Here is a 56,994-nt window from a genome sequence, read left to right on the forward strand (position 1 = left end):
TCGGCTTCGAGCGGTGACACCTCCAGCGGCGACAATACTCGGGTCGGAACTCCAGGGGACGCTCGCCGTGACGGAAATCGACGGCGGCGACGCCTGGAACGTGATTCCCGATCGGTGTGCAATCACGGTGGACGAACGGACCGTTCCCGGCGACCGTGTTCCACTTGAGGACTGCACGAGCGAGTCGTGGTGTTCGTGGTCGATCGACCAGGACCTGCCACCGTTCGCGTGTACCGATGATTCGTTCGCCGAGCGCGCACTCGAAAGGGCGCGAGCCGTCCAGCCGAAGTCTCCAGTACTGGTAACCAAACCCCACGCCACTGATGCGGGCTGGCTCGCCCAGGAAGCAACGACCTGTCTCGTCTGTGGCCCCGCCGAACCAGGTGAAGCCCACACCGCCACTGAAAGCGTCTCTATGGAGGCACTCGAACGCTGTTATCGGATCTATCTGGGGCTCATCGAACGACTGTCACAAATGGATTAATACCGTCCGAGATCCTGACACTGGTATGGCAACGGCCGACCAGTACGACGCGTTCATCGAGCACGTGCAACGACTCACCAACGTTGGGACCGCCAGTCAGGTTCTTTCGTGGGACCAGCAGGTGATGATGCCTGCGGGTGGGACGCCCGCTCGCTCACAGCAGCTCTCGACGCTATCGTCCATTCACCACGAGCTGTTGACGAGCGATGAGACCGCTACAGCACTCGACGAACTCGATCGTGGGACGCTCGATGACGAACAGATGGCCGTCGTTCGAGAGATCGAACGCCAGTATGACCGGGCCGCAAGCGTCGATCGATCACTGGTCGAAGCCATTTCACAAACCACAAGCGAAGCACTCCCGGAGTGGGAGCAGGCGAAAAATAACGACGATTTTAATGCGTTTGCACCCACGCTCGAACGGATCGTTGAGCTCAAACGCGAGTACGCAGCCCAGATCGATCCCGACGCGGATCCATACGCGGTGTTGTTCGCCGAGTACGAGCCGTATCTCGACCTGGAAACGACGACGCGAATTCTCGATCGACTCCGTGATCGACTGGTCGAGTTGATCGATGCGATTGAAGCCCGCGGGGCCACGATCGAAACGAACGCGTTCGAGGGGAGCTATCCCGTCGACGAGCAAGCCACAGTTTGTCATGATCTCTTAGATACGCTTGGCTATCCGTTCGAGCACGGCCGGCTCGATACCGCTCCGCATCCGTTCTCGACAGGTACGCAGTTCGACGCGCGGGTGACGACGCGGTACAACGAATCCGCACCACTCGAAGCGATCACCTCAACGATTCACGAGTTCGGTCACGCGACCTACACGCTCGGGCTCCCTCGAGAGCGCTATGGCACACCGCTTGGCCAGTCACGAAATCTTTCGGTCCACGAATCGCAGTCCCGGCTCTGGGAGAATCACGTGGGGCGCTCGAAGACGTTCTGGGAGAACGTGCTCCCGGTCGTCGCCGAGACGTTTCCCACTGCTAGCGATCTCCCGATACAGGACGTGTACGAAACAATCAACCAGGTGTATCCGGACAACACCATCCGCGTTGAGGCCGACGAACTCACCTATCATCTCCACATCATCCTCAGATTCGAAATCGAGAAGGCACTCGTCCGCGGCGAGATCGAGGTCGAAGAGATTCCCCAGCTCTGGAACGAGAAGATGGAGTCGTATCTCGGCGTTCGCCCGCAAACGGACGCAGAGGGCTGTCTGCAGGATATACACTGGACGCACGGCAATTTCGGGTATTTCCCCACCTATTCGCTTGGGAGCGTGCTTGCCGCACAGCTCTTTGCGAGTGCGACCGCGGAGATCGACGGGCTCGACGAACAGCTCCGAGCGGGCGAGTTCGATGCGCTCCATGAGTGGCTCACTGACGCCGTCCACCAGCACGGACAGCGATACACCACACCGGAGCTGATCGAAGTCGCGACCGGTGAGCCGTTCACGGCCGATTACTTCCTCGAATACGTTGAGGAGAAGTACTCTGAGCTCTACGAGCTCTAATCAATCGCCGACACCCACCCCTATCTAAGGGCCTGATAATACATGCAATGAACTCATCCGACAAACTGACGTTCAGCTCATATGGTTCGTTCCGACGATCCGGTCTGTCCAGTGTGTAAGCGCTCGACGCCAACCCAACGCACCTGGCATCCGGCGTACAACCATCTCTGTAGCGCGTGTGGCGTTCTCTTCAACGGTGACGACACGGAGATGACGCTCGCAACCTATACACTCGAATCATAGCAGCATTGTCACGACAGTGTACGCGCCGTAGCTGCCGGCGATGGCTATTGTCAGCGAGAGTACCCACGCAACGACCGTGTTTCGCATTTTCGACTGGCTCACACTGCTTTTCCCGCCAGCGGCGAATCCGCTGCCGATGATGGCGCTCAGAATGATTTCGTTGAACGAAACGGGGATGCCAAACAGGACAGCAGTCTGTGCCAGCGCGAACGACGGAACCAGTGCGGCGATCGATCGACGCGGTCCCAGCGAGGAGTAGTCCTGTGAGAGGGCTTTGATCATTCGCGGTGCGCCCATCCACGAGCCGGCGAGGAGACCAATTCCGCCGCCGACCAGCAGCGCGAGCAACGTAATCGGAAGCCGGTCGACCAGTGGGACAAGGGGACCAACGGCCAGTCCGACCTGACTCGCACCGGCAGAAAAGGCCACCAGTCCGCCGAGTATGAGCAGAAAGTGTCGGAGTCCGCGATCGGCATCCGCCATATCCCAGGCGACGAGCGCGCCGGCGAGGAGCGCGAGCGCGAGCGTCACCACGATTTCCCCACCGGGAAGGCTCGAAAGCGGGCCCCATCTGGCCCCAACGGTCGCGATCGACTGGTTATCCAGAAAGACGAACGACATGTTTGCGATGATCGCTCCGACCAGGCCAGCGAGCACGGCGACGCTCACCCGCTCTGGAATGCGTCCGTCCCGGAGCAATCGCGCGGTTGCATACGCCACCGAGCTCCCGACGAAGGGAACGAGCACCCACATCGAGCCGATCATCTGGTAGTTCCCCCAGGCGGGGAGTCCACCGAGCGCGAGTCCGACGCCGATCACCGCACCAGTTGCCGTGAATCCCGTCGGAATTGGATAGCCCGTGAAGATCCCAATCGAGACGAGTGCGGCGGCGACGAACAGCCCGACGGCCACTGCTCCCGGTGTGAGCGTAATCCCACGGACCAGTCCGGTGCCGACCGTCCCCGCAACGTTTGCGCCCTGCAACACCGCACCGAAAAAGCCGAGAATGCCAACGAGAAATCCCGCACGCATTACCGAAATAACGTTCGCACCGGCGGCTGGTGCGAACGGCGTTGAGCCGCTCGATCCTGCGCCTATCGTCCACGCCATGAACAGGCTGGCGAGCGACGCGACCAGGACGATCGCCAGAAAGTCCAGGGCAATCATTGTCACCCATTCTTGGTGGCCAGTTAAGATCCTGTTGCTGTCTGTCGATCGAATGTCGTGTGGTTGAGGGGATACAGATGGAGTGAAAGACGAGTTGGACAACATATGCGCCAACGGTAATTATTCCGTATAATGGTACCCATCACATGAGTACCCCCACAACCCCACCAGGAACACTTCTAGCCACCCGAATTAAGTAGATCGAACGAGTAACACGTCCAATGGCTTCCCGACGGGCCAGCTCCTGGCCGTGGCGTTCGCCGTCCTCGGGAAGCGACAAGTAACGACACACCGGGCCGGCTCGGACTTCCCCGACCGATCCGTCGTCGGTGCTCACTCGCTTTTTCGTGCTGAATCGACGCGTCAGCCACCGCCTGGTCGGTACGCCAGCACACAACCAATCAATGACAGATTTCACGGTTACACCGTACGATGTTCGGGGAACGATCGACTACGAAAAACTGCTCGAACAGTTCGGCGCAGACAGACTCACCGACGAACAGATCAACCGATTTCCGAACCCAGTCCATCCACTCCTCCGGCGCAGACAGTTCTACGCCCACCGCGATATCGATCGCTTCTGTGATGCGATCGAAGCGAAAACACCCCACTCGATCGTCACCGGCAGGGGTCCCTCCGGAGCGATGCATCTGGGCCACATCATTCCGCTCTATTTCGCGAAATACGTCCAGGAACAAACGAACGCGCGGGTGTACATCCCGTTTTCCGACGACGAAAAATTCCTCGTGAAAGACCGAACGCTCGAAACGATCGGCGAGCAAACCCGAGATAACCTCGAAGAACTCCTCGCCGTCGGCTTCGATCCCGAACGAACGCGAATCATTATCGACACCCACGATGCAGACGTGATCTACCCGCTGGCCGTGGCCTTCGGGGACGCCATCACGCAATCGACCTTCAACGGAACGTACGGCGAGCCCGAAAACATCGGCCACTCGTTCTATCCCGCCGTCCAGACTACACACCTGCTACTGCCACAACTCATCCATGGCGTCCATCCCACGCTCGTCCCGATCGGCATTGATCAGGACCCACACGTCCGGGTCAGCCGCGATGTGGCGAGCAAACGCCGCTTTCCGGTTGAAAAACCAGCCGCGTTGCTCTCGAAATTTCTTCCGCGACTCGATGGGCCCGGAAAGATGTCCGCCAGCGGCGACGCACACGCCACCATCACCCTCAACGATGACCGGGAATCGATCGCAACGAAGATTCACACCCACGCGGTCACCGGCGGCCAAGCCTCGAAAGCAGCGCATCGAAAACACGGCGGCGACCCAACTGTTGACGTTCCGTTCGGGCTGCTCCAGGCGATGTTCGAACCAGACGACGAACGGCTCGCGCAAATCGAACGTGACTACCGGGATGGCAAACTACTCAGCGGCGAACTCAAATCGATCGCCATCGACGCCATCAACGAGTTCCTCACCGCCCACCAGAAACGAAAAACACAGCTCGGTCCACTCGAGACAGAACTCGCACGATATCGGCTCACAGACGAGGAACGAACCACGGCTCGACAACGTGTTGGACATAACGAACTTAAAAGCATGAACTGACAAGCACCACTCACAGGTGCGTCCACCAGCAAGTGCCTATTGCGGACTGGCGACGAGGACATTTGGCGTGTGACGAATCTTGGTTGTCGGATGGTGTCAGCCACAACGCGACAGGTCTCCCGTCTCCCCCAACCATGTCGCTGTGTGCTAGTCAAATCACCGCCGGTCGCATCCCTTGTTTCAGTACAGTGGCGATCTGTTCGGACCACTGGAGCGGAAGATTTACCCGAGACACCGGCACATATGCAGCTAATGGCTTTCGAGGAGTTACTGAATGACCCCGTCATTCAAAAATATCTACACGAGCTCGTTGGTCCGACGGGGATGCCTGTCGCAGCTGCCCCGCCCGACGGAGAGGTGACCGACGAGGAACTTGCAGAAGAGCTCAGTCTCGAGTTGAACGACGTCCGGCGAGCGTTGTTCATCCTCTATGAGAACGACCTGGCGAGCTACCGTCGGCTCAGAGACGAAGACTCGGGATGGCTGACCTATTTGTGGACGTTCCACTACGAAAACGTCCCAGAACAGCTCGAAGAGGAGATGTACCGACTGCTCGACGCGCTCGATGAACGCCGCGAATACGAAGCGACCCACGAGTTCTATCTCTGTCCGGAAGAATCGATTCGCTTCGAATTCGAGGAGGCAATCGAGTTCCAGTTCGAATGCCCCCAGTGTGGTTCCGAACTCGAGCCGATGAACAACGACGTACTCGTCGAGGCAATGGACGAGCGGATCGACGATCTGCGATCTGAGCTCAACGTGGACGCCTGAACGATGGTCGTTCTCGCAACCAAACTGTACGTAGACGGAACTGCGCGCGAACGTGCCATCGATTCGCTCGATTCACTCGTGGCCAACGATCTCGGTGGCGTCGAGGTCGACTGGACGATCGGCGTTCGTGATGATGACTTTCCCTCGGTGACGATTTCGGGACCGGACGCGACGGTGGCTCGAAACGTGCTGGCCGATCGCTGGGGGACGATCACGCCGGACTTCGAATCCGGCGAAACGTACGTTGGAACACTCGATTCCTGGGATGCAGACGGAATCGTCCTCGATGTTGGCGACGGCGCGGAGCTTCCGGCATCGATCAGCGACAATGGGGGACTGCGTATCGAAACGGACCAGCTTGGGCTCGGACCAGGAACTCCCGAGCAGATCCGAACCCGCTTTGGACTCGTCCAGCATCTCGGTCTCGCGTTCGTCTACGACGAGCAGGAACCGCGCCTGGCGGACAAAACCCGAGATCGGCTGTTCGACTGGAGCCGCGGAGCAGGTCGGGTCAACGTAAACAGCGCGACCCGTGCCGAGGTCCGGGCAGCCGTCAATCGTGCTGGCCACGCCAACGATATCATCACCGTCGAACGGCAGGGCCTGCTCGAGCAGTCGATCGTCTGTACCGAAAACACTGATCCGCCGGGGCTACTCGCCGCCATCGGTGACCAGTTGCCGGCAGAGCTGCTCTGTATTGTGCCATGAAACGAACCCTCGCACTCGTCATTGTCGCGTTGCTCGCCGTTTCGGCGGGCTGTCTCTCGCTTGCCAACGCAGGTGACGAAGGCGATGGTGTCGCTCAGCTGTTCGGTGACGAAAAGCAGAGCAACGTCACATACGACTGGGAGACGGACACCGACGCGACGATCACGATCGGTGCCGACACCTACCGGTCGGTCTATAAACTCGATACAACAACGATCGAGCTGTACTATCGCGGAGAAATCGACAGACGACAGCCAGTCTCGGTCGAGGCAGTCCGCTATCGCTACTCGAATGGCACCGTCATCGACGATCATCCGAAGCTGACGACAGAATCCAACGATGACGTTACGACGATCACCGTGCCCGAAGCAAATGGCACCGTCGCGTTTCAGGCCCGCTCACACCGCAAGGAGTTCATCGCGCCGGTCTATCTCGGGAGAGAAAAGCCATCCTACGAGGTTATCCTCCCTCCAGACACGGATGTCAGCATCCCGGTAGTTAGCTCGGTCCATCCACAAGGTGCAACCACAACGACCGAAAACGGCCGTGTGCACATCCGCTGGGACGAGGTGACGACCAACTCGATCGCCATCAAATGGTATCTCACTCGCGATCTCTACATCTTCGCGGGGATTCTTGGTGCGGTGATCGTCGTTGGGTCGATCGGTATGGCCTACTACGTCATCACGCTCCGAAAGCTCCGCGAACAGCGCGAGCAGATGGAAGTCGAATCCATCGAGTGAGTTACTCACAGATCGCGTCCGCTTCGATTTCTACACAGAGCGACGGATCGATCAGCCGGTCAACCTCAACCATCGTTGCAGCCGGACGAATCGACTCGAACACGTCTGCGTGGGCCCGGCCAATCGCCTCCCAGTCGTCGATATTCGTAACGAACAGACGGGTCCGGGTTACGTCCTCGATTGATGCACCGATCTCCGTGAGTGCGTTCTCGATCTGATCGAGACAGCACAGCGTCTGTTCGTACGGACCGCCGTCGATCGGCTCGCCGTCCTCGTCCGTTGCGGTCGTTCCCGCCACGTGCACCACATCACCAACGCGAGTTGCTCGTGAATAGCCAACGGCCGATTCCCACGCAGTGTCGCTCGAAACGCGTCGTCGGGTCACAAAAGTCCTTCGAGCGAAGGGCAAAAAAGCGATCAGTTGCCAGCGTAGCCTTTCTCTACGTCCACGAGATCGTCACCGCCGACCGACGAGCGGAGGCTGTCCATCCCATCGTCACGATCGATGTGGAAGTTGGCCTCAACGAGTCCGCGAACGCGTTCGGTCTCTTCCGGACTGAGCGGTGGCGTTTCGGAGGCAGCCGCCCACTCGTCGATGTCGGCTGTCGTTCGGAACGTCGGTGTGACAGTTGCGACTTCGTCGTGGCTCAAGAGCCACTGGATTGCTGCCTGGCCCATGGTGCGCTCGCCATCGCGTTCTAGGAATCTGAGCGCATCGACTTTCTCCCAGCCGGTCTCGTACCACGCGTCTGGACGATACGCGCGGTGGTCACCCTCCTCGAGTTCTGTTGATGGGGTAACCTGTTCGTTGAGCAGTCCCGACGAGTGTGGCACGCGTGCGATCAGGCTCGTTTCGGTGTCTTGCTCGCGAATCTCGTCGATGAAATGCTGACCAGGAACCTGTTCGAACACGTTGAAGACGGTTTGAACCGCGTCGAACTCCTCTGCGACGGCGAATTCGCCTTCGGCAAGCCAGCCGATCGACGGACCCAGCGCGAGACCGACCGCTTCGACCCGACCCTCTTCGCGGAGCGTATCCAGCGTCTCGAGGACCCCAGGCGTTATTTCGCCAACGTTTGCGTTGTGCAACTGAAGTAGTTCGACGTGGTCAACGCCGAGTCGATCCAGCGATCGGTCGAATGCCGTGCGGAGATACTCCGGAGAGCAGTCCTTTGGCAGTTCACCGTGACCAGCCTGTGGATTGTTGTAGAAATCGTAGCCGATTTTCGTGCCGAGAGTGATTTCATTGCGAACCTCCCCCAGGGCCGCACCGAGTAGCTCCTCGCTGTTGCCGTGTCCGTACACGTCGCCCGTGTCGAAGAACGTAATATCCTGGTCGACGGCGTGCTGGACCATCTTGATCGCCTGCTCACGCGTCCGATCGCCCCACCAGTCCGTTCCCACGACCCACGCCCCGAAGCCAACTTCACTGACTTCGACGGCGCTCTTTCCGAGCGTTCGGTAGTGCATATTCGCAATTGGGCCCAGGCGCACTTATCCAGCCCGGTATCGTGTCCATCGAAGGGAACGTCTGCGGTGCGCCCCCAAATGGTACGCCGACGGAAACTTCTATGCCGCCGCACGTCGAATACGTTGGCATGACGAAACGTCACGTGTCGCTACCGATCGGCGCAGAAGAGGGGTTGCGAACCTTCATCGAGGAGGTTGACGAGCGGTTGGCCGGCTCGGAGGACACCTGTGATGTCGTCGAGGACGTGTTGATCGATCTATACGGTGATCGCGACGCGTACGAACGGTGGCAAAGCGGGGAGTCGATTTCGCCTGCAACCCGTGTACGGCTCCAGGGGTACGACCCGTGTAACTCGACGCTCGAAAGCGAGTATTACGCTGAAAAAGACGAAACGACCTTCCAGCACTCAAAGCATCTGCAGTGGCTCTGGCGACAGTTCGACGCGACGCCGATGGCCGACAACATCGAGTTTGCGCTCAGATTCCGACGGATGCTAGCTCGGCATTTGTTCGCCGACGTTGGCGAGGACGTTCGGATTTTCAAGGGAGTTACGTTCTCGTATGGACACAACATCACTATCGGAGACAACACCGTCATCCACGACGACGTGCATCTCGACGACCGGGGTAAGCTCACGATTGGCGATCGCGTGAGCATCTCGGATGACGCACACGTCTACTCACACGATCACGATGTTATCGATCAGACAGATGTGATTAACTATCACACCATCATTGAGAATGACGCCAGAATCACCTACGATTCGATGGTACGAGCAGGCGTTCGCGTCGGAGAAAACAGCATTCTCGCGGCGAAATCGATCGCCCAGCGCGACATTCCCGACCATCACATCGCGGCGGGAACGCCCGCGAACTCAATCCGTATCAAACCTGGCTGGGAGGACGTGGCAAAGCCCGTCGGAGAGATGATCGACAATCGTGACGAGCGGGTGATTCCCTCTACCGTCCCGGATGACGTGACGGTGTTCGATGAGTTCGGACGAACGCGGACACCGCCGACCGAATAACTTCCTGTAGTGGCTATGAACGCCCGTAGATGAACCGACGAACGTTCTGTGCGACTGTCGCAACGATGCCGGTGTTCGGGAGTGTCGGCTGTCAGACCAACGAAGACGACCAACCAACTCCCACAGATGGCACCACCGACGCACCCGAAATCACCGTCGAGACAGTCGTCGACGAACTGGTTGTTCCATGGGGAGTCACAGTCCGTGAAGGGACCATCTTCGTCACCGAACGGCCCGGCCGAATCCAGCGAATTGAGAATGAAACAGCCACACAGGTTGCCAGTCTGGAAGATTCTACCAGAACAGGGGGTGAGGGCGGACTGCTGGGGCTTGTGGCTCATCCAAACGATGGGAGCGTTGCCTACACGTATCAGACCTACGAGACAGATACCGGTCGAGCGAACAGAATTCTCCAACACGACATTTCTGATGGCTGGTCATGGACCGTCTTGTTCGATGGAATTCCCGGCGGAACGATCCACGACGGCGGACGACTGTTCATCCATGACGATGCGCTGTTTGTCACCACTGGTGACGCGAGTAACGCCGGTGGGGCTCAGAATCCAGACCGACTGAACGGCAAAATCCTCCGGCTGACACTCGATGGTGCGCCACATCCCGACAATCCATTCGACAACGCCGTATTCACCTACGGCCACCGGAACCCAGAGGGGCTCACACAACGAGACGGTGTTCTGTATACAATCGAACACGGCCCCGATGAAGACGACGAGGTCAACCGGCTCACTGCGGGTGGAAACTACGGCTGGCCGGAGAGAACTGGTGAGAGCGACAGTGAGGAGTTCGTCGATCCAGTCGTTACGTTTTCCGATATTATCGCGCCAGGCGGCGGCACGTTTTACGACGGCCCGCTAGGCAAGTGGCAGGGAGATCTGTTTCTTGGAACGCTGGCCGGCGAACACCTCCGGCGAATTCGACTCGACAACGACACGATCGTTGAAAATGAGCCCCTTTATGAGGGGGAATTCGGACGACTCCGAACACCGTTTATGGGACCGGACCAGCAGCTCTGTGTCACGACGTCGAACCGGGATGGCCGAGGAAACCCAAACGCAACTGATGATAAAATCATCAGGCTTCGAGCCAATCAATCATAAAATGATCCACGTATCGCTGCTTGAGCCAGTGTTACTGCCGGACGGTGCCGTCTGACACCGGGGGAATAGCAGCTATCTTTTCGAGGACCGAGTTCCCACCAACGGGATCGGTGGGGTCAAATGAGCAAGAGAGGGGGGAATGTCTCCTGCTCGGTACTGAACTCACAGCCATATTGTAAAATAGTTCCGGAACTATTTTCGTACATATATTAATATCGGGGAAAAACGCCTCAGTCGGTCAAAATCGAAGAATTATGCGCCTATGCCTGTTTGAGCAGCACCGTTGCAACGTGGGGTCGTTGGATTTTCAATCCCGCAACCGTGTACGTATCGTACCGAACGATCTCCTGATGGAGATACGCCTCTGGTGTGTCACACGCGTCACGGTTGAAATCTGCAGCGAACGACTCGATTTTGACGCCGTCTGCGTCAAACATTTCTTCACGCACCCAACCATCGCCAGTCTCACTGAACTGCAGCCACGACCCCCCCTCGAAGAACAATCGTGCGATGGAGTGGCCATCCTCGTCGGTCACGATCGAATGGGTGACGATCGAAGGTGGCCGTTCGACCGGTTCCCGTGGTGGGTCTGCAACGACCGTCTGTTTACACCATGGACAGGTGTACGTAGCGGTCGTTTCCTGGCGTTCGATGCGGTGAGCCTGTTGTGGAACGAACCCCCGATCACAGTTGGTGCAGTGACGGTCACGCTCTGTGTGACCCTCTGGTTCGACGACGAGCCCGTCACTCATCGTGATCACCAACGTTGTCACGCGGTATTCGAACGGTGTGATGCTCTGCTGCTCGGAGTTGCCCTATTGTGTTCATTGGTGAACGTGTTTCATCGGTTCGTTGTAGATGCCTCTGTATGCTATCCTATCGTTCTACAGACCGTCACGACAGGTGTGATCGGTGGTATGGCGTGTTCACAGCCCCGAACGCCACGCCCTCCCCGTCAGCGCCGCCCAGCACGGGAACGAATGTGGCGAACGGTATTACCAGCCGATCACACCTGGCCAGCGTGAGATGCGTTTCTCACCCGGAATCCAGCTCACTGCTGGCCGACGGTGTACAGCCGTTCGCTGTCAGAGCGGTATTGTTCAGCTCACACTGCTCAACATTACAAGCCACCTACTTATAATACCATTATTATTTACCTCTCATTGGATTTGTTCATTTGTAGTGTGGAGTGTGGTTTGTTCACTCATCACCTGAGCAATTTGCTCAAGCATTGCTCGAAAAATCGATTCATAGGTAAACTACACATTAACAAAAATTAGTTTCATCTCAAGGAGACAGACTGGATTGAATGAACGTATTGGATCAAAATGTTAGCTATATTTGAGTGTATCCATCTGGATTGATAACGACCGATGATGGCGAGCTGAATGTATCGGTCACGCCTCTGTTTACATATCAATATGATTTCGTGAGGAGTGGGATTGTGATCACAGCTCACAGGTAGATATGCCTGCTATGTCGTATTTTTTATATCAATATAGTAAGTAATCAAAAGATATGTTTAAGACATAATCGTTTATTGTCTATTTTGATGTCCTCACATCGCCCTAGACTGCTGTCTATTGTTACATTCGTCGTAGCAGTAGGCGTAGTTACAGGTTTGGTGTGGACGGTTCCACACCACGCACAGGCAAACCCAATTCAGGAGCGGTTATCGCCTCCCTCTATCGAGGACTCCATCTCGCCAACTGATTCGGTGAGTGGATCGGTCGAGGGCATCGATAGTCTTGATGAATTATCAGCAGAGAATGGAGCGGAGTACGGTGACTGGTATGAGGTTTCAGTTGATGGGCCTGGGATGTTGGTTATCGAAGATGATAGCCAGGCAACGGTTATTGGAAATGTCATATCTGAGACAGGGACCAACGAGTTGTTCGTTGAGGCCGATTCTGGCCTGAACGATGGAGTTGACGACTCTGTCCGTGTGACCAAGGAGGGTACTTACTACGTGCAGATTGCGACAATCGAGGGGACACAGTATTCTGTGAACTTCGATTTCACGTCGGCAGATGATGATTCGAACGACGGTAATGAGGATACCCCAACGGATACTCCGACGGACACCCCAACGGACACTCCGACGGATACCCCAACGGATACTCCGACGGATACCCCAACGGACACTCCGACGGACACCCCAACGGACACTCCGACGGACACCCCAACGGACACTCCGACGGATACCCCAACGGATACTCCGACGGATACCCCAACGGACACTCCGGCGGACACCCCAACGGACACTCCGGCGGACACCCCAACGGATGACGACAGCGACGACGAGTCGGCAGACGACGACAGCGATGGCGCGGGTGACGATTCGGACAACAACACCGATGACGGATCACAAGATGAGTCAGACGATACCGAGTCGAACGACGACTCAAGTGACGAAGAGAAACCCTGCTAACTGAGCAGGACTGTCGGCACGATCCACCAGTCACCATCCCCACATTTGGGGATTGCACATTTTTTGGCAGAACGACCCACTCAGCACCGGTGAGCGGGCCGCTCAAAGGGAAACGACTGTTGGTGTGATCTTTGCGCGACCAATCACTTCCAAAAAACTCGCTCCTCACTGCGCTGGCCGGGAATTGAACCCGGGCTATGAGCTTGGGAAGCTCATGTCCTACCACTAGACCACCAGCGCGCGGACGTGTTCATTTGCCAGTCATTGCCCCTCCCACTTGAACGTAGCGACTCACGAGGCGCCAGAACGGTGTGAAGCGTCCATCCACCATCACACCAGACTCGCAACAGAGATAACTACCCCCACCGTGGCTGCGTAAAGAACGCTGCTGATCACCGTAACGCTACTGGAAAGACAGAAAGCGAGCACCCCAACAAACGCGAGGAGAAAAACCACCCCAGCACGGTGACCGTCGTTCTCAATCAGCGATGTTCCAAACGACATGACACCCTAAGAAAAAACATATTATATAAAAAGATTTTGGGAAGTTACACCATTTGGCACGGTTTTGCTTGGCGTTCTCCCCTGCGGTTCGAAGTCGATAATCAGCAGCAGAGCGATCGGGAACCACCTCGTGGGCAAGCACTGAGACACTCGCTTGTGATTCTGTAGATCGGGGGACCTCTCACTTATAAATCGTCTGAATGTTCAGTTATCAGAAGATAGGAGTTAAGCCCCCTTCCTCAACAAATGAGCGGAGTGAGTAGGTAGGGAAGGGATACAGTACTGCATAGTTCACTTACACGTTCGACGCTCGGCCCCCCATAATCGAAGTATTTAATACATATTCCATTCGGCACATACATATAGTAAAGCGGAAGCCAATCAACATCAGCGGTGACCAGGACGAGTGGATTCAGGGAATCGTCTGCATCTCTCTTCATTCAACCGCGATTAATTGGACGAACTCATAGATGAACTACAACTACCGGTACAGGCTCGACCCGTCCGACACTCACCGAGAGACGTTGGACCGGCATCGGGATCTGTATCGGCAAGTGTACAACCACTTTCTCTATCGTCTTAATCACAATGACGGGACGACGAAATACGGTGAGATCAATCAGCTCCCGTCGATAAAGCAGTGGTGGGACAACCTCACTGATCTGTATTCCCGAACGCTACAGAACGTCGTTGAGAGATTATACACCAACCTCTCACGACTCAAAGACGCGAAGGATAATGATCGTGCGGTTGGTCTACTCAAGTGGAAAGCACCGACCGAGTACCGATCGTTCACGTACCGACAGTCTGGGTTCGAGCTCAAGAACACGAGTGGCCAGACCGTCCTACGGCTTTCAAAGATCGGAGAAATACCCGTTCATTTCCACCGAGAGATCCCCGAGAACGCGACTATCAAACAGGTTACGGTGAAAAAGGAACCAACGGGAGAGTGGTTCGCCACATTCGGCGTCGAAACGCCCGAAGCTCCGTCAGAAAAACCTGAAAACCCTGAGAAGTGCGTCGGTATCGACGTGGGCATCCTGAAGTACGCTCACGACACCAACGGTACGGCGGTCAAGTCGCTCGATCTCTCGGACGAACGGGAACGGTTGGAACGTGCACAGCGTAACCTCTCGCGCAAGCAACACGGCTCCAACAACTGGGAGAAACAGCGGAAGGTCGTTGCTGAGCGTCACGCTGATCTCAAGCGAAAGCACCGCGACTTCCTCCACAAACTGTCAAACTATTACGCTCGGAAGTACGATCTCGTGGCGGTCGAAGATTTGAACGTATCCGGAATGATGCAGTTCGACTCGAGCTCACGAAACCGCGCATCCGCCGCATGGGGTGCTTTTCTCAGGATGCTCGAATACAAGTGCGAACGCGAAGGAACGCACTACGTTCCGGTTGAGCCGAAAGATACCACCAAAGCGTGTGCGGCGTGTGGTGTGAAAACCAACAAACAGTTGTGGGTCCGCGAACACTCCTGCCCGTCCTGTGGCTTTACGGCGGACAGGGACGCGAACGCCGCATGGAACATCCTTTCAAGCGGCCTCGAATACATAGGAGTGGGATACTCCGAATCAATGCCTGTGAAGACTGCGCTCCCTGTGGATACGCCTGTATCTGCAAAGCGCGTCATTGAAGCAGGAAGCCCCGCCCTCAAGGAACGAGCCGTGTCTGCGGCGAGTGAGTGGGGCGGGGTAGTTCACCGTTGCCAGACGCTGGACTATTAGTCACCGACGCCGTACAATCGGAGCATGGCCGACATCATGACGCTTCCTGAGGGCGACCGACCGATCGAACTGTCTCTATCACGCGATGAGCTCGACGCACACAGGGATCAAATCATCGCCTTCATCGAGTCTGTTGTCGAATCGGCCGGCGCAGATGGTGCTGTAATCGGGCTGTCCGGCGGGATTGACAGCTCCCTCACGGCCACGCTTGGGGCAAAGGCCCTTGGACCAGACCAGATCCACGGGCTCGTACTGCCAAGCGCCGTAAACCCCGACGAGAGCATGAGCGATGCAGAACGACTCGCCTCCGGTCTCGGCATCGAGTATGATGTGATCGAAATCGGCCCCATCGTCTCTGCGTTTTTCGATGCGTATCCTGCAGGGAAAGACGAACAGACGCCAGCGGGGAACGTTCGCGTTCGGACTCGTGCGGTACTGAACTACTTCGTTGCGAACACCGAGAACAAAATCGTGCTCGGAACTGGCAACCGAAGTGAAGCGTTGACGGGCTACTTCACGAAATACGGCGATCAGGCGGTTGACTGCAACCCAATTGGCAATCTCTACAAACAGCAGGTTCGCCAGCTTGCCGCCCACATCGGGGTCGAGGAGGCACTGATCGAAAAGCCACCGAGCGCTGAGATGTGGCACGGCCAAACGGACGCACAAGAGATGGGCGTGAGTTACGACCTGCTCGATGCGGTACTCGCCCTTCACATCGACGGGCCGCTTACTCGACGCGCTACCGTCGAAACGCTGGGAATCGAAGCCGCCGCCGTCGATCGAGTTCGTGAGCTGTATCAAGCGAGTGCGCACAAACGAGAGCTTCCTGCCGCGCCCGCGCCGATCGATCTCTAGCGATCCAGTTGCTGTAGCGAGCTGGCGTGCTGGGCAACGAGTGACGCGAACGCGTTTGCTTCACGCTCGTGTTGTCGTGAGCGATCGGACGGTCGCGAACCTGCTAGCAGCGAGTGGATGTGTTCGAGCGTCGTTGGATCGTGGGCCCCAATTTCTGCAACGACGGCTGCTGGATCGTCGGTGACACGAGAGAGCAGCCCAATCGAGCGAGCAGTCTCGGCTCCAATGGTGCGACCCGAAAGCGCCAGATCGAACGCCTGTGTCTGGCCGACGAGTTCGATGAGTCTCTGTGTGCCACCCCAGGCACCGAACAACCCGAATCTGACGCCCGGTTCGCCAAACGTTGCTCTGGGAGTTCCTACGCGGAGATCACACGCCAGAGCAAGTTCCATACCACCCCCGCGTGCGGGACCATCAACCGTGCCGACAACGATCGTGTCGCTCCGTTCGATCGCTGCACAGAGCTGTTGTCCTGCTCTTGCGAACCGGTAGGCAGGGTCGGTGTCACCCCTCGCAGCCGCACTGGCGAGCGTCTGGATCGTCTCGAAATCGGCTCCTGCAGAAAATGCCTCACCTGCACCACGGAGTCGAACGACCGGCGGTGGAGACGCCGTGATGGCACCAGCGAGCGACTCGAGTGCGGAGGGTGTGAGTGCGTTACGTTTGTCTTCTCGCCTGAGCGTGACCGTTCTGACTGGTCCGTCGTCGTCCGTCTGAATCACGTCTGAACGTGAGTCCAAAGGTCTTTGCCCGTTGCGAATCAATTTTTCCCTGATGGACGAAGCCGCTGCTGTGCGTAGCGCCGCGAGGGCGACAGTAGAGGATGTCGAGCCCGAGCGCCTCCGGAGTTCTCTGCTGGGCTTCATTGATTCAACTTCGTTGACGCCCGGTGTAGTGGCGTTGCTCACCGCCCGTCTCTGTTCGAACCCCGACGGCGACCATGAGCGGCCGGCCGCGGGCGTTCAGCTGATCTACAACGGACTCCGTCTCACGAAAGAGTTGGCTCACACGGAACCGTGGCTGGTCGATGGCCAACGAGAGCGAGGGAATATGGAGATTCTGGTGGCCGACGTGCTGGTGGCACGGGGCTTTTCGTTGCTTTCACACACCAGTGCAGGCACCGCTGCCGTTGATGTCGTCCGATCGTTCGGCCACAACGAAGCCAAAGAGTTCGAGGACGATCATACGACGCCAGAAGCAACAGAGCGTGCTCTCAAACGCGACGTGCTCGAACTCGCCCTGATCACTGGGACGAGCGTCGTCGATGAAGTTCAGTCGGCCGGAATGCACACGGATCTTCATCGCATCGCCACCGACCTCGTCGAATCCTGTGATGGGACTGGCTTTCCCGCACCCGAAACGTTTCTCTCAAACGGCGTTGCCGATCGGCTCACCCAGTCGGTCGCCGGCGCGTCCGTGGATTCGTGAATCGAAACGCCTAAAGACAGATCACGAATAACAGTGAGTACGGACGCAGAACACAGCCTGCCTGGGTAGCTTAGCGGTAAAGCGCGTCCTTGGTAAGGACGAGAGCCCGGGTTCAAATCCCGGCCTAGGCTTTCTCTTCCGGTTGCTGTATCTGATTCGTAAGATGTTCTTTGAACCAGTTAATGGAAACTTCACCATAGCTACGCGTGGGTCTAACCGTTCATCACCGGATTGTGACTCAGTATCTTTAACCGGAGGAGTGCGGGCTGATCATCCAGGATTCGAGTCCGTTACCTTCCACGTGTAGATACTTTCGGCACAGTAGTTCAACACGAGACTACAGCCGATGCCGATCAGATTCGCGATCGTCGGCCAGAGGTCAGCACCGTTTACAACGACGGTGATCGTCGTCTTCGTCGTGAGTCCCCAGAGAATCACGAACGCAACCGATAGCCCGCCAATCCTGACGAGATGCGACCGGCACCACCGACGACAGACGGCAAGCGGCGATGACTGTCCATCGCTGGCGAACGTGAACCGATCGTTCAACAAAAACATGAGCGAAATCGACAGCTCCGCACCGAATCCCTTAGCGAGAAGGGGTGGGAGCCCGTACATCGTGGTAACAACCAGGACGACGGCCGTCTCGGCGAGGGCACCCACGACGCCAATCGAAACGAACTGTCCGATCCGCCGGACCGAAAGCAGTGGTCCAAACCGACCCACGATCAGTCACCGCCTGTCGAATCCGTCGGCGAAACGTTCGATTCGATCGGTTCGTCGTCGGCCACGGAGGGTTCGATCGTGTTGAGTCGTCGTCGGATCGCAAATAATGCAGTTCCCATCTCATAGGTAGCCCCGAGTGGATCCACCGTCGAGCCGGGCTGGTCGTTCCAGCGAACAGGCACCTCTCGATGGGAAATTCCGAGCTGACCCGCCAGCCCAAGCAACTCGAGATCCCACGCGAACCCTGTTTCCGTGATCGACGGCCGAATTTGCTCCCATGCATCTGCCGTCAGCGCCTTGGCACCACACTGATAATCGTAGACACTGATTGGCAACAGCTGGCGGGCAAGCCAGGCGAATGAGTCACCCAGCCGTCGACGGAAACGCGTCTGGTGCGATTCGATCGTCGACGCCGGATGTCGACGGGAGCCGATCGACAGCTCGACCGCACCGTCACGAACTGGCGCTACAACTGCGTCGATCGAGGACGATGGCGTTGCTCCATCGGCGTCTGCAAACGCCAGGACGTCCGTCTCCAACGAGTCGAACCCATCCGTGATTGCCTGGCCCTTTCCACGACGCCGTCGAACGATCGTGTGGCTATCTGGCGTTTCGAGTGCTCCCGCTGGTGGCCCGTCGGGAGCGTCGAGTTCGACGTGAACCACGTCGGCCACCCCGGCCTGAAGATCCTGCACGTACGACGACAGCAACTCGTAATCCGGGTCGAAGGCGGGGATCACAACGCCAACGGAAAGGGATCGCTCTGAAAGAGACACAACTTAAATCGTTTTATTTCCATTTCAACTAAAAAATTTCTACTTTGGATCGCATGACATGGTGTCACCAGAGCGGTTTTAGTGCTCATTCCCCTGTCAGCACACATGCGAACCGTCGATATTGACGATTTTGCTGTGGGTACTGGCCATCAGCCGCGGGTTATGGGGGTGTTGAACATGTCGGTCGAATCGAACTGGGAGCCAAACGTTGCGTCGGCGTCGGCCGACGCAGCAACACTGGCGCAGGAAACGTTGATCGACAACGGCGCTGACATCGTCGATATCGGCTTACAATCTGCCAACCCGAAAAACGACTGGCAGCCGGTGGCAGTCGAACTCGACCGACTCGCAAAAGCGCTGGAGGTGATCGATCGAATCGGTCACGACGCGGCCGCGTTTTCGATCGAAACGCGCTACAGCGAGGTGGCAGACCGGGCGCTTGCTGGTGGATTCGATCTGGTGAACGATGTCTGTGGGTTTGCGGACCCGGAGCTTCCAGCGGTGTGTCAAGAACACGACGCGCCGGTGGTCAAAATGGCGAGTCCGCCATCAATCAAACAGCCGGGGCATCTCAAAACGATTGATGACGTATTCGAAGCCCTCGAACGTGGTGGCTTCACCGAGAAAACGATTCTTGATCCGGCGTTTGGTGGATGGTACGACGGACGGACATACGAGGACAATTGGGAGATGTTCCGTCGGTTGCGTGAGTTTCGGGCGTTTGGCCGACCGTTGCTCACGGCGACAAATCGAGAGGACTTTCTCGGCACGCTCGCCGGAAAACTCGAGAACGAAAAGCAACTGTTCGTCAGTCTCGCAGCTGCAACACTCGAAGTTGACCGTGGCGTCGACATCATTCGAACGCATGACGTGCCAGAAACCGTTGATGTCGTGGCAGTCGCTCACGAACTTCGTTCCGAACGCATTGAAGCCGATGATCCACGCATCGTCGAGCTACAACAGCTCTCGCGCCGTGAGCTAGAACGGTTCGAATCGAGGGCAGGCGTCGAGGACGGAACTATCTCCGGGGCTGCCCAGTACTGTTTCCAGCTCGAGGAGCTGACAGACGAGACACGCAAGGAGCTGCGCCAGTCAGTCAGCGAAACCGACGCCACCGTGCTCTCATTGGGGGAATCGGACGTTCTCGTTGGAGATCATGACGCGCTACGAGCGGCCGTCGAATCCCTTGAATCGGCCACACACGTCCCCAAATCGCTCGTGGGAACCGTACGCCGAGCACTCATTCGCTAATTCGTTGTCGTGAACGGACGAACGACAGACTCCAGACTGTGGGAACGCAGGCAAGCACCCGACACAAGAAATTTAGTGACTGTGTCGACTGTGGCAGATCACACATCGAAGGAGGTTCGCACGATCGACACAGGAGAAGGGCTGATTCCGTGGATTTCGCCGCTCAGAAAAGTCCATCCTCATCATTCATTCACGATTACAGGGGAATAACGGCAGAATTTTTAGCCTGACGACGGAACTTTTGGTATGGCTTCCGGTTACGATAGAGTTGAAGTTCCAGAGGACGGTGCACCCATCGAGGTCGTAGACCCGGCGACCGACGAGCTCGATGTTCCTGACAACCCAATTATTCCAATCATTTACGGCGATGGCATCGGAAGCGATGTCGGACCAGCTGCCCAGACGGTCCTGCAGGCCGCTGCCGAGGCGACCGGCCGTGAGATTCACTGGATGCGTCTGTACGCCGGCGAGTCGGCGCGCGAAAAATACGACGAGAACCTCCCTGCTGACACGGTCGAGGCGATGAAGGAGTTCAAGGTCTCAATCAAGGGACCACTGACGACGCCAGTCGGCGCTGGCTTTCGGAGTCTGAACGTCGCTCTCCGCAAGAAGCTCGATCTGTACACGAACATGCGTCCGACCTTCCATCTGGATGGCGTTCCATCGCCTGTCTCGCGTCCAGAGCAGATGGATATGGTGACGTTTCGTGAGAACACCGAGGACGTCTACGCCGGTATCGAGTGGGAATCGGGCACTGAGGGCGTCAAGAAAGTCCGTGAGTTCGTCGAATCCGAGATGGGCTACGACGACACGATGCATGACGGCCCAATCGGCATTGGCATCAAACCGATCAGCGAGTTCGGGACCAAACGGCTCGTCCGCAAGGCAATCGACTACGCACTCGAGCACGACCGCGATTCGGTGACGCTCGTCCATAAGGGCAACATCATGAAGTTCACCGAAGGCGCGTTCCGTGATTGGGGATATGAGGTCGCACAAGAGGAGTACGGCGATGAGGTCATCACCGAGGATACGCTCTGGGAAGAGCGTGACGGTGAACCACCAGAAGATGCCGTCGTCGTCAATGACCGCATTGCAGACAACATGCTCCAGCAGGTGCTCACGCGCACGTCACAGTACGACGTGCTCGCGCTTCCGAACCTCAACGGCGATTATCTCTCGGATGCGTGTGGTGCACAGATCGGCGGACTGGGCATCGCCCCCGGTGCAAACATCGGCGATGGCCTGTTCCTCGCCGAGCCGGTCCACGGAAGCGCACCGAAATACGCCGGGCAGGACAAGGTCAATCCGTCGGCGATGATCCTCTCGGGTCGCATCATGCTCGAATATCTGGGCTGGCACGACGCCGCAGAACTCGTTCGCGACGCACTCGAGAAGACGATCGCTTCAAAGCAGGTCACCTACGACATCGAACGCCAGATCAGCGGCGGCACAAAGCTTTCGACCAGCGACTTCGCTGGAAAAGTTGCCGAAACGATCCAGGACTTGGCCTGAACCGTCGGCACCGCTCAATTTTGCTTTCTGCGAAAATTTTGGACAGGATCGACCGATCAGTTCGGTGCAGACGACTTCGCTTCTTCGAGCCACTCCGGTGGCGATACGGAGGTGTTACCGACTTTCGAGATCCGGTAGGTGAACTCGGCCTGTTGGTCACCGCCATCGTAGCTAAACTGCAGTCGCAACGACCGGATCACGCCGTCGGGTGAGACGAGCATTGTCCCGTTTTTGAGTGTGGTGTCTGGAACGTCACCAGTAAGGTTCTGAGGCATGATTTCGCCGGAATCATCATAGCTGGTCACGTTGAACTCCCGGTAGGTCGTCCCATCGATCTCTCTGGTGTCCGTTGGAGTCACGTTCAGCGACTCCATCCACTCTTTCATGTCGGTCGTGTTCGTGTTGTTAGCCACCAGCCGGTCAAACGAGCGTTCGGAGGTGTTGTACTGAGTGCCAAAAATCCCGAGCGCGGCCTTCTCGTACAGCGTCGACCCGTTCTGATACTCCTCGTACGCGAGAACCTGTGAATCATCACGCTTGACAGCCGCCGTGCTGAGCCCCTTTTCGTTCGCGAGATCGAACTGTGAAGTCATCTCAACAGACGTTCGATTCGGAAGGCCACCGAAGGTGATCTCCATCGTGAAGCTATCCGAATCGTTGAGCACACCGTAGTGATCCGACGCCGCTGTCTGTGGATCGGTGATGCCGGAGTCGTCGTAGCCATCTGGATACTCCGGTCCGGACGAAAGTGGATTCATCGACGAACAGCCAGCAACTGAGACGAGTACCACCACCCCGAGGACCAATTTCCATCGTCTAGACATACATGCAGTTCGTCACCAGTTGTTGCTGTATATCTTTTGATTTTATTCACATGGTTGGGGCTATGGATGACACGATGGGGATCGTTTATATCTGATCTAACGCTACGCACAATCATGTACAGCGTCGTCGGCTGTCCCGAGTGTGAAGCGATCACCGTCGTTGCCGACCGCCCGGAAACGACTGGCTGTCCACGGTGTCGAAAACGGCTCACGTTCGAGAAGCTCAGGGTAATCTACCAGTCCGACGATCCAGACAAAGCCAGGGAGATACGGGGTCGGTTGCTCGCAGATCGGAGTGGCCACGCCGACGCGTTCGAAAGCGTCGATTCGTTCGCAGCACTCGAAACCGAGATCGAAGAATCCGGAATTTCACCCAAAGCGTATCGACAGCTCGCGGGAGGTGGTGAAAAATCTCCAACTCCAGTCTCAGCCCGTACTGAGAGCGGATCGGGAAATCGAACCGACCGCGTTAAAAAAGCGATCCGGTCGCAAGAAAAGCCCACCCGTGGGACAATCATCAAACAGGCCACCGAAAACGGCGTTCCAAAAAAAGCCGCCGAGTCAATTCTCGAGAAACTTCGTCAGAACGGCGAGCTGACCGTTACTGACGGCGCGTATCGGTTGCTCTGAACGGCAACTCGATATGAGTTGGATGGAACTCTGACGATGCGTGAGATGGTTCTCTACCGCATGGGACAACGAACAGAAACCACCCCCATCCTTGCCGTTGTCACTCACATTCAAGAATAGTTACATGCGCGATTCGACTCCCCGCATGCGATTATCCACGGCCGGTCGCCTGCTAGATACTCACACTCCCTTTAATCCTATCACTGCATATTGAGGCTCCAAAGCCATTAATGAATATTATCATTATAAATCATAACAGTTTTTACTGCTGCAATGGCATCGATGAATGCGCACAACGGTACGATGGCCCCGGTGATCCGGCGGGAGAACTCCGGATCGAGTAACCATGACCAAGGATACAGGAGAGGACAAGGTCGAACAGCTCGTGAACGATAGAGAAGCAAGTATTCGGGACGTTGACAACGTGGCGGGACGTGAGTTCCGCGATCTGTTGAACTCGGAGGACTACGTGTTCGCGCCGGGTCTGTACCACGCGCTCGACGCCCGACTGGCCGAGATGGCTGGGCTCGACGCTGCGTACATGAGCGGCTACTCCACGGTGCTGGGACAGTTTGGGTTCCCGGACCTGGAGATGGTGACGATGACCGAGATGGTCGAGAACGCAAAACGGATCGTTGAGGCGACGAATCTGCCGGTCATCGCCGACTGTGATACGGGCTACGGTGGCGTGCACAACGTCCGCCGGGCAGTCCGTGAGTACGAGAAGGCCGGCGTGGCTGCCGTCCACATCGAGGACCAGACCACACCAAAGCGGTGTGGACACATCGCAGGCAAGCAGATCATCTCGCGTGAGGAGGCCGAATCGCGGTTTTCGGCCGCTGTCGACGCCAAGCAATCCGACGATACGGTGGTTATCGCACGCACCGACGCGTACGGATCGGCCAACGGCGACTGGGAAGAACACCTAGAGCGCGGTCGGATCTACGCCGACGCGGGCGTCGATCTCGTCTGGCCGGAGATGCCAGATCCATCGCGTGAGGACGCGGTGAACTACGCCGAAACGATTCACGAGACGCACCCAGACCTGAAGCTCGCATTCAACTACTCTTCGAGTTTCGCCTGGTCAGAAGAAGAAGATCCTCTCACATTCGAGGAGCTCGGCGAGCTGGGCTACAACTACATCTTCATCACACTGTACGGCCTGCACTCGGGTGCCCACTCCGTGTACGAAGACTTCGCCAACATCGCCGAAAACGACGAGGAGGCCCAGTTCGACCTTGAAGGGAAATATCTCGGTCACGAAACCGAGAGCCACCACGAACTCTCGTTCGTGAGTCGGTATCAGGAGATCGAGGCAGAGTTCGACCCAGAGGCCAAAGCCCGAATGGAGGCCTCCGAAGGATTCAGTGAGGAGAAATCCGATCCGATCTCCTCGGACGACGACTGAGTGGCGCGACAATGACAGACGAGATCAAACTCCGTCGCTCGCAGCTCGCCGTGCCCGCTAGCAATCCAGAATTCATCGCGAAAGCGCCCACCTCGGGGGCTGATGAGGCGTTTCTGGATCTAGAAGACTCTGTGGCACCGAACAAGAAGGTCGATTCGCGTGCAAACGTCATCGAGGGGCTGATTGAGAACGACTGGTCGGAGACGCTCCCATGTTACCGGATGAACGGCGTGGACACCAAGTGGTGGTACGACGACATCGTCGAGGTCATCGCACAGGCCGGCGAGTTCGTCGACACCATCATGGTTCCCATGGCGAACAATCCCGGTGTGGTCGCCTCCGTCGACAACCTGTTGACGGCCGTTGAGGAAAACAACGGACTCCCTGTGGGTGAGATCGGACTCCAGTGTCAGATCGAACACGCCGAGGGAATGACGAAGATCGAGTCGGTCGCAGAGGCGTCGGACCGCATCGAGTCGCTGGTGTTCGGCCCCGGCGACTACACCGCAAGCGTGGATGCGGCCGGGCTGACGATCGGCTCGGGCGAGGGCTATCCAGGACACTACTGGCAGTATCAGCTCTCACGAATCGCACACGTCGCCAAATCACACGGAATGCAGGTGATCGACGGGCCATACTCCGACATCGACAACGCAGCAGGCTTTAGAGAATCCTGTCAGAACGCGGCTCGCCTGGGCTGTGACGGCAAGTGGGCAATCCATCCAAGCCAGATCGAGCCGGCAAACGAGGTGTTTGCCCCCAGCCGCGAGGAGGCCGATCGAGCAAAACGCATCGTCGATGAGTACGAGGCCGCAACCGACGCGGGATCCGGTGCCGTAAAAATCGACGGCGAGATGGTGGATGAGGCCACCAGAAAGATGGCCATCAACGTGATGCGCCAGGCCGAACAGGCCGGGATGTACTGAACGCAACAGACTGCCAACTCACTCTATCGATTCCTGCGCGCCCCAGCCACCGGTCGCATCCGCAGCCGGATGGGTCGTGTATTCGATTGTGGTCGATTCCGTGAGCGTGCCATCCCCGCGGACGGCCTCAACGACGAACGAGACGTAGTGTGCGCCGCCACAACAGCCGGTATCGACGAATTCCTCGAACTGTTCACCCTCGCTGAGCGTCTCGTGTGAGCGACGCAACCAGGCCCTGAAATGGGGCTGGTCGATCTGTAGTCGCCCCCAGCCGCTCAGTTCGTCGGGATGGGAGAGAACGACGTGTGTGATCATACCACAGAGTACGGTCGCAGTAGACGAGAATGTTGTGGGCCGGCTACTCTTCTTCCTCGAGAATCTCGAGCCCTCGATTGTTGACAGCGTACGGATCGAGGCCAACCTCCTCGAGGAACTGCTTGTACTCGCGTTCACAGCGTTCTGCGGCCTGTTGTTTTTCGGAGGCGCGATCACAGAGCTGGAGGAGATCAACGGGCACGTCGTTCGTATACACGATCCAGTGGTTGATCAGATCCGAAAGCCGCCGAATCGGACTGGTAAAGTGTCCGTAAATCTCGAAATTGAGCGCGTGGTGGCCGCCAAACGGATCGTTCATGTACTTTGCACGTGGCATCACGCGCATCACCGCGCGCTGTATTTTGTTGAGCTGCCTGTCTGGAGCTGCCTCAAGCGCCGCGTTGACCGCCTTGCGGGGGTCGTCCCACGAGCTACCGGGAATCGAGACGCCGTTGAGCTCCTGAATCTCGCGGAGTGCTTTATCCCACTCGTCTGGCGAGGGCTGTGGGTGAACGCGATACATGGCTTCAACACCACGATCCCACATGAGCTCGTGTGTAACGGCTTTGTTCGCCTTGAGCATGCACTCCTCAATAATGGTGTGTGCGCGATCGCGGCTCGGATTCAACACGAGCGAGCCGTCGGCTTTCCGCTGTTCGTGCATCTGATCGGCGAGTTCGAAGACGAGCGCACACTCTTCGTGCAACGGGGCGTCCGGATCGTCAAGGCGCTGTTCGCACTCGTTGTAGGTGAGTCGCTCGTCGCTGTTGATAACGGATTTGTAGATATCGATCTCCTCATACGAGAGCGTCTCCGGGTCGAGATGCATCTCGACGGTGTGTGCAAGACGATCTTCCTGGGGAACGAGTGAACAGACCGTCTCTGCGAGCACCGGCGGGAGCATATGGATCGTGTAGGCCGGAAGATAGACGGTGTTGCCCCGTTCAATCGCCTCTTTCCACATGCTGCTTTCTGGGTGGACATAGTGGGTAACGTCCGCGATATGAACCCAGAGAACGAACTCCTCATCCGTCCGTTCGATACTGATGGCATCATCGAAATCCTGCGCGTCAATGGGGTCGGTCGTCCACGTCGTTTTCTCGCGTAAATCCACTCGATCGTCGATCTCCCCTTCGATTTCTGCTCCCACGTTGTCCGTTCGCTCGGTTGCTTCCTCGATGACTTCGGGCGGGAACGCATCCCGGATTTCGAACTTCTCGAACAGCTCTTCGCGTTTGTTTTCCAGATGGCGTGCCAGCTCAGCGTCGATCGTGACTGGCCCCTGGCCTTCGGCCGTCCCGGCCGCGGCTTGATCCTGAGGATTGCTCATATCGAACGTACAGGAGAGGGATAGTTAGCTTTCGCGGTGGGAACACTACCGATCGTCGAACTGCATCGACTGGTTTTCGAATTCGGTGACCAGCTGATAGTACCGCCGAATAAACTCGGCGTTCGTACCGACCGACGACTGTTCTACGGCGACGAGGAGTTGCTCTAGGCGCTCGCGGGAGTGGTGGTCGATCTCTCGGTAGCACGGCTTACAGAGGTGCTCGAACGATTTCTTTCGTCGATTCCAGCGATCACCCTGTTTGTCGTACTCGCGCGCGGACGACCGGGAGACCCTCGACCCACAGCTGATGCAGGTGACACAGTCACGTGATCCGAGCCCTAGATCCCACATACTCTGTAGGCTCTCTCGTGAGAGCACTTAGCTTTACACCACAGTTTATTGATTATAAGTTGTCATTCACCAGCCGGCGACCTGATCGAGATCGTCGAGAAACGCCTCAAGCATCGTTCGAGTAACGTGGGGCATCATAACGACACGAAGCTCGCCAGCTCCAGTTTTCGAGATTCGCCAGCCCTCCTCGCGCAGGGTAGCGATTGTTGCTGCAGGGAGGTCCGCCGACACGAGTGGGAGTTCGGGCGAGACCACTGAAACGCCCCGCGCAGCGAGTTCACCAGCCAGCCACTCGGCGTTCTCCTGGGCGGTTTCGGCGGCCGACCGATAGCCATCCGGCCAGAGCGCATCCATCGCGGCGACGGCACTTGCGACACCCGCCCCACTTCTCGTGCCGGTGAGCGTCACCTGTGAGGTGGATTCAAGATACGGGGTGTCAATAGCCAGCGGATCAAGCAACGCACCAGAGCGTGCGAGCAAGCCGCCTGCGGGCACGACCGCCTGGCCCATCTTGTGTGGATCGATCGTCATCGTGTCGATTTCGGCGTCAGCAAAGTTCCAGTCGTGGTCGGTAAACGGGAGGACGAACCCGCCCCAGGCCGCATCGACGTGACAGAGCGCGCCGTACTCGTGGGCGAGCGTCGCAATCTCCGGAATGGGATCGACGCGCCCATACTCGGTCGTTCCCGCAACACCAACAACCAGCACGGTGTTCGAATCGATCAACGTTTCCATTGCCGATAGATCGGCCCGGTAGTCCGAAAGCGGCGCGCGACGGAGCTCAACCGAGAGCACATCCGCCGCCTTTGTGAAGCTGAAATGGGCGCTTTCGGGCACCACCACGTTCGGCTCCCCGCCTGTCTGTTTGTTTCGAGCCCGGTTTCGAGCGATCCTGACGGCCTGAATGTTCGCTTCCGTTCCACCCGACGCTATGTAGCCAGCCGCCTCTGGGTGGCCAGCAAGTTCACCGAGCAGTTCGACCGCCTCCGTCTCCAGTGTCCCGACAGTCTCGTAGGTCCCCGGATCACCAGGATTAGTGGCCAGAAACCGCTCTGCGGCGGCGCGGGCGGCCGGATGGGGAACCGTACACATCGACGAGAGAACACGAGCAAAATCCTGCGGTTCGGCCCGCTGCATGGCTACACTATAAAACTCGTGGCTTTATCCATTGCGTTATCCCGTCAGTTTTTCTGTGTATTTCCGCCAGCGATCGATGGGAAGGGTGTCACTCAATCGAAATATCGTAGACGATCGTCAGAAATGGCCGTCCAAACAGCCACATCCGGTGTTCTGCGGTGCATTCGATCGATTGGTCCAAAGCTGGGCGAATCCGGAACGTCTCGTGCAGGGGGAGTCGAAGGGGACCGACCGGCGTGCGAATGAACATACCCGTGTCGGTCGTCGGGCCATCAGATCGGAGAGAAAGTCCCGCGCTATCCGGGAGCGGCTCCATCCACAACACCGCAGAGAGCGTACTCCAGGGGAGTGGGAGGCCGATCGACATCGTCGCTCCATCATCACTCCGATCGGTGGTGTAGGCGGCGACGAATACGGCGTCGCCAGACGTCATATCTTCCCGAATCCAGGCTCGAACGTCATCGCGGCCATCGATGTCGTCGTCTACGTCGACGATCCGACTGTTCGTCCGGTGAGAGCCAGCGTCGGGGCCAGGAAGGGCGAGCTGTCCGATTGTGGTGGTGAGCCGGGTGCCGAGCTGACCCAGCTGTCGAAAGCCTGCGTGGTAGGTCACTTCGTATTCGAGTTCGTACTCCGCAGTCCGCTCGTAGAAGCGCCGAACTGCTGGATCGACGGCCGTCGGATCAAAATCGTCGCGTTCGTACGCCTCAAGCGAACGCAGCTGTCCGATCGGCGAACCAGGACCTTCGAGATCGTTGCGAGAGAGATAGTCACTGCCTACACGCCCACTCGAGGAAAGCGAACTCAGCGAAACCGTCGCGGGTTGGAGTGTCGGCGGGGGATCGATCGTCCAGCCGATTGCACTCAGGAGGGCAAACCCAATCGCGTTGAGCTGTCCGTGGAGCCGGACCATCTTCTCGATCGTCAGCCCGAAGAGCTGGCGTTCGAGAAAGATGGACAGGCCAAACGTGAGTGCAAACAACATTGATACCGAGACGGCAATCGCTCCGATCGCGAGCAAGAGCTGTTGTGCCGGGTGCGCACGGCGTGGGACGATCCACGCCAGAACACCCAGACCGAAGCTTGCGATTCCGGCTGTCAGAATGAACACCGAGACGATCTCGACGGCCGGCGAGAGCGTGATCCCGGCGGCAATCAGCCCAGGGCCGACGATGATCGCGAGCGTACTCCATCTGTACCACAGACGGCGACGGGACGGTCGAGAATGATCGATCGTCCGACCGGCCAGCCCGGCGATCGTCGCCACCGCAAAGCCAGCGTAATGAAAATGGACCGCGGTGAAAAAGACGATCGTTGGGCCAAAACCCAGTGGCGTGAGTCCCGCGCGGCTGAGCAGTAGCCAGCCACCGCCCACGGGCAAATAGAGCAATCCAGCGTCGACGGCCAGCGCAGCGATTGGCCGGAAGCCACGATACCCGAGTCGCTGGACGCCCCAGAGCGCCACCAGCACCGTAACAAAAAACCAGGGAAGCGCCAGCAGAGACGCAATCACTCCTGCCGGTTGTGTGAACGAGACGAGCAGCGCCACCGCCCCAATGGGTTGTGCGAGCAGGGCGTACTGCTGGAAGCGCGACCGAAACGACCGGTCGAGCTGGTGTACGAGCAGCGCCACGACGACCAGCGGAGAAAGCAACAACAGCCACTCGAATCGTGTGAATGCGCCAAGTACACCCAAAATCAGCCAGACAGCGCCACCGAACACGGCGCTGAGCGTTGTCAATCGGTGCAGCCGGGCCGGATCCACCTGAAACTCGCGCACAGTGGAATGTCCACTGTACGAGATAAAATCGTTGTCGGAGCACGAACCCATCAGCTAGCCCGAAAGCGGCGTCTCTGGCAATCGATGTCTGTCTCCGTCACCCTTTTATTCCATTATAGTAACAATTGTCCGTGAAAAAGACCATCCTCGCTCCAGAGTTGGCCGACCTCCCGGGGAGTGATTACGAGACGACCGCTTCCTCGCTGGCAGTCATCACCCACCACGACGACCACCGGGCGGTGAACGTTTCGGGGTTGGCGTACCCAGGGGTCGAAACGATCACGGCGCAGACGCGAACGATACTCGAATTTCTCGAGAAACTCCTCGAAACCGAGCTGGATGGGTCGCTTGAGGACATAACGGTCACCCGGTTTTTCGTGGTGGAGTCGAAACTCACCACGGAAACGAGAGTCAGAATCCACGAACTCCGCCACGAATTCTTTTCACCCCAACACCGTCCGGCAAGCACGATGGTCGGAGTTTCTGCGCTTGCTGACGAGCGGATGCACATTGAACTCGAAGTAGAAGCCGTGATTCCAGATTCCGGATGGGAGACGAACGTCGTTTCACTATCTGCTACGGAGGACGCTGATACCAGCTGATTGTGCTATAGCTGGCCGAGGAAACAGGCGATCGCGGGGGCGTAAACCATCGACACCACTGGAAGGAGACCGACTGGAACGAGTGCTGCTACGATCGAGAGCACACCGTCCAGTGAGATATCACCCGACCGCGAGACCGTAAGCATCAACCGGAGGATCCCTTTCAACAGGAAGTAGCTGATAACGAGCTGAATACACCGACGAAACACCCAGATGGCATCACCCGTACAGAGCGCCGAGGCCTTTACTTCGACGAGGAGCCCGACACCGAACAACACCACGAGCACGGTGTACACCACCACCGAAACACCAAGCGAGAGCAAAATATCGTGGCGACCCGGCAAAAACAATCCATACCGGCCATACTCGCCATATTTTTTCGCCGTGCTGGCGTACCCCTTTCCTTGCTTGATTGGCCCAAACAACAACAGTGGACCACCGCCACTCTGTGCCATACACTGAACGTACTCTCATCGTAGAATGAAAATATTACTGAAACAAGATCGGGGATACAAATAGTAAACGGATTCAAACAGTAAGCAGATACAATTAGACTCTACTCGCGGACAGACTCGAGCAAGAGCTTCTGTTCGACGCGTTTGACCTCGTGTTGTACGTCCCTGACGGCGTCGATGTTGGCGCTAATCGAACTAACGCCGGTGTTGACGAGATACTGCACCATCCGTGGTTTCGAGCCAGCCTGTCCACAGATGCTCGTGTCGACGCCGTTTTCCCGGCAGGTTTCGATCGTATCGCCGATGAGCTGTAACACGGCCGGGTGGAGTTCGTCGAACCGGCCAGCGACGTTCTCGTTGTTCCGATCGACGGCGAGCGTATACTGTGTCAGATCGTTCGTTCCAAAGGACGCGAACTTGATGCCAGCGGTTGCCATTTCATCGACACAGAGCGCGCTGGCTGGTGTTTCGATCATTACACCCCAGGACCTGATATCGGGATCGATCCCTGCCTCTTGCATGAGCGATTTCGCCCGATAGACGTCTTCGGCGTCGTTGACGAGCGGGAACATGATCTCGACGTTGTCGTAGCCCATATCGAAGAGGCGGCGGAACGCCTCGAGTTCGTGCTCGAAAAGCTCCGTTCGGTCGAGACTCCGACGAATGCCACGATAGCCAAGCATCGGATTGTGTTCGTTTGGTTCGTCATCGCCACCTTCGAGCTGGCGGAACTCGTCAGTTGGGGCATCGAGCGTGCGAACCCGAACTGGCCGTGGATAGAACTCATCTGCCACGTGGCGAACCCCGCTGACGATCTCCTCGATGTAGGCATCAACACCGTGATCGTCGATGTATCGTCGGGGGGTCTTGTTCGTCGAGAGGATCATGTGCTCGAGCCGGAGAAGTCCGACACCGTCCGCTCCCGTCGCTGCTGCGCGCTGGGCCGCATCCGGGATCGAGACGTTCACCTTCACCTCCGTCGCGGTCATCGGCTTGACCGGATTCTGTGGTTTTACATCAGCGAACTGCTCGTCGTGTTCTGGTTCTTTCGTCTTGCCCTCTTCGACAGTCCCTTTATCACCGTCAATGGTGAGCAGCTGTCCATCAGAGATCTCCGCTGTCGCGCTGGTTGCCCCCACGACGGCCGGAACACCGAGTTCACGGGAGACAATTGCTGCGTGGGAGGTCATTCCTCCCTCGTCGGTGATGATGCCATCGGCACGTTTCATTGCTGGCACCATATCTGGAGTCGTCATTTCCGTGACGATGATGTCGCCCTCACCAACTTTATCGAGCTGGTCGAGCTTGGTGACGATCTGTGCCGGTCCCGTCGCGACGCCAGGGCTCGCGCCCAGTCCCTTGACGAGCACGTCGGCCTGCTGTTTTTGTTGTTGTTTTTGTACGCCACCACCATCGGTTGCTTCCCCAGCGATGGGCGTCTCGGACTCGGCGATCGTCGTGATCGGTCGTGACTGGAGCATGAACACCTCGCCGTCGATGATCGCCCATTCTACGTCCTGTGGCGTTTCATAATGGGTTTCGACCAGCTGACCGAGTTCAGTGAGTCGCTCGATTTCGCCGTTGGTGAGCACCCGTTCGGTTCGTTTTTCCTCTGGCACGTCGGTCTCGACCGTTTCGCCAGTCTCGGGGTCTTTCACATGCTGCACCTTCTTATCGGCAACCGTGACGGTCGTTGGTTCGGCCGTCTCGGGATCGATGACGTAGTTGTCCGGTGAGACCGACCCGGAGACGACGGCTTCGCCAAGGCCCCACGCCGCCTCGACGATGATCTCGTCGGCACCAGTCGATGGATGGCTGGTGAACATGACGCCGCTTTTCTCTGCATCGACCATCTGCTGGACGACGACCGCGATGTCGACCAGATCGTGATCGAAGCCCTGCTCTTCGCGGTAGTAGATCGCGCGCTTGGTGAACAGCGACGCCCAGCACTGTTTGACCCGCTCTAGGAGGTCCTCGCGGGTAATGTTCAGAAAGGTCTCCTGTTGACCAGCAAAGCTTGCGTCCGGGAGATCTTCTGCGGTGGCAGACGAGCGGACGGCAACGAAAGAATCGCCATCACCGAGCTCGTCGTACGCCGACACGATGCCATCAGCGATATCCTCGGGGAGTTCGGTCTCCAGAATCAGCTCGGCCGCCCGCTCCTGGGCCGCCGCCAGCGCCGAGGAATCGTCAGGATCGATGTCAACCGCCTCGAACAGTGCCGTATCGATCCCCGTCTGCTCGATGAACGACCGATACGTCCCCGCCGTTACAACGAATCCTCCGGGAACAGGCAGACCGGCCCCCGTGAGTTCGCCGAGCGACGCCCCTTTTCCACCAACGGAATCGAGGTCGTCCGACCCGATCGTATCCAGCCAGAGTACAGCCATTGCGTATTCGATAGCTCGCCAAGGCGAATAAAGAACCTTCCGACCGACGCGAATAGAATTCACTCGAAAGTGGATTGTAGATTGGACCGAGTGTTGCCCGAAAGGACAGAGCTAATTGCTTGAATGAGATCGATTGGGTGCGAGTAGTTATGTATTACCATGGTCCCAGACACCTTGATTTTTTCGAAAACGGTTGTAAATCGATGGCATCACTCACAGAAGAACGGCCATCTGCACGATAGAGAGTTGCCGTGGGAACCCACCTCTGGCAATTTTTATCCGTGGTGGGTGGTGAGAACCAGCATATGAGCGAACTTCCCGAGGAATTTCCGTGTACGATCACCACCTGGGACTACATCTATGATCTCTGTCGAGGGGTATCTCAACAGGTAAAAGCTGCTGACTTCGAGCCCGATGTCGTGGTTGCGCTGGCCCGGGGTGGGTGGTTTGGTGGCCGCTGTCTCTGTGATTTTCTCGGGCTGGACGATCTGACGAGTTTGAAAATGGAACATTACGTCGGCACGGCCCAGAAGGCAGACGAACCGCAGGTTCGGTATCCAATGCCCGAAGGCAGCGTCGCCGGCAAGGACGTACTGATCATCGACGACATCGCAGACACCGGCGAGTCGATTCGACACGCACGCAAGTACGTCGAAGATCGTGATCCGGCAGCCGTGAAGACGGCGACGTTACAGTTGCTAGAAACGAGCGAAGCGGAGCCGGATTTCGTCGGCGAGCGACTCGACGAATGGGCGTGGGTCGTCTATCCGTGGAACTTCATTGAGGACATGATCGAGCTGATCGGTGGCGTGATGAAAAAGGCCGATCAGGAGACGTTCACGAAAGCAGACGTTCGACACTATCTCCAGGCGTTTCACGACGTGGATCGGATGTCGATGGAGATTGCCCAGCCAAATCGACTCGAGGAAGTGCTCACGGAGATGGAACGCCGCGAGGTGCTCACCGAGGCTGACGGCCAGTATACGCTCGTTGCTTCCGTTTGAGTCTTCGTTCTGAACTGGGGCTGTCCGTGATATCTTCCCAGCCGTGCACGGTGAGGCTTTGCACCTCGTTTTTACGTAACCACCACCCAAAGAGCATGTATGACGATCGGATTCATCGGTGGGAGCGGCATCTACGAATCGCTTGCAATCGAAGCGAGTCACACCGAACACGTCGAGACGCCGTTTGGCGAGCCAAGTGCACCAGTCACGGTTGGGAATCTCGCCGGGACGGAGATTGCGTTTCTGCCACGCCACGGCGAAAACCACGAATATTCGCCCAGCGAGGTGCCGTATCGGGCGAACATCCACGCGTTGAAACAGCTCGGCGTCGAACGGGTGCTCTCTAGCAACGCCGTTGGGAGTCTGCGCGAGGATCTCCCTCCACAGACGCTGCTCGTTCCGGATCAGCTGTTCGACCGGACACGCAATCGTCCGCGAACGTTTTACGAAGACGGCATTGTCGTTCATCTGAGTCTGGCCGAGCCGTACTGTCCGCATATGGTCGATCATCTCACGGAGTGTGGAGACGCAACCAGTGCATCCCTCCGCAAGGGCGGGACGTACGTCTGTATCGAGGGGCCACAGTTTTCAACGCGAGCCGAGAGCGAGTTCTATCGATCGAACGGCTGGGATGTCGTTGGGATGACGGCCATCCCCGAGGCAGCACTCGCAAGAGAGGCAGAGCTCTGTTATGCGACCGTCACCGGCGTCACCGATTACGACGTGTGGAAGCGTGACGCCGAGGTGTCACTTCAGGAAGTGCTCGACAACGCCGCAGCCAACGAAGCGGCGATCAAGCAGGTGATCGAGCGCGCCATCGAAACGATGCCCGACGACCACGACTGTGAGTGTCAGCACGCACTGGACGGAACGATCAACACCCCCACAGAGGCGATTCCACCCGAAACGAAGGCGAAAACCGAGTTGCTCGTCGGCGAGTATCTGGAGTAGCGCGGTTCGTTGAGCTGGAACACCTCACCACCAGCACGCATTTTTATGCGTTCTCACACGAGAATACAACATATGTCAACAGACGGATCTCCAGAGCCAGATGTCGTTCGACAGGCCGTTCGTGATGGGATCGTCGACGGCGTTCGGTCAGTGCTTTCGATTGCCATCTGGTCGGTACTCTCAATTTTCTGCCTGCTGTCCGGTATCGGTCTCGTGGCGCTTGGTACCACGGCGTCAGGAGTGGTATCGCTGGGACTGGTTGGTCTCGGAGGGGTCCTCGTTGTGTGTAGTGTCTATCTGCTGTATCTGCTCCACTGGGTTGACCGACGCCGCTGATCACCGTGTGCTCCTCAGACGATTCGATTTGTTAGTCCTGTGAGATCGCCGTCCACGTATGCACGGTAGTTCTTCGCAACGATCGACGCACAGCGATCCATATACGCGGGCGTCGCACCGGCGGTGTGGGGCGTCAACAGCACGTTCGAGAGCTTCCACAGTACTGAATCGCCGGGGAGGGGTTCGGTTGCGGTCACATCGAGTGCGGCTCCGCCGATCCAGTCGCGCTGGAGCGCCCGTTCGAGCGCGGGTTCATCCACGAGTCCGCCGCGGCCGACGTTGATCAAGACGGCGTCGTCGTTCATCGTCCGCAACGCCTGCGTATCGATCATCTTCCGCGTCTGTTCGGTGAGCGGACAGCAGAGAACGACGTGGTCCGAACGGACCAGCAGTGATTCGAGATCCTCGGGACCCACGAGCTCGTCAACCACATCGCCGCCGGTGGACAGATCGCGTTTCAACCCGATTGTCTCGACACCGAACGGCGTTGCTAGCTCTGCGACGCGTCGACCGATCGCTCCTAGGCCGACAATGCCAACGGTCGAGCCGTGGAGTTCGCCAACAGCATAGCGTTCGAAGACGCCACGCTGTTGGTTTGAAAATGCAGCCGGAAAGTTGCGCTCAAATGCGAGCATGTAGCCGATCGCCTGTTCGGCGGCTGGCTGGGCGTGGACGCCAGAGGCGCTGGTGAGAACGATCTCACGCGATTCAATCGTTGCAACGTCGTAGGAATCAACGCCGGCGCTCAGCGCCTGTATCCATTCGAGCGATTGCGCTCGTTCTAGCAGCTCGTCTGTGAGTCCGAACGTGACGAGAATCTCTGCGCTCTCGATAGCCGATCGCGTGCCAGCAGGCGTCGGACGGTAATCGACCGACACGTCTCCCAACGTCGATTGCAGCACGTTCGTGAGCGTCGTTGCCTCCTCGTCATCGAGCGTATATCCCAGTAGAATTGGTGGCTGTGTTCCCATGGCGGTTGCTCGATCGCGACGGACGTAGCCTTTGGTGTGGACGGCACTCACTCACGATCGTCTACACAGATGATCTCACGATTCTCGGTGTCTATTCGGATCGTGCCACCGACCGGGATGGGAACGTGTGGATCGGTGTGTCCGAACGGCAGCTCACACACCACCGTCGCAGCAGGTGCGTACCGGTCGCGAGCTGCGAGGATTGCCTGGCGCTGTTCGCTAGCAAAGGTAACGCGTTCTTCGTTCGAACGTGACTCGCGATGACGGGTCTTGGGCCGTCCCACGAGAATTGCATCAAACTGTGCCAACAGCCCACGTTCACCAAGACAGCGAAGAACGCGTTCAACGGTCGTCGCCGAAGGAAGTTCTTCGGAGGTTTCGAGCAACAGGACACCCCCATCGATCGTTTCGGGAACGCAACAATCCGCCGCGAGCAGCCACTGGATTACTTCTAAACAGCCACCCCAGCTTCTCCCCTCAACCACAGGTGTGTCACCTGGGTGCCACCGCCAGCCGTTCGTGGATTCCCACATTCGGCTCGTTCCGTATGGTGCAACGTCGTCGGTCCATTTTTCAGCTGGCTCAATCGAACCGATCGTCTGCCCGAACAGCGCTCGTCGGAGAGAGCGCTCTGTGTACGCAGGAAGTGATGAATCGAGCGATAGCCCGGGAACCAGCTGTCCACCGTAGTACGATACAAGCCCGATTGAGGAGAGATAGGAGTGTAACACGGTGTTGTCGCTGATCCCGAAAAATCGAGTCGGATTCTCTCGGAGCAGCGTATCGTCCAAGTGCTCACAGATCGTGAGCTGATCGTCACCACCGGTTGCTGCGATAACTGCCCCAATCGATGACGACGAGAACGCGTCGTGAAGCGCCTGAACACGCGCCTCGGGATGTGACCGCAACCACTCACCATCACGGCGGCACGTGTCGGACACCACCGGCTCCAAATCGAACAGAGAACGCAAACGCTCACAGCCGATTTCGATCGCTGCCGGAGCTATTGCACTCGATACCGCGACGATTGCAATCTGCGATCCAGAACGAACAGGTGGTGGAACTCGCATACGCGTTCAGTACCAGCTACAGAAAGAAAGAGACTGGTAAAACAACAAATTGCAGTGGTCTCTAATTATCAATTATCATACGATCAGACGAAACCGACCGCGAAAATCCTCAGCGACCGCTGTCTCGAACGTACAACAGCGCCTGTGCTAGCTCCTGGGGATCCACACGCCCCTCCGTCTCCGCAAGTCGTTCTCTCATTCGATCGGGTGTCATGGGTTGACATAGCAATTCGTAGAATATAAATCTTACCCACAACGAACTATGAAATAATATAACTACAACTGTTAGAAATTAATTTGGTTCCGGTGCTGTCTTCGTTTCCTCGGTTGCGTGGATCCAGAGATCCTCGAACAGTTCGTCCTGTTCAAGGCGGACGACGCCACGATGGGCGAGAAACAACAGTGCAAGAAACGTTTCGACGCGCGAGCCACCGCTCTCTGCGATTTCGGCGTACAGTACCTCTGCACGGCCTCGATCATACTGCGCTCGGAGTCTCGTTTCGACGGCATCGATGACTGTCTCGATATCCTCCGAATGTGCGGTGCCGGTAACATCGGTCTCAGTCGGCTCATCGTCCATCCGGAGATCATCCGCGGAGTGATAGTCCAGCGTTTGTGTGCCTCGCGTGTAGCCACTCGGTGAGTCGCTAGTGTCGTACGTTCTGGACTCCTTCCAGCGGGTGCCGGCCTCCCGATCACGAAGCTCCCTGACGAGTTCGTCGAGCGTCTGTGGAACGCCGCGCACACGTTTTCGTTCGAGTCGCCGATCCATCTCCCGTTCGAGCGTATCGAACGGATCATTGTCGTCAAGGGGTCCACTGTTAGCGCCTGGAGAGCCAGAGCGTTCCTCCCAGGCCTGTTCCCACGGCTCTAACTCCTCTGTTTCCTCTGGCGCTTCGGGTTCGGTGAGGGCGTCGCTTTTCATCCGCAACAGCACGCTGGCGTAGAACAGTGCTCGCCCCCCAACCCGGAGATCGGCCGACTCAACCGCATCGAGAAATCGATCAGTGACCGTTACGATGTCGATGTCCCACGGATCGATCTCCCCGTCTTCTGCCAGCTGAACGAGTAGTTCAACCGGCTCAACCGACGTCTCATCGGCTTTTGCATCGGCATCATCCGAAGATTGCTCATCAGTCCCATCACTCTCATCAATCAGCTCAGTCATTCGCAGGAACCTCGGGCGGTGACTCCTCGCTCAGATCGATGCCCGTGACCGCACTCACGTTGTCCTGGTGCATCGTCACCCCGATCGCTCGTTCAGAGCGCTCTAGCAGGGCCGAGCGATGTGAAACGACGATGAACTGGGCTTTGCCAGCAAGCTCGTCGATCAGCTCACCGACGGCGTCGGCATTCGCCGCATCGAGAAACGCATCAACCTCATCGAGCGCATAAAATGGAGCGGGGTTATAGCGCTGTATTGCAAAGACGAACGCCAGTGCAGTCAAGGACTTTTCGCCCCCCGACATCGCAGCAAGCCGCTGGACGGGCTTATCACCGGGCTGGGCCTTCATCGTCAGGCCACCATCGAACGGATCCTCCTCATTTTCGAGAAACAGCGTGCCAGATCCATCGGATAGCCGAGAAAAAATCGTCTCGAACTGCTCGTTGATCGCCTCGTAGGCCTCCATGAACGTGGCCTTTTTCTTCTGTTCAAACGACTCGATCCGGGTTTCGATGCCGTCGCGCTCTTCGAGGAGAGTTTCTCTGCGGGTTTCGAGCTCTTCGAGTTCGGCCTCGACGCGGTCGTACTCATCGATCGCAAGCATGTTGACCGGTTCGAGTGCCGCCATTTCACGTTCGAGTCGTTCGATATTTGCTTCGACCGTATCGTGGTCTGGAATCGACTCAGGATCGTACTCCTCGACGGCGTTTTCGAGTTCAGTGACCTCCTCGGTCAACCGGGTGCGCCGTTCGGTGAGCGACTCCAGGCGACTCTCGGTCCGATCGACGGCATCACTCGCACTGTCAAGTTCCTCGTGCGCTTCGTTCAACTCCGATTTGAGCTCTGATCGTTCTGCTTTCAGTTCGGCGAGTTCTTCTTCTAGCTCGGCCACCTGCTCGTGTTTTTTCTCAAGGCGTGTCTCGTGTTCTGTGACCGACGATTCGAGCTCCTCAATCCGCTCGGTTGCCTTTTTCGTGCGCTCTTTGGCGCGTTCGATCGTCGATTCGAGCTCCGCAATCGTCTCCTGGGTGTACTCCGCTTCGAGCTGTGCTTCGGTGAGCTGATCGTCGATTTCACGCATCTCCTCGCGAGTGTCCGCAATCGATTCCCGAATCGATTCGGCCCGTTCGGTGAGTTCTGCCACCGCAGAGTTTCGTAGCTCTGTTTCGAGCGATTCGATCTCCTCGGAAACGGTTTCTAGCTCGTCGTTTTTGGCCTCGATCTTCGCCTCAATCGCAGACATCTCGTCTGCGACCTCCTCGCGCTCGGCCTCGATTTCTTCCTGTGTGTCGTTTTTGGCCTCGATTTCGTCGTGAATCCGATCGATTTCGTCATCAACATCGTCGATCTCGCTGTGAATTTCACGAACCTGATCCGTCGCTTTCGACTGCCGGTCGCGAACGTCATCGAGTTTTGATTCCACGTCACGGAGCGATTCACGCAGGGTGCGTCGGCGCTCTTCGAGTTCGGTGATCCGCTCTGCAACACGCTCGAGACGGCTGGTATCGGAAGAAAACGAAAACGGCGTGCTTGTGCTCGAACCACCAGTCATTGCGCCGCTTTTCTCGATCAGATCGCCGCCAAGCGTCGCCATACGATACTCGCCCATCAGCTCGCGTGCGGTTTCGATGTCCTCAACGACGAGCGTATCGCCGAGAACGTACGCGAACACGCCAGCATACTCCCGGTCGAAGGTCACCAGATTGACCGCGAAATCGATGACGCCGTCGTGGTCGGGAAGTGAGCCGAGCGATCGGCGACGCATTTTCGTGACCGGTAAAAATGTGGCACGGCCGGCGTTTCGGGATTTGAGATGCTCGATACACTGCTGGCCAACGCCGTCGTCCTCAACCACAACATGTGCCATTCGCCCGCCTGCAGCCGTTTCACACGCCACTGCGTATCGACCTGAGACGCTCCCGAGCTCGCTGACAGTGCCGTAGACGCCGTCGATCTGGCTGTTCAGAACTGTCGAAACCGCACGCCCGTAGGAACGCTCCTGATTGTCGTCGGTCTGGGCTTCGAGCTCGGCGTACTCCTGTCGATACGACTCGAGCTCGTCTTCGAGCTCGTCGAGTTCGCGCTGGTATTCGTATTTTTCGTCGCGAACATCGTTGACAGCCTCCTGAACGGTGGCTTTGTTCTCCTTTGCGGCCGCCAGCTCATCTTTGAGATCCTCCCGGGAGGTCTCGAGCTCCGGGATTTTCGCTTCGAGTTCCGCAATCGACTCTGCTAGCTCGCGAAGTTCGTTCGATCGGCGTCTCGCAGCATCGAGCAGTCGATCCTGTTCGCGCTGGACGTCGTTTTTCTCGGATTTGATCGTTTCGAGGCGCTCTCGTTTTGCTTCGAGGTCCGTTTTCAGCCGTTCGTACTCGTCGTCTTCGGCCTCAATCTCGGTCTCGACGCGGTCGAGTTCGGCCTGTGATTCCTGTACATCGGCCTTGAGCGAGGCCTTCTCGACTTTCGCCGTCTTGATGGTCGCCTCGATTTCTTCAAGCGCTTCTCGCTTTTTATCGAGTTTCACGAACGCTTTCGATCGCTCATTTTCGGCATCTTCTGCCCGCTCTCGGGCAGTTTCGATCGCGTCTTTCGTCCGGGAGATCTCACCTTTGATCTCTTCGATCTCTTGTTTCACTCGGAGCTGTTCGTCCTCGCCAGTGCGCTCGATCTCGGCGTTGAGATCCTCAAGATCCTCCTCAAGACGCTGGACTACACGGCGCTTATCCGACTGCTCCGTGCGTTTTTCCAAAAGTGAGTTCTCGACCCGTTCGATCGAGGACTGGGTGCTCTCGAGACGGTCGCGCTTTGCTTCTAGCTCTGCGGCCGTCAGATAGCTCTCGTACTCTTCTTTCTCGTCTCTGAGCGATTGATACTCGAGTGCGGTTTCACGCTCATCGGAGAGCTGACTCATCCGTTCGTGTTTTTCTTCAATGCGAAGGTCGGCTTCGTCCACCCGCTCGCGAACGACCTCAAGTTCGTCCATTGCGTCTGCCTTTCTGGCGTCGAACTCCGCGACGCCAGCGATCTCGTCGATAATTCTGCGCCGATTGCCTGCCGACATGTTGATGATCTCGGTCACGTCACCCTGCATCACCACGTTGTATCCTTCGGGCGTCACGCCAACCTGCGCGAGCAGATCCTTGATGTCGGAGAGATTCACCGAGCGGCCGTTGAGATAATAGTACGAGTAGTAGTTATCCGCGGTCTCTTTCACTCGCCGCTTGACCGTGATCTCGTCAGTCTCGCCGATCGAGTCAGTGCCCGCCGCGTTGATCACCTGCGATCGATCGATCGTCCCGTCATTGTTGTCGAACACCACCTCGACGCTTGCCTCGCGCTCGCCAGTATGTGTGGCGTCAGTGTCGTCAGGATTGTAGATCAGGTCCGTGAGTTTCTCTGCGCGAATCCCCGAGGTGCGCGCGAGTCCGAGCGCGAACAGCACCGAATCGATGATGTTCGACTTTCCCGACCCGTTCGGACCGCTTATCGTGGTGAAATCCTCGTAGAACGGAATTCGCGTCTTCCTTCCAAAACTCTTGAAATCGTCCAGTACGAGTTCTTTAATGTGCATCGGTTGTGATAAAAGACCGACGCCGACGGTCAGGCGACGATGATCTCGTCCGAGTCCGTTTCGGTCTCTGCTGTCGATTCTTCGTCGTCCGACGAATAGCTATCGACTTCGTCCAAAAGCGACGAGATCGTATCCGAACTAGACTCCGTCGACCGATCTGTGGGCTGGGTATCCGATTCGGTCGACGCCTCCAGTTCCGCGAGTCGTTCTTTACATTCGAGGAGTTCGTCGGTGAGCCCCGTCACCGTGGCCTCTAACTCCCGAACCTGGTTCTCCAGCTTCTCGACCCGGTTGCTGTCGCCCATATCGGTATGCGCCTCCCAAAGCGTATAAAATTGCGTCAGACATATACATAAAATCCAACAATATTCTCGGTGTGGACCGCCAAAACAACGATTAGACCATCGAATTGCCGATTGAAACGACTGCAATAAGTATAATACAGGTGAGAAGAGCTCCACCAATCAGTAACAGCGTGGCGTGCACCCAACGAGTTGTGCGGGAGGACGACGGTCTGTCATCGGTGCTATCGTGGACACGTGTAGACTTCTCGCGCTTGTGACCCATACGTTGAGCTGTCTTGTGCACCATCAAAAGAACACCGCAATACCCATTCGAGCCTACCGATATCAGTTCGAAATCATTGTTAGGAATAACGACCAATCAGCTGTCAAAGGGATACTTTACAGTGGCCAAAATACGGCCTAGCAGGTATGAGTTCAACCGAAGCAGGCTACGCGAACGACGTGCTGGTGTCGGCAGATTGGGTTGAAGCAAGACTTGACGAGTTCGAAGCCGACGATCCAGAACTCCGATTGATTGAAGTGAACAGCCCGGAGTCGCCAGACGACGACTTTCCGTCTCGATACGACGAGGGCCACATTCGTGGCGCGATTGGCTTTAAGTGGGACGAAGATCTTTCTGATCCCGTCCGTCGTGATATCCTCGATAAAGAGCAGTTCGAACGGACGCTCGGAGATGCGGGGATTACGGAGGATTCGACGGTCGTTTTCTACGGTGACGGCTGGGTTGCCAACTGGTTTGCGCTGTTTGCCTACTGGGAGTTCAAATACTACGGCCACGAGGACGCGCGAGTGCTCAACGGAGGCAAAGACTACTGGGTAAACGAGGAGTATCCACTCACGAACAACTCACCGCAGTTTTCTCCACAGACCTACAGTGCACGTGGGCCGTTCGAGGGAATTCGTGCATACAAAGGAGATGTCGAACACGCAATGGATAGCGGACTTCCAATGGTTGACGTGCGCTCACCCGAAGAGTTCACCGGAGAGATTCTCGCACCAGAGGGCCTCCAGGAAACCGCACAGCGTGGAGGGCACATTCCAGGGGCGAGCAATGTCCCGACGGCCACGGTCTTAGAGGATGATGGGCGCTTTAAGAGTGCCGAGGAGCTACGATCGATCTATGAAGAGCACGGCGTTACGTCGGATCAGGCGGTCGTAACCTATTGTAGGGTTGGCGAACGATCGTCGATCGCCTGGTTTGTGCTCACGGAACTGCTCGGCTTTGATGACGTCGAAAACTATGATGGCTCCTGGACCGAGTGGGGGAACACGATCCGGGCACCGATCGAACGAGGCGAGTAACCCACCCAATCCGTTACCAAAGGATCTACAATTTTCTCCAAGGTCAGATATATCGGCTGTTTTCTTCGTGTCAAACCGGAGTATCATGTGGATTAGAGCGACGTACAGCAAAAGTCATAAACCATAACCCGACAGTACTACTAGTTGAACGGAATGAGTGTTACGAATCAGCCTGAGAACCGTCAATCCGGCGTCGCACATTGATATGAAATCTGAAGAGCAGTCGTCTACACGGAGAGCCGTCCTGAGTGGGACCTCCACAGCACTCATCGGGATCCTTGCGGGATGTATCAGTGGTGACACGGACAAACCCCAGGCAACCGACCGCGGATCTGGAGGAGGAACTGGAGGACAAGGAACCGATACGACGGCCACGGATTCGAGTGGAACGTACGTCCAGACGGCAGAACAAAACGAACCACAGGTCCCAAACGACAAAGACAAAGAGCCAAAACAACCCCTTTCTCCGCCATTTCGTGTTGGATCTGGGACAACAGATTACAACATCGAACTCGACAACAAACCAGTTATCGCTGCGACTGATGATCCGGTGATTGATATCTATATGTGGACCGATTATCAGTGCCGATTCTGTAAAAAGTTTGAGGGAAACGCCCTTGGCTATCTGGTGGCCAACGACGTTCGGGAGAAAACCGCTCGGATCGTCATGCAGAACTACCCACACAAAGGTGGGAACTCAATGACGGCAGCCGTGATGGCAAAATGTCTCTGGGAACAGGTCAAAGACGACGATCCCCAACTGTTCTGGGAGTGGCACCACACCGTCTTCAATAATCAGCAGCTTCCTGAGGAGTCCTGGTCCTCACGGTCGTCCCTTCTGCAATATGCCCGAAACATTAACGGGATCGACGCCCCTTCGCTCGATCAGTGCATGCAAGCAAACCGCACGGGCCATGAAAAAACGATTCGCGCCGAGAAACAACGTGGAACAAAAGAGGGAATCAAAGAGACGCCCGGCTTTGTCATCTACCATCGCGATTCTGAAGCAACCTCGCCGCCGCTGATGGCCGCCCAGCCTTACACCACGTTCGAAACGCAGATTTACAAGCTACGAAACAACGCATGAGTGTAGATTTCGACAGTTATCGCCAAACAGGACTCAAAGAGCTACGGTCGTTCAGTGACGAACTGGTGCTGGCCTTGCGCTATCCCTTCGAGCGAATCAGCCGGATTGCGCTCACGCTCGGCATTGGTGCCGTGGCGTTCTATTTCCTCATCCTGTTCGCACAGCCCCAGGGATTGATGACGGTACTCAGAAATCCGGAGTTTATCACCCCCACCTGGCTCGAACAGATGTTCATGATCAACTTCACCACGATCTATCACGAATCCGTGCTCATCGTGGCCATTAACGGCATCTATGCGGTTTTGACAGGCGTTGCGATAACGAACATGATCGCCCAGCTTCGGATGATGCAGATCGGGAGCATCGCCAATGTGGGCGGGATCCTCCCTGGACTGTTCGCAGCCGGCTGTGCGAGCTGTGGGCCCGGTCTCTACGCAATCTTCGGTATCACGGGTGCTATGTCAGTGCTTCCGTTCCAGCAGAGTCTCCTTCGATTTGGTGGCATCGCCCTCTTTCTGGTGTTTCTTGGGCTGTCCGGCGATCCACGATCCTGTTCGATCGACTGATTGACGATCGAACGGCCGTGTGGATCCGCACCGCTGTCGAGCAAGTAACCAGTATTTTTCCCACGACCCGTGAGGCGACCGAACAGCCGACAGCAAACGCGGGGGAATGTCGAACAACGACAGTATATTTGTCAATTTTCATTATATTATATATAGAATGATAATTTCGACAAGATTACCTTGTCGTTGGTCGTCTCATATGAAATCTGAACGAATAAAAATCGTGCTACCAGCATTATTATGGGTGGGGCGATTGTTGGGCTAGTCGCCACAATGAGACCGATATCGACCCGTCGGGCCTTCATCGCCACCGCAGGAACTGTTGGAATTACGTCGATAGCTGGCTGTTCATCCATCCTTGGAGGAATGGGCGGCGATAATAACAATAAAACAACAACTCCAGAATCAAATTCGAAAGCCGAAACGAAAGACGCTCCAGGAGGGCCTGGCAAATCAGTGGACACGTTCGAGAACGTCAAGTCGAACTGGGGAGTCAGCTACGGGAAGCTGTCGACGACAAAGCAGGATGTCTATCAGGGGTCACAATCGCTAGTGCTCCAGTCCAAAAAGAGCGCGAAAAAGACCGTGACCAAAATTACCCGATCGTTTTATCCCGAAGCTCTCGATCTGAGCAGCCACAATCTCTCTTTGGCGGTGAAAGTCAAAAAACCAGAGACCGTGAAAATCAAGGCCGAAATCATTGCTCCGGCAGACAGTTCGAAGCTACAATCCACTCGATACATCCCAAAGGAGCTCGATGATTGGGTTCGATTCGACATTGGATACACGAGCAAGAAGGGAGATCCAGTCATGAACAACGTGGCCGAGTTAAACATCCAGATCGGTCCAACACCAAACAACAAGCCGTTTACCGTGCTCATCGACGATTTGCGGAAGGTACCCGCGGCGTCGAAGGGGAAAGTGATGTTCCAGTTCGACGATGGCCACATCAGCGCCCGGGATACCGTGTATCCGGTGTTCAAAGAGAAAGGCTGGTCCGGAACGGTCGGTGTCATCCCCGACGCCGTCGGTGCTGACGATCGGATCACCGAGCAGCATATGCGCGAAATGGGGAAAAACGGCTGGGATATGATCGGACACGCCAGTGAACTGTTGCCAAAACACTCCCGCGAGAAACAACGTCGTATTCTCCAGCGAACGAAACAGTATCTCGAAGTCAAGGGATTCAAAAAGGGGGCAAATCACTTCATTGCGCCGTATAACCGGGTAAACGGCACGACACTCGAGTTATTCAACGAGCTGTTCGATTCGGCGTATCTCCAGGGCGGCGCACCAAACAACGCGAAACAGCCATCGAATCCCGGATTCATCTCTCGAGTCAACGGCGAAGACATCCAGGGAACACAACGTATCGTGAATATGGCCAACGAGTTCAATCAGCTGGCCGTCATCTACTTCCACCGCGTTGGAACGGAGTACGATGGATTCTCACTCGATGACTTTCGAAAGGTCGCAGATCACGTTGGCTCGAAAGAGGTAGACGTAGTCACGCCATCACAGCTGTTCCAATCGGACAACGGTTCATCGAACTCAAAATAAGGGTATTGATATCATATACCACTGTAGCGGTAAAACTAATATATCCCCGATAAAATACGGGTAGTAGCTACCGTTCAGGTGTCTTCGATGGTGACCAACCACACTTCACGCCGACTTTTCGCCCCACAGCCATCCGGGCTGGAACTATCCAGTAGGGAAGGCTGTGGAGGGTCTATGTTTGTGTTCACCATCGGCTCCGGGAATACACCAACAACTGCCGCGGTCTGATCGCGGCCACCCGGGCCATCGTTTCGCGATGGGCCACAAATTGACGGGTGTTTTGCCAGGATCGTTCTCTCACAGGGAGCGCTCTCTGGATTTCCATACACCGTAGTTCCCGACGTGCCTGGACGGACGCGGCTTATACGGCCGACGGTCGAGTTCGATTCTCGACGGGAACCTATGACAATAGAGAAAGGAGTTCTCGTTGTCACTGTCCGCGCAAAAATCACCCTCTGGGTGGGGCGGGGAGCGACAGGCGACCTGCGGGCCGGTGCCATGACGGTCCTCAAAGACGCTGGTCCCGTCGTTGGGGTTGATGCGCTCGAAGTCACTGGCTTTCGGCCGACGGCGACCGACATCCGGGTGGATCTCCAGGCAACAGTGAAACTCCACACCCCACGGTGTGATATCCAGTCGACGGAGAGTGCACTCTGCGATGGATTCGGTATCATCAGCGCCGATATAAACTGGCTGACGGAGGACAATTCATAAAAGTGTCCAATACACAATATTGATTCATATGAAATTTCACTATTACTCAACCACTTCAGCGATTGTGTAGTTATTTCTCACATTTGGAATACATATATAAATGCATGCGTGGTACTATCTCACGTATGGGTGCTGATGCACAAGCACGAACGGAGACGGTGAATAGTGTGACCAATCAGGGCTGGGACGGGGGAGTGATCGGCGGTCTCGTTGGGGCCATTGTGATGGGAGCAATGATCTGGCTGCAAAATCCAGCAGTACTCGACGGTGCAATTCCCGCGATGTACACGCTTGAAGGACCAGCAGTCGGCTGGGTAGCCCATCTGCTCCACGGTGCGATATTTGGGCTGGTGTTCGTTGCCTTCCTCCAGATGCCACTGTTGAACAGACTCGGTGACACCGTCGTTACGGCTGGCGTGGTAGGCCTTCTCTACGGCGGTGCGCTCTGGGTGGTCGCTGCTGGGATACTCATGCCAGTTTGGCTCCAGACGATTGGGTTCGCTGGTGCGCCTGCCGTTCCGGACTGGACACTCCCGGGGAGTCTGGTACCTCATCTGGTCTACGGCGTGTTGCTCGGTGTTGTCTATCCGTTCTTCGCTGGACGGTGACGACTGGAGCACTACCCAGAGAAGACAGTACGACAACCAATTTTTCTGCGATAGAAACTCCATCTGCCGATAGTGGACCATTTACCCACTCCTCCATTTCCGATGGGTATGGAGCTTATAGCACACGGTGGGGCCGGTAGCGCGGTCGAGAACCCGAACGAACGGGCGGCTGTCCTCGAAAACGCAGTCGAAACTGGACGAACCGAAGCCACAGCACTTTCGGCAGCGATCGAGACCGTGAAAGTACTCGAAGAGGCTCCCTCGTTCAACGCCGGCGTGGGGGGTGCCATCCAGTCCGACGGTATCGTCCGGACGGATGCTGGAGTCATGACCAACGACAGATCCGTTGGAGCGGCCTGTTCGATGGCTGGTGTCGCACACGCAAGCGAAGTGGCACGGGTTGTCCTCGAAACGACTCCACACGTGCTCGTCGCCGGCGAGGGAGCCGTATCGTTGGCAGAAAAGGCAGGGATCGACACCGACGCTGAACTGCTGTGTGACCGAACGCGCTCGCGCTGGAACGAGCTTGACGCGCCGGGATCGTCGATCGAAGCGCAGCTATCGTTCGTCCGCGAGCAGTTTGCGGGACACGACACTGTCGGTGCGGTAGCGGCCGACGGCGAGGAGATCGCCGCATGTACCTCGACGGGCGGGCGCTGGTGTGCACTGGCGGGACGCGTCGGTGACGTACCACAGGTTGGATCTGGGTTTTACTGCACGCACGCGGGTGGCGCAAGTGCAACCGGCGAGGGCGAGGCCATCGCCCGGGTGACGCTTGCCAGACGTGCCGTCGACCACCTGGAGCTGGGTCGTGATCCGGCCGACGCGGCGACGCTCGCGATCGAAGAGCTCGAAGACATTACCGGCGGACTGGCCGGCGTCATCGTGATGGATCGCGATGGGAACGCCGGGAGCGCATTCAACACGGAGATGATGCAGACTGACTCGACCAGTGACTGATTGGAGAGCACAACGCCTTTCGTCGCTTCGGCCGCAGGACACCTATGAGCGATGTCGATCTCACAGAAGAGCAGTACGAAAAACACCGCGAGGCGGGCGAGATTCTGGCGACCGTTCGTGAGGGCGCCGCAGAACGCGTCGAGGTCGGTACGAGTCATCTCGAGGTGGCCCAATGGGCCGAAAACGAGATCCGCGAGCTCGGCGGCAAGCCAGCATTTCCGGTCAACATCAGCATCGATCACGAGGCCGCACACGCCACGCCTGGTGTCGATGACGAGGCGACATTCGGCGAGGAGATGGTGAATCTGGATCTTGGTGTGCACATCGATGGCTGGCTGGCCGACACGGCGATTACTGTCGATCTCTCAGGACACGACGAGCTCGCAGAGGCGTCCGAGCAGGCACTCGAGGGAGCACTCGAGATCGTCGAGCCAGGCGTTCACACCGGTGAGATTGGGGCAGAAATTGAGTCCATTATCGACGGCTACGGCTTTAATCCCGTCGTCAATCTCACTGGTCACGGGTTGGGTCACTGGCAACAACACGTTTCGCCGAACATTCCAAACCGGGGCGTCGACTCCGGTGTCGAGCTTTCAGTCGGTGACGTTGTGGCGATCGAGCCGTTCGCCACCGACGGTGGCGGGAAGGTAAACGAAGGCTCCACCGAAGAAATCTTCGCGCTCGAACACGAGCGTTCCGTGCGGAATCGACGGGCGCGAGAGGCACTCGAACAGATCACCGAGGAGTTCAAAACCCTCCCATTTGCCGTCCGCTGGCTGGATGTCGATCGCCCCACGATGGCCATCCGTCGGCTCCAGCGTGCCAACGTCGTCCACAGCTACCCGGTGTTGCAAGAAAACGCCGGCACGCTAGTGAGTCAGAAAGAACACACGATTATTGTCACCGAAGATGGTTGTGAGATAACCACCAAATCGAACTAATCAGATTCCACCAGCGCCGAAAACGATCGTCCCAGTGGTAAGGACGGACTCTACTGCACCAGATCCAAGCAGCCACAACACGCCAGCAATCACGGCGACGATAACCACGATCTTCATCGCAAGATTCAACAGAAAACGACCGACGAGCAACACCGCGACGACGACGGCCAGCGTGATGAAGAAGTTCTGATCCACCACTGGCTGAAGTGTGATGAGTGTGTCCATGCATCTTGCTGTCGCTCGATCACGTAAAACATACCGATCGATCGACGAGGAGTGTCGTTGCCACCCAACGATTTCGTCTCGAAACCGAACGCCCATCGCCGCATAGTGGACGAAACGTTCACTTTCACTCCGGTCCAACAATCGTTATTGAGACCCACAATAGACGATCAGGACGTGCAATCTATCACCCGTAGAGCTACGTGTGATCACACTATCACATACGTCCTGAGCCGTAGCGTTGAAATGATTCGCAGTCGGACTCGCTTTTCATCGATGACCCGAAACCGAGACCAGCCAGTAGCAGCGGTACAACCGCATGCGGGGAGTGGAGTATGAGCCAGCCAGACCACTCCGCGTCCGCAGCAGAGATCACCATTCCGATCAAACGAACCGAGGCGGACACCCTCGAAGGGCGACTGACCGAGAACGCCTACAACAACATCTTGCCCGCGCGATATCTCCGCCAGGACGCTGATGGGAATCTGACCGAGTCCCAGGAGGAGCTGTTCGAGCGGATCGCCAAAAACGTCGCCCTGGCAGAAGCCGTCTTCGAGAGTCGTCGTCGCGACACCGAAATCGCAGTGACGCCGGACCAGCTCAAACCCGACCATCCTCGTCGCGATGAGCTTGCAAGCGACGTGTTCGGTGCTGGCGTGCAAATCGGCGACGATACCGAAACCGCGCTTTCTGTCTACAACGTCAATAAGTTCGCCTACGACACGGTCGTTCCAGAGCTTCCAGCAGAGATTCGTGAGCACGTCGAAACGACCGCCGAAACGTTCCAGGAACAGATGGAACGGCTCTCGTTTATTCCAAACTCGCCGACGATCATGAACGCCGGCGACGAACTCCAGCAACTGTCTGCGTGTTTCGTCATGTCGCCCGACGACGATCTGACCGACATCCACGAAACCGCCAAAAACGCCGCAGAAGTCTTCCAGAGCGGTGGCGGCTGTGGCTATGCGTTCTGGCAGCTCCGGCCGTACGGCGACGCAGTCGGCTCGACCGGCGGGATCGCGTCGGGGCCGATCACGTTCATGCGAACGTACGATCAGCTGTGTGAAACGATCGCGCAGGGGGGAACCCGTCGTGGCGCACAGATGGGCGTGATGCGGGTTTCACACCCGGACGTGATCGAGTTCATCCACTCCAAAAACAAGGACGTTTCACTGGCCCACTGTCTTCGATTGAACGATCCGGACGACTACACGTACACCTCCTTCAGCGAGGCGCTTGAGGAGGCCCGTAGCCTCATCGATGAAGACGGCCGCGTTCCCAAACACCTCCGCAACGCTGTCGAGGGTCATCTCTCCAACTTCAACATCTCTGTGGGCGTTACTGACGGCTTCATGGACGCGCTGTACGCCGGCGAGGAGTTCACGTTCACGAATCCACGCACCGAAGAGCCACACATTGCTACCGCGGAAACGAAAGAGATGTACGCCCGCTACGATCTGGGTGAGTACGTCGAGGTTGGTGAGGAACTCTCCATTCCTGCTGAACTCATCTGGGAGCGCATCATCCAGGGCGCACACGAAAACGGAGAACCCGGCGTTATCTATCTCGAACGGGTGAACAAAGAGCATTCATTCGATATTTCCGAGAACCCAGACCATAAGATTTTAGCAACAAACCCCTGTGGTGAACAGCCGTTGGAGGAGTATGAGGCCTGTAACCTCGGCCACATCAATCTCTCCACGCTGGCTGCAGAGGATGCGCCGGACTGGCGTGTCTGGAACGATGAGCACGGTGAGGCGTACGACTCCCAGGAAGCCGCCGTCGAGGCGTTCCTCGAGGCGTCGCTTGCCACCGAGGAGTTCGACCGGCGCATCGAGATCGGAACCCGGTTCCTCGAGAACGTCGTGACCATGTCGGACTTCCCTGTTGATGAGATCGAAGAAAAGGTCCGCGATATGCGAAAGATCGGACTGGGAATCATGGGGCTGGCCCAGCTCTACATCCAGCTCGGCGTTCGCTATGGCTCCGATGTGGGCAACGAGATCGCTCGCCAGATCATGGTCCACATCAACCACGAATCGAAGTGGACCTCCCACGAGCTCGCCGAAGAACGGGGCAGCTTCAACGACTGGTACGACTCGAAGTACGCCAATCCGACCGCCTACGCCGAGTGGTTCGAACACCACACTGGCCTTTCGGCCGACGACTGGGCGGATGGATTCCCGATCAGAAATCACAACACCGTCACTATTGCCCCAACCGGCACCACCTCCATGGTTGGCAACACGACGGGTGGCTGTGAGCCGATCTACAACGTCGCCTACTACAAGAACGTCTCCGACGACGTGCAGGGCGATGAGATGCTCGTCGAGTTCGACGATTACTTCCTGCGCGTGTTAGAGGCAAACGACATCGACGTGGATGCAGTCAAAGAGGAGGCCATCGAACAGATGGCAGCCAACGAGTTCGACGGGATTGACTCGCTCACCACGGTTCCGGCTGCGATCAGCGAGCTGTTCGTCGTCACCGCTGACATCTCTGCCAAAGAGCACGCTGCCGTCCAGTGTGCGTGTCAGGCTGGCGTTGATTCCTCTATTTCGAAGACGGTGAACGCGCCGCACGACTCAACGAAGGCGGACGCTCGTGAGGTGTTCGAGTACATCTACGATCATGGTGGGAAAGGCGTCACCTACTACCGCGACGGGACGCGCTCGAAGCAGGTGTTGACCACACGCGCCGATAATGCTGAATTCGCCGACGAGAACGAGGCTGCCGCCGTCATCGTCGAGCAGATTCAGCAGGCGTTTGGCGACATCGAGACGTTCCTCGAGAACGAGACCGTCCAGGAGACACAGAAGCTGAATATCGAGGAACTGCTCAAGGGCCGCACGGGCACCGCCTACGCCCGCGAACGGCCACGACCTGACGTGCTCAGTGGTGTGACCCAGCGCATCGATACGGGCTACGGAAAGATGTACGTCAACATCAACGAGGACGAAAGCGGCGAGCCGTTCGAGCTGTTCGCCACGATTGGTAATTCCGGTGGCTTTACCGCCTCGTTCACCGAGGGACTGGCAAAGACGATCAGCTATGCGCTCCGCTCTGGCGTGGATCCGTACGAGATCGCCGAGGATCTCCAGGGAATTCGCAGTCCGAAAGTCGCCTGGGATAAGGGCGAGCAGATCAACTCCATTCCGGATGCGATCGGTGTAGCGATGCGTCGCTATCTCGACGACGAGATCGATAAGCCCTATCCACAACAACAGCCACTGACGGAGGTGGCCGAGGCGAGCGATGAGGATGGCCACTCGGACACACAATCACTGATCGATGCGGGTGAGAGTCCAGAGTGTCCGGACTGCGGTTCGATGTCGCTGTATTTCAGCGAAGGGTGTAAAACCTGTGAGAGCTGTGGCTGGTCGGAGTGCTGATTCGACCGCAATCGTTTGAACGACACGGGTCGTAATCTCTCCCATGCCGGCTGGCCGACCCTGTCCACTCTGTGAGCGTCCGATGGCCCATCGCCACTGCAAATATGTCTGTCCAGCTCACGGCGTGGTATACGACTGTTCGGACACGTTCTGGTGAGCTCACGCGAGCAAGTGACTGTCGAGATACGCATCAAGTGCGTCTCTGAGCTCTCCGAGCGAACGATCACTTCGTGAGACTCGATCAACGCGCCCACCACGAATGAGTGCGACGAGCAATCTGGCGGTTTCATTAGGATCAACCGCGCGGAACTGCCCCTGCTCGATACCGGTTTCGATAAAGCCCGCAATAGTTTCTTTGAGCAACCCATCGATCCGATCGAACTGCTCGCGAAACGACTCGTGGTGGGGAGCCTGCGCACGGAGTTCGAGAAGAACTACGTGAAATTCGTATCCCGATTCGTCGAGGTCGCGAGGAAGTACCCGGTCGAAAAAGGCCCTGAGCTGTGCGTTTGCGTCCTGTTCTTCTACCACGGACACGTCAGTCGCAAACTCTTCGATTACATACCCCAGAAAGGTACTCAACAGGTCATCCTTGTCGTCATAGTGATAATATAGTGATGACTTGCTCATTGTCAGTTCGTCGGCGATTTTCGCCATCGATAGCGCTGCGTAGCCGTGTTCGCACAGCGCTGTGTACGTGGCCGCCATGATCGCTGATTGAGAATCCTCCGGAGAGTCACCTGAGAACGACATGATATCGGTCGAATGGGATGTCACAAAGAAGTAAGTTCCGGCTTGAATCCAACCCATAATTCTACAAGCCCACCGAACGTTCAGTCAGTAATGCCATCGACTGACCAGGCAGTCTCGCTCATCACGCCACCGGCTGCAATCAACACCACCGAGGGACAGCTTGAGCCGTTCGAATGGTACGCTACGATGCGTTCGAACGAGCCGGTCAGGTTCGACGAGGACCGACAGACATGGGACGTATTTCGCTACGAGACTGTTGATCGAATCCTGCGGGATCCAGAGACGTTCGCATCGGATCTCACGCTCGCGGCTGTCCAGTCACCACAGATCGGAAGCGACGAAACCACGACGATGTTGCGGGCAGATCCACCAGCACACGAGCGACTCCGCGGATTCGTGAACGACCGGTTCCAGCCGGGAGCGATTGGCGAGTATCGGGATCGGATCGAGACCCGAACCGAGGAGTTGCTTGACGACCTCGAGAGAGACACGACGTTCGATCTGGTAGAATCATTCGCGTATCCACTGCCGGTCACTATCATCGCAGAATTACTCGACATTCCAACAGAAAACCGAGCACAGTTCAAGGCGTGGTCGGACGCACTCATAGCGCGGCCAACCGAACCGACCAATGGTGCTCGTGAGCGGAATGCACACCGGCGCTATGAGGCCTGGACCGAAATGCGGTCGTTTTTCGGCGAATTGCTCGAGGAACGCCATGGAGAAAGCAGATCGGATCTCGTGGCGCTCGCAGCGAACGCAGACGACCTCACTCGTGACGAACGGATCGGGTTCTGTATCCTGTTGCTCATTGCAGGGAACGTGACAACGACAAATCTGATCACGAACGCGATCTGGTGTTTCGCCGAGGAAGGGGTGCTCGATGCGGTGCAGTCGGGCGAATTCGATCGAAAGCGGGCAATCGATGAGGTGTTACGGTATCGCTCACCGGTACAGCTGTTGCGCCGAGTCGCTACGACAGACCTAACGCTTGGAGGGAAACAGATTGCTGCCGGCGATCGAGTGACACCATGGATTGGCTCGGCAAACCGCGACTCCGATCGATTCGACGATCCATCGAAGTTTGTCCCGTCTCGACATCCAAATCCACATCTTGCCTTCGGACGCGGGATTCACTACTGTCTTGGTGCTCCCCTTGCGCGTATCGAAGCCGACGTTGCGATCGGTCGGTTGCTCGACCGATTCGAAACGATCGAGCCAACACTCTCGACACTATCACCTCGGCCAACATTCCACGGACTGACCGAGCTACAGTGTACCGTCGAGTAGTTGCTCTATTCGTCAATACCCC

Annotated in this window: 56 protein-coding genes and 2 tRNA genes (1 of these 58 cut by a window edge); 34 read left to right on the forward strand and 24 right to left on the reverse strand. The window is 57.1% G+C overall.

Annotated elements, in window-relative coordinates:
* The 3 genes from JXQ78_RS08135 to JXQ78_RS08145 all read left to right on the forward strand — a co-directional run.
* A protein-coding gene (locus JXQ78_RS08135) for a M20 family metallopeptidase (RefSeq protein ID WP_407934011.1) crosses the window boundary here: on the forward strand, positions 1 to 484 show its final stretch. Its footprint begins 626 nt before the window's first position; only the last 484 of its 1,110 coding nucleotides appear in the window; its start codon lies off the left edge, out of view; the stop codon is at positions 482 to 484.
* A 25-nt stretch (positions 485 to 509) separates the two neighbouring features.
* Positions 510 to 2,006 carry a carboxypeptidase M32 gene (locus JXQ78_RS08140; protein WP_330630275.1) on the forward strand — a complete coding sequence of 499 codons (1,497 nt, stop codon included), beginning with the start codon at positions 510 to 512 and terminating at the stop codon, positions 2,004 to 2,006.
* Positions 2,007 to 2,087: 81 nt separating this feature from the next.
* On the forward strand, positions 2,088 to 2,249 hold the full coding sequence (locus JXQ78_RS08145) for a hypothetical protein (protein WP_330630276.1): 162 nt from the start codon (positions 2,088 to 2,090) through the stop codon (positions 2,247 to 2,249).
* Here JXQ78_RS08145 and JXQ78_RS08150 read toward each other — a convergent pair.
* Positions 2,244 to 3,416 carry an inorganic phosphate transporter gene (locus tag JXQ78_RS08150; protein WP_330630277.1) on the reverse strand — a complete coding sequence of 391 codons (1,173 nt, stop codon included), beginning with the start codon at positions 3,414 to 3,416 and terminating at the stop codon, positions 2,244 to 2,246. The two genes, JXQ78_RS08145 and JXQ78_RS08150, sit on opposite strands and share 6 nt — an antisense overlap.
* A gap of 404 nt (positions 3,417 to 3,820) precedes the next feature.
* Between JXQ78_RS08150 and JXQ78_RS08155 the strand changes: the two genes are divergently transcribed.
* The 4 genes from JXQ78_RS08155 to JXQ78_RS08170 all read left to right on the forward strand — a co-directional run bounded on the left by JXQ78_RS08155 (position 3,821) and on the right by JXQ78_RS08170 (position 7,215).
* Entirely contained in the window at positions 3,821 to 4,993 is a 1,173-nt protein-coding gene (locus JXQ78_RS08155) for a tryptophan--tRNA ligase (protein WP_330630278.1), read from the forward strand.
* Positions 4,994 to 5,245: 252 nt separating this feature from the next.
* Positions 5,246 to 5,764, forward strand: coding sequence for a transcription factor (locus JXQ78_RS08160; protein WP_330630279.1), 519 nt, complete (start codon positions 5,246 to 5,248; stop codon positions 5,762 to 5,764).
* Positions 5,765 to 5,767: 3 nt separating this feature from the next.
* Complete coding sequence (locus tag JXQ78_RS08165) at positions 5,768 to 6,472, forward strand: DUF2110 family protein (protein WP_330630280.1); 705 nt, start codon at positions 5,768 to 5,770, stop codon at positions 6,470 to 6,472.
* A complete protein-coding gene (locus JXQ78_RS08170; RefSeq protein ID WP_330630281.1) occupies positions 6,469 to 7,215 on the forward strand; it encodes a DUF5803 family protein in 747 nt (248 codons plus the stop codon). The genes JXQ78_RS08165 and JXQ78_RS08170 overlap by 4 nt, the downstream gene beginning before the upstream one ends.
* A gap of 1 nt (position 7,216) precedes the next feature.
* Here JXQ78_RS08170 and JXQ78_RS08175 read toward each other — a convergent pair whose 3' ends face one another.
* Positions 7,217 to 7,600 carry a RidA family protein gene (locus JXQ78_RS08175; protein WP_330630282.1) on the reverse strand — a complete coding sequence of 128 codons (384 nt, stop codon included), beginning with the start codon at positions 7,598 to 7,600 and terminating at the stop codon, positions 7,217 to 7,219.
* 32 nt (positions 7,601 to 7,632) lie between these two features.
* The gene (locus tag JXQ78_RS08180; protein WP_330630283.1) at positions 7,633 to 8,685 is read right to left on the reverse strand and encodes an aldo/keto reductase; all 1,053 of its coding nucleotides are present in this window, start codon (positions 8,683 to 8,685) and stop codon (positions 7,633 to 7,635) included.
* 128 nt (positions 8,686 to 8,813) lie between these two features.
* Between JXQ78_RS08180 and JXQ78_RS08185 the strand changes: the two genes are divergently transcribed.
* Together JXQ78_RS08185 and JXQ78_RS08190 are read left to right on the forward strand one after the other, a co-directional pair.
* Positions 8,814 to 9,713: an acyltransferase gene (locus JXQ78_RS08185; protein WP_330630284.1), complete on the forward strand. Its 900-nt coding sequence runs from the start codon at positions 8,814 to 8,816 to the stop codon at positions 9,711 to 9,713.
* 29 nt (positions 9,714 to 9,742) lie between these two features.
* On the forward strand, positions 9,743 to 10,831 hold the full coding sequence (locus tag JXQ78_RS08190) for a PQQ-dependent sugar dehydrogenase (RefSeq protein ID WP_330630285.1): 1,089 nt from the start codon (positions 9,743 to 9,745) through the stop codon (positions 10,829 to 10,831).
* Positions 10,832 to 11,091: 260 nt separating this feature from the next.
* Here JXQ78_RS08190 and JXQ78_RS08195 read toward each other — a convergent pair whose 3' ends face one another.
* Positions 11,092 to 11,583, reverse strand: a complete 492-nt coding sequence (locus JXQ78_RS08195) for a hypothetical protein (RefSeq protein WP_330630286.1) — start codon at positions 11,581 to 11,583, stop codon at positions 11,092 to 11,094.
* An 872-nt stretch (positions 11,584 to 12,455) separates the two neighbouring features.
* On the opposite strand from JXQ78_RS08195, the gene JXQ78_RS08200 reads away from it, so the two are divergent.
* On the forward strand, positions 12,456 to 13,262 hold the full coding sequence (locus JXQ78_RS08200) for a hypothetical protein (protein ID WP_330630287.1): 807 nt from the start codon (positions 12,456 to 12,458) through the stop codon (positions 13,260 to 13,262).
* A gap of 169 nt (positions 13,263 to 13,431) precedes the next feature.
* Here JXQ78_RS08200 and JXQ78_RS08205 read toward each other — a convergent pair.
* Together JXQ78_RS08205 and JXQ78_RS08210 are read right to left on the reverse strand one after the other, a co-directional pair.
* Positions 13,432 to 13,502, reverse strand: a tRNA-Gly gene (locus tag JXQ78_RS08205).
* A gap of 90 nt (positions 13,503 to 13,592) precedes the next feature.
* On the reverse strand, positions 13,593 to 13,766 hold the full coding sequence (locus JXQ78_RS08210; protein ID WP_330630288.1) for a hypothetical protein: 174 nt from the start codon (positions 13,764 to 13,766) through the stop codon (positions 13,593 to 13,595).
* Between the two features lie 470 nt (positions 13,767 to 14,236).
* On the opposite strand from JXQ78_RS08210, the gene JXQ78_RS08215 reads away from it, so the two are divergent.
* Both JXQ78_RS08215 and JXQ78_RS08220 read left to right on the forward strand, forming a co-directional pair.
* A complete protein-coding gene (locus JXQ78_RS08215) occupies positions 14,237 to 15,502 on the forward strand; it encodes an RNA-guided endonuclease InsQ/TnpB family protein (protein WP_330630289.1) in 1,266 nt (421 codons plus the stop codon).
* A 24-nt stretch (positions 15,503 to 15,526) separates the two neighbouring features.
* A complete protein-coding gene (locus JXQ78_RS08220) occupies positions 15,527 to 16,360 on the forward strand; it encodes an NAD+ synthase (RefSeq protein ID WP_330630290.1) in 834 nt (277 codons plus the stop codon).
* Here JXQ78_RS08220 and JXQ78_RS08225 read toward each other — a convergent pair.
* On the reverse strand, positions 16,357 to 17,082 hold the full coding sequence (locus JXQ78_RS08225) for an enoyl-CoA hydratase/isomerase family protein (protein WP_330630291.1): 726 nt from the start codon (positions 17,080 to 17,082) through the stop codon (positions 16,357 to 16,359). The genes JXQ78_RS08220 and JXQ78_RS08225 overlap by 4 nt on opposite strands.
* A 52-nt stretch (positions 17,083 to 17,134) precedes the next feature.
* Between JXQ78_RS08225 and JXQ78_RS08230 the strand changes: the two genes are divergently transcribed.
* Both JXQ78_RS08230 and JXQ78_RS08235 read left to right on the forward strand, forming a co-directional pair.
* Positions 17,135 to 17,788 (forward strand): DUF7114 family protein, encoded by a 654-nt coding sequence (locus JXQ78_RS08230; protein ID WP_330630292.1) that lies wholly within the window; start codon positions 17,135 to 17,137, stop codon positions 17,786 to 17,788.
* A 59-nt stretch (positions 17,789 to 17,847) separates the two neighbouring features.
* A tRNA-Thr gene (locus JXQ78_RS08235) sits at positions 17,848 to 17,919 on the forward strand.
* A 139-nt stretch (positions 17,920 to 18,058) separates the two neighbouring features.
* On the opposite strand, the gene JXQ78_RS08240 is transcribed toward JXQ78_RS08235, so the two are convergent.
* Together JXQ78_RS08240 and JXQ78_RS08245 are read right to left on the reverse strand one after the other, a co-directional pair.
* A complete protein-coding gene (locus tag JXQ78_RS08240; protein WP_330630293.1) occupies positions 18,059 to 18,514 on the reverse strand; it encodes a GtrA family protein in 456 nt (151 codons plus the stop codon).
* Positions 18,515 to 18,516: 2 nt separating this feature from the next.
* Positions 18,517 to 19,290 carry a glycosyltransferase family protein gene (locus tag JXQ78_RS08245; RefSeq protein ID WP_330630294.1) on the reverse strand — a complete coding sequence of 258 codons (774 nt, stop codon included), beginning with the start codon at positions 19,288 to 19,290 and terminating at the stop codon, positions 18,517 to 18,519.
* Between the two features lie 105 nt (positions 19,291 to 19,395).
* Between JXQ78_RS08245 and JXQ78_RS08250 the strand changes: the two genes are divergently transcribed.
* Together JXQ78_RS08250 and icd are read left to right on the forward strand one after the other, a co-directional pair.
* Positions 19,396 to 20,541: a dihydropteroate synthase gene (locus JXQ78_RS08250; protein WP_330630295.1), complete on the forward strand. Its 1,146-nt coding sequence runs from the start codon at positions 19,396 to 19,398 to the stop codon at positions 20,539 to 20,541.
* Positions 20,542 to 20,787: 246 nt separating this feature from the next.
* Entirely contained in the window at positions 20,788 to 22,056 is a 1,269-nt protein-coding gene (gene icd / locus JXQ78_RS08255) for an isocitrate dehydrogenase (NADP(+)) (protein WP_330630296.1), read from the forward strand.
* A gap of 56 nt (positions 22,057 to 22,112) precedes the next feature.
* Here icd and JXQ78_RS08260 read toward each other — a convergent pair whose 3' ends face one another.
* Positions 22,113 to 22,880 carry a DUF7537 family lipoprotein gene (locus tag JXQ78_RS08260; protein WP_330630297.1) on the reverse strand — a complete coding sequence of 256 codons (768 nt, stop codon included), beginning with the start codon at positions 22,878 to 22,880 and terminating at the stop codon, positions 22,113 to 22,115.
* 114 nt (positions 22,881 to 22,994) lie between these two features.
* Here JXQ78_RS08260 and JXQ78_RS08265 point away from each other — a divergent pair, with 114 nt between their 5' ends.
* The 3 genes from JXQ78_RS08265 (at position 22,995) to JXQ78_RS08275 (ending at position 25,844) form a co-directional block, all read left to right on the forward strand.
* A complete protein-coding gene (locus JXQ78_RS08265) occupies positions 22,995 to 23,510 on the forward strand; it encodes a DUF5817 domain-containing protein (protein WP_330630298.1) in 516 nt (171 codons plus the stop codon).
* A 346-nt stretch (positions 23,511 to 23,856) separates the two neighbouring features.
* Entirely contained in the window at positions 23,857 to 24,918 is a 1,062-nt protein-coding gene (aceA, locus tag JXQ78_RS08270) for an isocitrate lyase (protein ID WP_330630299.1), read from the forward strand.
* 11 nt (positions 24,919 to 24,929) lie between these two features.
* The gene (locus JXQ78_RS08275) at positions 24,930 to 25,844 is read left to right on the forward strand and encodes an HpcH/HpaI aldolase/citrate lyase family protein (protein WP_330630300.1); all 915 of its coding nucleotides are present in this window, start codon (positions 24,930 to 24,932) and stop codon (positions 25,842 to 25,844) included.
* Between the two features lie 18 nt (positions 25,845 to 25,862).
* Here the strand turns inward: JXQ78_RS08275 and JXQ78_RS08280 are convergent, their stop codons facing one another.
* The 5 genes from JXQ78_RS08280 to JXQ78_RS08300 all read right to left on the reverse strand — a co-directional run bounded on the left by JXQ78_RS08280 (position 25,863) and on the right by JXQ78_RS08300 (position 30,757).
* On the reverse strand, positions 25,863 to 26,159 hold the full coding sequence (locus tag JXQ78_RS08280) for a hypothetical protein (RefSeq protein ID WP_330630301.1): 297 nt from the start codon (positions 26,157 to 26,159) through the stop codon (positions 25,863 to 25,865).
* A gap of 43 nt (positions 26,160 to 26,202) precedes the next feature.
* Positions 26,203 to 27,489 carry a ribonuclease R family protein gene (locus JXQ78_RS08285; RefSeq protein WP_330630302.1) on the reverse strand — a complete coding sequence of 429 codons (1,287 nt, stop codon included), beginning with the start codon at positions 27,487 to 27,489 and terminating at the stop codon, positions 26,203 to 26,205.
* Between the two features lie 45 nt (positions 27,490 to 27,534).
* The gene (locus JXQ78_RS08290) at positions 27,535 to 27,840 is read right to left on the reverse strand and encodes a DUF7562 family protein (RefSeq protein WP_330630303.1); all 306 of its coding nucleotides are present in this window, start codon (positions 27,838 to 27,840) and stop codon (positions 27,535 to 27,537) included.
* Positions 27,841 to 27,906: 66 nt separating this feature from the next.
* Complete coding sequence (gene mfnA, locus JXQ78_RS08295; protein WP_330630304.1) at positions 27,907 to 28,977, reverse strand: tyrosine decarboxylase MfnA; 1,071 nt, start codon at positions 28,975 to 28,977, stop codon at positions 27,907 to 27,909.
* A gap of 88 nt (positions 28,978 to 29,065) precedes the next feature.
* Complete coding sequence (locus tag JXQ78_RS08300) at positions 29,066 to 30,757, reverse strand: YndJ family protein (RefSeq protein WP_330630305.1); 1,692 nt, start codon at positions 30,755 to 30,757, stop codon at positions 29,066 to 29,068.
* A 131-nt stretch (positions 30,758 to 30,888) separates the two neighbouring features.
* On the opposite strand from JXQ78_RS08300, the gene JXQ78_RS08305 reads away from it, so the two are divergent.
* A complete protein-coding gene (locus tag JXQ78_RS08305; RefSeq protein WP_330630306.1) occupies positions 30,889 to 31,359 on the forward strand; it encodes a Rid family hydrolase in 471 nt (156 codons plus the stop codon).
* A 5-nt stretch (positions 31,360 to 31,364) separates the two neighbouring features.
* On the opposite strand, the gene JXQ78_RS08310 is transcribed toward JXQ78_RS08305, so the two are convergent.
* The gene (locus JXQ78_RS08310) at positions 31,365 to 31,814 is read right to left on the reverse strand and encodes a hypothetical protein (protein ID WP_330630307.1); all 450 of its coding nucleotides are present in this window, start codon (positions 31,812 to 31,814) and stop codon (positions 31,365 to 31,367) included.
* A 101-nt stretch (positions 31,815 to 31,915) separates the two neighbouring features.
* Positions 31,916 to 34,204 carry a phosphoenolpyruvate synthase gene (ppsA, locus tag JXQ78_RS08315; protein WP_330630308.1) on the reverse strand — a complete coding sequence of 763 codons (2,289 nt, stop codon included), beginning with the start codon at positions 34,202 to 34,204 and terminating at the stop codon, positions 31,916 to 31,918.
* Positions 34,205 to 34,509: 305 nt separating this feature from the next.
* Between ppsA and JXQ78_RS08320 the strand changes: the two genes are divergently transcribed.
* The 3 genes from JXQ78_RS08320 (at position 34,510) to JXQ78_RS08330 (ending at position 36,495) form a co-directional block, all read left to right on the forward strand.
* Positions 34,510 to 35,208 (forward strand): phosphoribosyltransferase, encoded by a 699-nt coding sequence (locus JXQ78_RS08320; RefSeq protein WP_330630309.1) that lies wholly within the window; start codon positions 34,510 to 34,512, stop codon positions 35,206 to 35,208.
* A 99-nt stretch (positions 35,209 to 35,307) separates the two neighbouring features.
* Entirely contained in the window at positions 35,308 to 36,159 is an 852-nt protein-coding gene (gene mtnP / locus JXQ78_RS08325) for an S-methyl-5'-thioadenosine phosphorylase (protein WP_330630310.1), read from the forward strand.
* Positions 36,160 to 36,231: 72 nt separating this feature from the next.
* Positions 36,232 to 36,495, forward strand: coding sequence for a hypothetical protein (locus tag JXQ78_RS08330; RefSeq protein ID WP_330630311.1), 264 nt, complete (start codon positions 36,232 to 36,234; stop codon positions 36,493 to 36,495).
* Positions 36,496 to 36,509: 14 nt separating this feature from the next.
* Here JXQ78_RS08330 and JXQ78_RS08335 read toward each other — a convergent pair whose 3' ends face one another.
* The 5 genes from JXQ78_RS08335 to JXQ78_RS08355 form a co-directional block, all read right to left on the reverse strand.
* Positions 36,510 to 37,517, reverse strand: a complete 1,008-nt coding sequence (locus JXQ78_RS08335) for a D-2-hydroxyacid dehydrogenase (RefSeq protein WP_330630312.1) — start codon at positions 37,515 to 37,517, stop codon at positions 36,510 to 36,512.
* A complete protein-coding gene (locus JXQ78_RS08340; protein ID WP_330630313.1) occupies positions 37,514 to 38,536 on the reverse strand; it encodes a S66 peptidase family protein in 1,023 nt (340 codons plus the stop codon). The genes JXQ78_RS08335 and JXQ78_RS08340 overlap by 4 nt, the downstream gene beginning before the upstream one ends.
* A 292-nt stretch (positions 38,537 to 38,828) precedes the next feature.
* On the reverse strand, positions 38,829 to 39,704 hold the full coding sequence (locus tag JXQ78_RS08345) for a ScpA family protein (RefSeq protein ID WP_330630314.1): 876 nt from the start codon (positions 39,702 to 39,704) through the stop codon (positions 38,829 to 38,831).
* Positions 39,697 to 43,272, reverse strand: coding sequence for a chromosome segregation protein SMC (gene smc / locus JXQ78_RS08350; protein ID WP_330630315.1), 3,576 nt, complete (start codon positions 43,270 to 43,272; stop codon positions 39,697 to 39,699). The genes JXQ78_RS08345 and smc overlap by 8 nt, the downstream gene beginning before the upstream one ends.
* Before the next feature lie 29 nt (positions 43,273 to 43,301).
* The gene (locus JXQ78_RS08355) at positions 43,302 to 43,577 is read right to left on the reverse strand and encodes a DUF7518 family protein (protein WP_330630316.1); all 276 of its coding nucleotides are present in this window, start codon (positions 43,575 to 43,577) and stop codon (positions 43,302 to 43,304) included.
* A gap of 408 nt (positions 43,578 to 43,985) precedes the next feature.
* On the opposite strand from JXQ78_RS08355, the gene JXQ78_RS08360 reads away from it, so the two are divergent.
* The 8 genes from JXQ78_RS08360 (at position 43,986) to map (ending at position 51,315) form a co-directional block, all read left to right on the forward strand.
* Positions 43,986 to 44,879 (forward strand): sulfurtransferase, encoded by an 894-nt coding sequence (locus tag JXQ78_RS08360; protein WP_330630317.1) that lies wholly within the window; start codon positions 43,986 to 43,988, stop codon positions 44,877 to 44,879.
* Between the two features lie 205 nt (positions 44,880 to 45,084).
* Positions 45,085 to 45,966: a DsbA family protein gene (locus JXQ78_RS08365; protein ID WP_330630318.1), complete on the forward strand. Its 882-nt coding sequence runs from the start codon at positions 45,085 to 45,087 to the stop codon at positions 45,964 to 45,966.
* Positions 45,963 to 46,532, forward strand: coding sequence for a hypothetical protein (locus tag JXQ78_RS08370; protein ID WP_330630319.1), 570 nt, complete (start codon positions 45,963 to 45,965; stop codon positions 46,530 to 46,532). The genes JXQ78_RS08365 and JXQ78_RS08370 overlap by 4 nt, the downstream gene beginning before the upstream one ends.
* Positions 46,533 to 46,805: 273 nt before the next feature.
* The gene (locus JXQ78_RS08375) at positions 46,806 to 48,092 is read left to right on the forward strand and encodes a polysaccharide deacetylase family protein (protein ID WP_330630320.1); all 1,287 of its coding nucleotides are present in this window, start codon (positions 46,806 to 46,808) and stop codon (positions 48,090 to 48,092) included.
* A gap of 402 nt (positions 48,093 to 48,494) precedes the next feature.
* Positions 48,495 to 48,806: a hypothetical protein gene (locus tag JXQ78_RS08380; RefSeq protein WP_330630321.1), complete on the forward strand. Its 312-nt coding sequence runs from the start codon at positions 48,495 to 48,497 to the stop codon at positions 48,804 to 48,806.
* 125 nt (positions 48,807 to 48,931) lie between these two features.
* Positions 48,932 to 49,414, forward strand: a complete 483-nt coding sequence (locus JXQ78_RS08385) for a histidine kinase (protein ID WP_330630322.1) — start codon at positions 48,932 to 48,934, stop codon at positions 49,412 to 49,414.
* 108 nt (positions 49,415 to 49,522) lie between these two features.
* Complete coding sequence (locus JXQ78_RS08390) at positions 49,523 to 50,374, forward strand: isoaspartyl peptidase/L-asparaginase (RefSeq protein ID WP_330630323.1); 852 nt, start codon at positions 49,523 to 49,525, stop codon at positions 50,372 to 50,374.
* Positions 50,375 to 50,418: 44 nt separating this feature from the next.
* A complete protein-coding gene (gene map, locus JXQ78_RS08395; RefSeq protein ID WP_330630324.1) occupies positions 50,419 to 51,315 on the forward strand; it encodes a type II methionyl aminopeptidase in 897 nt (298 codons plus the stop codon).
* Here map and JXQ78_RS08400 read toward each other — a convergent pair whose 3' ends face one another.
* A complete protein-coding gene (locus JXQ78_RS08400) occupies positions 51,316 to 51,540 on the reverse strand; it encodes a hypothetical protein (RefSeq protein ID WP_330630325.1) in 225 nt (74 codons plus the stop codon).
* Between the two features lie 332 nt (positions 51,541 to 51,872).
* On the opposite strand from JXQ78_RS08400, the gene JXQ78_RS08405 reads away from it, so the two are divergent.
* On the forward strand, positions 51,873 to 54,929 hold the full coding sequence (locus JXQ78_RS08405; protein ID WP_330630326.1) for an adenosylcobalamin-dependent ribonucleoside-diphosphate reductase: 3,057 nt from the start codon (positions 51,873 to 51,875) through the stop codon (positions 54,927 to 54,929).
* Between the two features lie 43 nt (positions 54,930 to 54,972).
* Positions 54,973 to 55,086, forward strand: a complete 114-nt coding sequence (locus tag JXQ78_RS08410) for an HVO_2523 family zinc finger protein (protein WP_330630327.1) — start codon at positions 54,973 to 54,975, stop codon at positions 55,084 to 55,086.
* Positions 55,087 to 55,088: 2 nt separating this feature from the next.
* Here the strand turns inward: JXQ78_RS08410 and JXQ78_RS08415 are convergent, their stop codons facing one another.
* Complete coding sequence (locus tag JXQ78_RS08415; RefSeq protein ID WP_330630328.1) at positions 55,089 to 55,682, reverse strand: TetR/AcrR family transcriptional regulator; 594 nt, start codon at positions 55,680 to 55,682, stop codon at positions 55,089 to 55,091.
* A 90-nt stretch (positions 55,683 to 55,772) separates the two neighbouring features.
* On the opposite strand from JXQ78_RS08415, the gene JXQ78_RS08420 reads away from it, so the two are divergent.
* Complete coding sequence (locus JXQ78_RS08420) at positions 55,773 to 56,972, forward strand: cytochrome P450 (RefSeq protein WP_330630329.1); 1,200 nt, start codon at positions 55,773 to 55,775, stop codon at positions 56,970 to 56,972.
* Positions 56,973 to 56,994: the final 22 nt, after the last annotated feature.

The sequence above is a fragment of the Halocatena halophila genome (genome assembly GCA_027563145.1).
Classification (GTDB): domain Archaea; phylum Halobacteriota; class Halobacteria; order Halobacteriales; family Haloarculaceae; genus Halocatena; species Halocatena halophila.

Bases quoted from the DNA above. Each gene is read 5' to 3' on its own strand.
- JXQ78_RS08405 (WP_330630326.1), top strand. From the start codon at position 51,873: ATGAGCCAGCCAGACCACTCCGCGTCCGCAGCAGAGATCACCATTCCG.
- JXQ78_RS08180 (WP_330630283.1), bottom strand. From the start codon at position 8,685: ATGCACTACCGAACGCTCGGAAAGAGCGCCGTCGAAGTCAGTGAAGTT.
- JXQ78_RS08165 (WP_330630280.1), top strand. From the start codon at position 5,768: ATGGTCGTTCTCGCAACCAAACTGTACGTAGACGGAACTGCGCGCGAA.
- JXQ78_RS08140 (WP_330630275.1), top strand. From the start codon at position 510: ATGGCAACGGCCGACCAGTACGACGCGTTCATCGAGCACGTGCAACGA.
- JXQ78_RS08415 (WP_330630328.1), bottom strand. From the start codon at position 55,682: ATGTCGTTCTCAGGTGACTCTCCGGAGGATTCTCAATCAGCGATCATG.
- JXQ78_RS08265 (WP_330630298.1), top strand. From the start codon at position 22,995: ATGTACAGCGTCGTCGGCTGTCCCGAGTGTGAAGCGATCACCGTCGTT.
- JXQ78_RS08420 (WP_330630329.1), top strand. From the start codon at position 55,773: ATGCCATCGACTGACCAGGCAGTCTCGCTCATCACGCCACCGGCTGCA.
- JXQ78_RS08260 (WP_330630297.1), bottom strand. From the start codon at position 22,880: ATGTCTAGACGATGGAAATTGGTCCTCGGGGTGGTGGTACTCGTCTCA.
- JXQ78_RS08400 (WP_330630325.1), bottom strand. From the start codon at position 51,540: ATGGACACACTCATCACACTTCAGCCAGTGGTGGATCAGAACTTCTTC.
- JXQ78_RS08275 (WP_330630300.1), top strand. From the start codon at position 24,930: ATGACAGACGAGATCAAACTCCGTCGCTCGCAGCTCGCCGTGCCCGCT.
- JXQ78_RS08250 (WP_330630295.1), top strand. From the start codon at position 19,396: ATGCGAACCGTCGATATTGACGATTTTGCTGTGGGTACTGGCCATCAG.
- smc (WP_330630315.1), bottom strand. From the start codon at position 43,272: ATGCACATTAAAGAACTCGTACTGGACGATTTCAAGAGTTTTGGAAGG.
- JXQ78_RS08145 (WP_330630276.1), top strand. From the start codon at position 2,088: ATGGTTCGTTCCGACGATCCGGTCTGTCCAGTGTGTAAGCGCTCGACG.
- JXQ78_RS08195 (WP_330630286.1), bottom strand. From the start codon at position 11,583: ATGAGTGACGGGCTCGTCGTCGAACCAGAGGGTCACACAGAGCGTGAC.
- JXQ78_RS08320 (WP_330630309.1), top strand. From the start codon at position 34,510: ATGAGCGAACTTCCCGAGGAATTTCCGTGTACGATCACCACCTGGGAC.
- ppsA (WP_330630308.1), bottom strand. From the start codon at position 34,204: ATGGCTGTACTCTGGCTGGATACGATCGGGTCGGACGACCTCGATTCC.
- JXQ78_RS08390 (WP_330630323.1), top strand. From the start codon at position 49,523: ATGGAGCTTATAGCACACGGTGGGGCCGGTAGCGCGGTCGAGAACCCG.
- JXQ78_RS08290 (WP_330630303.1), bottom strand. From the start codon at position 27,840: ATGTGGGATCTAGGGCTCGGATCACGTGACTGTGTCACCTGCATCAGC.
- JXQ78_RS08285 (WP_330630302.1), bottom strand. From the start codon at position 27,489: ATGAGCAATCCTCAGGATCAAGCCGCGGCCGGGACGGCCGAAGGCCAG.
- JXQ78_RS08380 (WP_330630321.1), top strand. From the start codon at position 48,495: ATGACAATAGAGAAAGGAGTTCTCGTTGTCACTGTCCGCGCAAAAATC.
- mfnA (WP_330630304.1), bottom strand. From the start codon at position 28,977: ATGCAGCGGGCCGAACCGCAGGATTTTGCTCGTGTTCTCTCGTCGATG.
- mtnP (WP_330630310.1), top strand. From the start codon at position 35,308: ATGACGATCGGATTCATCGGTGGGAGCGGCATCTACGAATCGCTTGCA.
- JXQ78_RS08310 (WP_330630307.1), bottom strand. From the start codon at position 31,814: ATGGCACAGAGTGGCGGTGGTCCACTGTTGTTGTTTGGGCCAATCAAG.
- JXQ78_RS08330 (WP_330630311.1), top strand. From the start codon at position 36,232: ATGTCAACAGACGGATCTCCAGAGCCAGATGTCGTTCGACAGGCCGTT.
- JXQ78_RS08385 (WP_330630322.1), top strand. From the start codon at position 48,932: ATGGGTGCTGATGCACAAGCACGAACGGAGACGGTGAATAGTGTGACC.
- JXQ78_RS08185 (WP_330630284.1), top strand. From the start codon at position 8,814: ATGACGAAACGTCACGTGTCGCTACCGATCGGCGCAGAAGAGGGGTTG.
- JXQ78_RS08150 (WP_330630277.1), bottom strand. From the start codon at position 3,416: ATGATTGCCCTGGACTTTCTGGCGATCGTCCTGGTCGCGTCGCTCGCC.
- JXQ78_RS08170 (WP_330630281.1), top strand. From the start codon at position 6,469: ATGAAACGAACCCTCGCACTCGTCATTGTCGCGTTGCTCGCCGTTTCG.
- JXQ78_RS08340 (WP_330630313.1), bottom strand. From the start codon at position 38,536: ATGCGAGTTCCACCACCTGTTCGTTCTGGATCGCAGATTGCAATCGTC.
- JXQ78_RS08190 (WP_330630285.1), top strand. From the start codon at position 9,743: ATGAACCGACGAACGTTCTGTGCGACTGTCGCAACGATGCCGGTGTTC.
- JXQ78_RS08230 (WP_330630292.1), top strand. From the start codon at position 17,135: ATGGACGAAGCCGCTGCTGTGCGTAGCGCCGCGAGGGCGACAGTAGAG.
- JXQ78_RS08410 (WP_330630327.1), top strand. From the start codon at position 54,973: ATGCCGGCTGGCCGACCCTGTCCACTCTGTGAGCGTCCGATGGCCCAT.
- JXQ78_RS08210 (WP_330630288.1), bottom strand. From the start codon at position 13,766: ATGTCGTTTGGAACATCGCTGATTGAGAACGACGGTCACCGTGCTGGG.
- JXQ78_RS08365 (WP_330630318.1), top strand. From the start codon at position 45,085: ATGAAATCTGAAGAGCAGTCGTCTACACGGAGAGCCGTCCTGAGTGGG.
- JXQ78_RS08160 (WP_330630279.1), top strand. From the start codon at position 5,246: ATGGCTTTCGAGGAGTTACTGAATGACCCCGTCATTCAAAAATATCTA.
- icd (WP_330630296.1), top strand. From the start codon at position 20,788: ATGGCTTCCGGTTACGATAGAGTTGAAGTTCCAGAGGACGGTGCACCC.
- JXQ78_RS08375 (WP_330630320.1), top strand. From the start codon at position 46,806: ATGAGACCGATATCGACCCGTCGGGCCTTCATCGCCACCGCAGGAACT.
- JXQ78_RS08355 (WP_330630316.1), bottom strand. From the start codon at position 43,577: ATGGGCGACAGCAACCGGGTCGAGAAGCTGGAGAACCAGGTTCGGGAG.
- aceA (WP_330630299.1), top strand. From the start codon at position 23,857: ATGACCAAGGATACAGGAGAGGACAAGGTCGAACAGCTCGTGAACGAT.
- map (WP_330630324.1), top strand. From the start codon at position 50,419: ATGAGCGATGTCGATCTCACAGAAGAGCAGTACGAAAAACACCGCGAG.
- JXQ78_RS08155 (WP_330630278.1), top strand. From the start codon at position 3,821: ATGACAGATTTCACGGTTACACCGTACGATGTTCGGGGAACGATCGAC.
- JXQ78_RS08370 (WP_330630319.1), top strand. From the start codon at position 45,963: ATGAGTGTAGATTTCGACAGTTATCGCCAAACAGGACTCAAAGAGCTA.
- JXQ78_RS08220 (WP_330630290.1), top strand. From the start codon at position 15,527: ATGGCCGACATCATGACGCTTCCTGAGGGCGACCGACCGATCGAACTG.
- JXQ78_RS08215 (WP_330630289.1), top strand. From the start codon at position 14,237: ATGAACTACAACTACCGGTACAGGCTCGACCCGTCCGACACTCACCGA.
- JXQ78_RS08280 (WP_330630301.1), bottom strand. From the start codon at position 26,159: ATGATCACACACGTCGTTCTCTCCCATCCCGACGAACTGAGCGGCTGG.
- JXQ78_RS08360 (WP_330630317.1), top strand. From the start codon at position 43,986: ATGAGTTCAACCGAAGCAGGCTACGCGAACGACGTGCTGGTGTCGGCA.
- JXQ78_RS08345 (WP_330630314.1), bottom strand. From the start codon at position 39,704: ATGACTGAGCTGATTGATGAGAGTGATGGGACTGATGAGCAATCTTCG.